The sequence below is a fragment of the Sphingomonas kyeonggiensis genome, assembly GCF_014196745.1.
Lineage (GTDB): Bacteria > Pseudomonadota > Alphaproteobacteria > Sphingomonadales > Sphingomonadaceae > Sphingomonas > Sphingomonas kyeonggiensis.
The window spans coordinates 337,397-391,850 of sequence record NZ_JACIEH010000003.1 but is presented as its reverse complement, the minus strand read 5'-3'; the positions used below and the strand labels follow the sequence as shown (position 1 = coordinate 391,850).

General features: G+C 68.5%; 59 protein-coding genes and 1 tRNA gene (2 of these 60 cut by a window edge). 35 read left to right on the top strand and 25 right to left on the bottom strand.

What is annotated here, in order from left to right:
* Window positions 1–1,199 carry the 5' portion of a flavin monoamine oxidase family protein gene (locus GGR46_RS16995; RefSeq protein ID WP_183999215.1) on the bottom strand. Its footprint begins 349 nt before the window's first position, so 1,199 of the gene's 1,548 nt are visible here — the first part of the coding sequence; its start codon is at window positions 1,197–1,199; the stop codon falls past the left edge of the window.
* Window positions 1,200–1,284: 85 nt separating this feature from the next.
* Between GGR46_RS16995 and hisC the strand changes: the two genes are divergently transcribed.
* Together hisC and GGR46_RS16985 are read left to right on the top strand one after the other, a co-directional pair.
* On the top strand, window positions 1,285–2,382 hold the full coding sequence (gene hisC, locus GGR46_RS16990) for a histidinol-phosphate transaminase (protein ID WP_183999214.1): 1,098 nt from the start codon (window positions 1,285–1,287) through the stop codon (window positions 2,380–2,382).
* On the top strand, window positions 2,382–3,290 hold the full coding sequence (locus GGR46_RS16985) for a prephenate/arogenate dehydrogenase family protein (protein WP_183999213.1): 909 nt from the start codon (window positions 2,382–2,384) through the stop codon (window positions 3,288–3,290). Before hisC ends, GGR46_RS16985 begins: the two co-directional genes overlap by 1 nt.
* 229 nt (window positions 3,291–3,519) lie before the next feature.
* Here the strand turns inward: GGR46_RS16985 and GGR46_RS16980 are convergent, their stop codons facing one another.
* From GGR46_RS16980 to ftsE, 4 genes are read right to left on the bottom strand one after another with little or no spacing between them, the layout of a single operon-like run.
* The gene (locus GGR46_RS16980; RefSeq protein WP_183999212.1) at window positions 3,520–4,203 is read right to left on the bottom strand and encodes a lysophospholipid acyltransferase family protein; all 684 of its coding nucleotides are present in this window, start codon (window positions 4,201–4,203) and stop codon (window positions 3,520–3,522) included.
* A complete protein-coding gene (locus tag GGR46_RS16975; protein ID WP_183999211.1) occupies window positions 4,203–4,733 on the bottom strand; it encodes an ElyC/SanA/YdcF family protein in 531 nt (176 codons plus the stop codon). Before GGR46_RS16975 ends, GGR46_RS16980 begins: the two co-directional genes overlap by 1 nt.
* Window positions 4,730–5,614 carry an FtsX-like permease family protein gene (locus GGR46_RS16970; protein WP_183999210.1) on the bottom strand — a complete coding sequence of 295 codons (885 nt, stop codon included), beginning with the start codon at window positions 5,612–5,614 and terminating at the stop codon, window positions 4,730–4,732. Before GGR46_RS16970 ends, GGR46_RS16975 begins: the two co-directional genes overlap by 4 nt.
* Complete coding sequence (ftsE, locus tag GGR46_RS16965) at window positions 5,611–6,315, bottom strand: cell division ATP-binding protein FtsE (RefSeq protein WP_183999209.1); 705 nt, start codon at window positions 6,313–6,315, stop codon at window positions 5,611–5,613. Before ftsE ends, GGR46_RS16970 begins: the two co-directional genes overlap by 4 nt.
* A gap of 282 nt (window positions 6,316–6,597) precedes the next feature.
* On the opposite strand from ftsE, the gene GGR46_RS16960 reads away from it, so the two are divergent.
* Window positions 6,598–7,350, top strand: coding sequence for an MJ0042-type zinc finger domain-containing protein (locus GGR46_RS16960; protein ID WP_183999208.1), 753 nt, complete (start codon window positions 6,598–6,600; stop codon window positions 7,348–7,350).
* Here GGR46_RS16960 and GGR46_RS16955 read toward each other — a convergent pair.
* Window positions 7,331–8,653, bottom strand: coding sequence for an MATE family efflux transporter (locus GGR46_RS16955; RefSeq protein WP_246426198.1), 1,323 nt, complete (start codon window positions 8,651–8,653; stop codon window positions 7,331–7,333). The two genes, GGR46_RS16960 and GGR46_RS16955, sit on opposite strands and share 20 nt — an antisense overlap.
* 159 nt (window positions 8,654–8,812) lie before the next feature.
* Here GGR46_RS16955 and GGR46_RS16950 point away from each other — a divergent pair.
* A tRNA-Leu gene (locus GGR46_RS16950) sits at window positions 8,813–8,899 on the top strand.
* 151 nt (window positions 8,900–9,050) lie between these two features.
* Window positions 9,051–12,023: a TonB-dependent receptor gene (locus tag GGR46_RS16945; RefSeq protein ID WP_184000138.1), complete on the top strand. Its 2,973-nt coding sequence runs from the start codon at window positions 9,051–9,053 to the stop codon at window positions 12,021–12,023.
* A gap of 44 nt (window positions 12,024–12,067) precedes the next feature.
* Here the strand turns inward: GGR46_RS16945 and GGR46_RS16940 are convergent, their stop codons facing one another.
* From GGR46_RS16940 to flgB, 13 genes are all read right to left on the bottom strand, one after another.
* Complete coding sequence (locus tag GGR46_RS16940; RefSeq protein ID WP_183999206.1) at window positions 12,068–13,042, bottom strand: flagellar motor protein MotB; 975 nt, start codon at window positions 13,040–13,042, stop codon at window positions 12,068–12,070.
* A gap of 3 nt (window positions 13,043–13,045) precedes the next feature.
* Window positions 13,046–13,909: a flagellar motor stator protein MotA gene (motA, locus tag GGR46_RS16935; protein WP_183999205.1), complete on the bottom strand. Its 864-nt coding sequence runs from the start codon at window positions 13,907–13,909 to the stop codon at window positions 13,046–13,048.
* A gap of 172 nt (window positions 13,910–14,081) precedes the next feature.
* On the bottom strand, window positions 14,082–14,981 hold the full coding sequence (locus tag GGR46_RS16930; protein WP_183999204.1) for a flagellin N-terminal helical domain-containing protein: 900 nt from the start codon (window positions 14,979–14,981) through the stop codon (window positions 14,082–14,084).
* Window positions 14,982–14,987: 6 nt separating this feature from the next.
* Window positions 14,988–16,331 (bottom strand): flagellar hook-associated protein FlgK, encoded by a 1,344-nt coding sequence (gene flgK / locus GGR46_RS16925; RefSeq protein ID WP_183999203.1) that lies wholly within the window; start codon window positions 16,329–16,331, stop codon window positions 14,988–14,990.
* Window positions 16,328–16,696 carry a rod-binding protein gene (locus GGR46_RS16920; RefSeq protein WP_183999202.1) on the bottom strand — a complete coding sequence of 123 codons (369 nt, stop codon included), beginning with the start codon at window positions 16,694–16,696 and terminating at the stop codon, window positions 16,328–16,330. The genes flgK and GGR46_RS16920 overlap by 4 nt, the downstream gene beginning before the upstream one ends.
* Window positions 16,693–17,790 (bottom strand): flagellar basal body P-ring protein FlgI, encoded by a 1,098-nt coding sequence (locus GGR46_RS16915; RefSeq protein ID WP_183999201.1) that lies wholly within the window; start codon window positions 17,788–17,790, stop codon window positions 16,693–16,695. The genes GGR46_RS16920 and GGR46_RS16915 overlap by 4 nt, the downstream gene beginning before the upstream one ends.
* A gap of 14 nt (window positions 17,791–17,804) precedes the next feature.
* Window positions 17,805–18,500, bottom strand: coding sequence for a flagellar basal body L-ring protein FlgH (locus GGR46_RS16910; protein ID WP_183999200.1), 696 nt, complete (start codon window positions 18,498–18,500; stop codon window positions 17,805–17,807).
* An 11-nt stretch (window positions 18,501–18,511) separates the two neighbouring features.
* The gene (gene flgG, locus GGR46_RS16905; RefSeq protein ID WP_183999199.1) at window positions 18,512–19,300 is read right to left on the bottom strand and encodes a flagellar basal-body rod protein FlgG; all 789 of its coding nucleotides are present in this window, start codon (window positions 19,298–19,300) and stop codon (window positions 18,512–18,514) included.
* 15 nt (window positions 19,301–19,315) lie between these two features.
* The gene (gene flgF / locus GGR46_RS16900) at window positions 19,316–20,059 is read right to left on the bottom strand and encodes a flagellar basal-body rod protein FlgF (RefSeq protein WP_183999198.1); all 744 of its coding nucleotides are present in this window, start codon (window positions 20,057–20,059) and stop codon (window positions 19,316–19,318) included.
* Window positions 20,060–20,085: 26 nt separating this feature from the next.
* The gene (locus GGR46_RS16895) at window positions 20,086–21,393 is read right to left on the bottom strand and encodes a flagellar hook protein FlgE (RefSeq protein WP_183999197.1); all 1,308 of its coding nucleotides are present in this window, start codon (window positions 21,391–21,393) and stop codon (window positions 20,086–20,088) included.
* 27 nt (window positions 21,394–21,420) lie between these two features.
* Complete coding sequence (locus GGR46_RS16890) at window positions 21,421–22,128, bottom strand: flagellar hook assembly protein FlgD (RefSeq protein WP_183999196.1); 708 nt, start codon at window positions 22,126–22,128, stop codon at window positions 21,421–21,423.
* Window positions 22,129–22,130: 2 nt separating this feature from the next.
* Window positions 22,131–22,541, bottom strand: coding sequence for a flagellar basal body rod protein FlgC (flgC, locus tag GGR46_RS16885; RefSeq protein ID WP_183999195.1), 411 nt, complete (start codon window positions 22,539–22,541; stop codon window positions 22,131–22,133).
* A gap of 3 nt (window positions 22,542–22,544) precedes the next feature.
* On the bottom strand, window positions 22,545–22,898 hold the full coding sequence (gene flgB / locus GGR46_RS16880; RefSeq protein WP_183999194.1) for a flagellar basal body rod protein FlgB: 354 nt from the start codon (window positions 22,896–22,898) through the stop codon (window positions 22,545–22,547).
* A gap of 216 nt (window positions 22,899–23,114) precedes the next feature.
* Between flgB and GGR46_RS16875 the strand changes: the two genes are divergently transcribed.
* The 8 genes from GGR46_RS16875 (at window position 23,115) to GGR46_RS16840 (ending at window position 29,280) form a co-directional block, all read left to right on the top strand.
* Entirely contained in the window at window positions 23,115–23,777 is a 663-nt protein-coding gene (locus GGR46_RS16875; RefSeq protein ID WP_184000069.1) for a MotA/TolQ/ExbB proton channel family protein, read from the top strand.
* Complete coding sequence (locus tag GGR46_RS16870) at window positions 23,774–24,274, top strand: flagellar motor protein MotB (protein ID WP_343058219.1); 501 nt, start codon at window positions 23,774–23,776, stop codon at window positions 24,272–24,274. The genes GGR46_RS16875 and GGR46_RS16870 overlap by 4 nt, the downstream gene beginning before the upstream one ends.
* On the top strand, window positions 24,271–24,801 hold the full coding sequence (locus GGR46_RS16865; protein ID WP_183999193.1) for a flagella basal body P-ring formation protein FlgA: 531 nt from the start codon (window positions 24,271–24,273) through the stop codon (window positions 24,799–24,801). The genes GGR46_RS16870 and GGR46_RS16865 overlap by 4 nt, the downstream gene beginning before the upstream one ends.
* 68 nt (window positions 24,802–24,869) lie before the next feature.
* Window positions 24,870–25,163 (top strand): flagellar biosynthesis anti-sigma factor FlgM, encoded by a 294-nt coding sequence (locus tag GGR46_RS16860; protein WP_183999192.1) that lies wholly within the window; start codon window positions 24,870–24,872, stop codon window positions 25,161–25,163.
* The gene (locus GGR46_RS16855) at window positions 25,150–25,461 is read left to right on the top strand and encodes a flagellar protein FlgN (RefSeq protein WP_183999191.1); all 312 of its coding nucleotides are present in this window, start codon (window positions 25,150–25,152) and stop codon (window positions 25,459–25,461) included. Before GGR46_RS16860 ends, GGR46_RS16855 begins: the two co-directional genes overlap by 14 nt.
* An 85-nt stretch (window positions 25,462–25,546) precedes the next feature.
* Window positions 25,547–26,431 carry a lytic transglycosylase domain-containing protein gene (locus GGR46_RS16850; protein WP_183999190.1) on the top strand — a complete coding sequence of 295 codons (885 nt, stop codon included), beginning with the start codon at window positions 25,547–25,549 and terminating at the stop codon, window positions 26,429–26,431.
* Between the two features lie 6 nt (window positions 26,432–26,437).
* Window positions 26,438–28,519: a flagellar biosynthesis protein FlhA gene (flhA, locus tag GGR46_RS16845; protein WP_343058218.1), complete on the top strand. Its 2,082-nt coding sequence runs from the start codon at window positions 26,438–26,440 to the stop codon at window positions 28,517–28,519.
* Window positions 28,520–28,548: 29 nt separating this feature from the next.
* Entirely contained in the window at window positions 28,549–29,280 is a 732-nt protein-coding gene (locus GGR46_RS16840) for a sigma-70 family RNA polymerase sigma factor (RefSeq protein WP_183999189.1), read from the top strand.
* Here the strand turns inward: GGR46_RS16840 and GGR46_RS16835 are convergent.
* Window positions 29,277–29,930, bottom strand: a complete 654-nt coding sequence (locus GGR46_RS16835) for a TetR/AcrR family transcriptional regulator (protein WP_221262832.1) — start codon at window positions 29,928–29,930, stop codon at window positions 29,277–29,279. The genes GGR46_RS16840 and GGR46_RS16835 overlap by 4 nt on opposite strands.
* A 79-nt stretch (window positions 29,931–30,009) precedes the next feature.
* On the opposite strand from GGR46_RS16835, the gene GGR46_RS16830 reads away from it, so the two are divergent.
* Complete coding sequence (locus GGR46_RS16830) at window positions 30,010–31,134, top strand: FAD-dependent oxidoreductase (RefSeq protein ID WP_183999187.1); 1,125 nt, start codon at window positions 30,010–30,012, stop codon at window positions 31,132–31,134.
* 91 nt (window positions 31,135–31,225) lie between these two features.
* On the top strand, window positions 31,226–32,581 hold the full coding sequence (locus tag GGR46_RS16825) for a M28 family metallopeptidase (protein ID WP_343058217.1): 1,356 nt from the start codon (window positions 31,226–31,228) through the stop codon (window positions 32,579–32,581).
* 208 nt (window positions 32,582–32,789) lie between these two features.
* On the opposite strand, the gene GGR46_RS16820 is transcribed toward GGR46_RS16825, so the two are convergent.
* Window positions 32,790–33,683, bottom strand: a complete 894-nt coding sequence (locus GGR46_RS16820) for a flagellin N-terminal helical domain-containing protein (RefSeq protein ID WP_183999186.1) — start codon at window positions 33,681–33,683, stop codon at window positions 32,790–32,792.
* A gap of 223 nt (window positions 33,684–33,906) precedes the next feature.
* Here GGR46_RS16820 and GGR46_RS16815 point away from each other — a divergent pair, with 223 nt between their 5' ends.
* From GGR46_RS16815 to GGR46_RS16730, 18 genes are all read left to right on the top strand, one after another.
* Window positions 33,907–35,166, top strand: coding sequence for a sigma-54 interaction domain-containing protein (locus GGR46_RS16815; protein WP_183999185.1), 1,260 nt, complete (start codon window positions 33,907–33,909; stop codon window positions 35,164–35,166).
* Window positions 35,163–35,534, top strand: coding sequence for a flagellar hook-basal body complex protein FliE (gene fliE / locus GGR46_RS16810; protein WP_183999184.1), 372 nt, complete (start codon window positions 35,163–35,165; stop codon window positions 35,532–35,534). The genes GGR46_RS16815 and fliE overlap by 4 nt, the downstream gene beginning before the upstream one ends.
* A 3-nt stretch (window positions 35,535–35,537) precedes the next feature.
* On the top strand, window positions 35,538–37,226 hold the full coding sequence (fliF, locus tag GGR46_RS16805) for a flagellar basal-body MS-ring/collar protein FliF (RefSeq protein WP_183999183.1): 1,689 nt from the start codon (window positions 35,538–35,540) through the stop codon (window positions 37,224–37,226).
* Entirely contained in the window at window positions 37,223–38,239 is a 1,017-nt protein-coding gene (fliG, locus tag GGR46_RS16800) for a flagellar motor switch protein FliG (RefSeq protein WP_183999182.1), read from the top strand. Before fliF ends, fliG begins: the two co-directional genes overlap by 4 nt.
* The gene (locus GGR46_RS16795; RefSeq protein ID WP_183999181.1) at window positions 38,232–38,963 is read left to right on the top strand and encodes a FliH/SctL family protein; all 732 of its coding nucleotides are present in this window, start codon (window positions 38,232–38,234) and stop codon (window positions 38,961–38,963) included. Before fliG ends, GGR46_RS16795 begins: the two co-directional genes overlap by 8 nt.
* On the top strand, window positions 38,957–40,285 hold the full coding sequence (locus GGR46_RS16790; RefSeq protein WP_183999180.1) for a FliI/YscN family ATPase: 1,329 nt from the start codon (window positions 38,957–38,959) through the stop codon (window positions 40,283–40,285). Before GGR46_RS16795 ends, GGR46_RS16790 begins: the two co-directional genes overlap by 7 nt.
* Window positions 40,278–40,703 (top strand): hypothetical protein, encoded by a 426-nt coding sequence (locus tag GGR46_RS16785; RefSeq protein ID WP_183999179.1) that lies wholly within the window; start codon window positions 40,278–40,280, stop codon window positions 40,701–40,703. Before GGR46_RS16790 ends, GGR46_RS16785 begins: the two co-directional genes overlap by 8 nt.
* Before the next feature lie 35 nt (window positions 40,704–40,738).
* Window positions 40,739–42,193 (top strand): flagellar hook-length control protein FliK, encoded by a 1,455-nt coding sequence (locus GGR46_RS16780; protein WP_183999178.1) that lies wholly within the window; start codon window positions 40,739–40,741, stop codon window positions 42,191–42,193.
* Between the two features lie 18 nt (window positions 42,194–42,211).
* Window positions 42,212–42,838 (top strand): flagellar basal body-associated FliL family protein, encoded by a 627-nt coding sequence (locus GGR46_RS16775; protein WP_183999177.1) that lies wholly within the window; start codon window positions 42,212–42,214, stop codon window positions 42,836–42,838.
* 81 nt (window positions 42,839–42,919) lie between these two features.
* Window positions 42,920–43,792 carry a flagellar motor switch protein FliM gene (locus tag GGR46_RS16770; protein ID WP_343058214.1) on the top strand — a complete coding sequence of 291 codons (873 nt, stop codon included), beginning with the start codon at window positions 42,920–42,922 and terminating at the stop codon, window positions 43,790–43,792.
* Window positions 43,789–44,085 (top strand): flagellar motor switch protein FliN, encoded by a 297-nt coding sequence (gene fliN / locus GGR46_RS16765; protein ID WP_183999175.1) that lies wholly within the window; start codon window positions 43,789–43,791, stop codon window positions 44,083–44,085. Before GGR46_RS16770 ends, fliN begins: the two co-directional genes overlap by 4 nt.
* 4 nt (window positions 44,086–44,089) lie before the next feature.
* Window positions 44,090–44,338 (top strand): flagellar biosynthetic protein FliO, encoded by a 249-nt coding sequence (locus tag GGR46_RS16760; RefSeq protein WP_183999174.1) that lies wholly within the window; start codon window positions 44,090–44,092, stop codon window positions 44,336–44,338.
* Window positions 44,335–45,165, top strand: coding sequence for a flagellar type III secretion system pore protein FliP (fliP, locus tag GGR46_RS16755; RefSeq protein ID WP_183999173.1), 831 nt, complete (start codon window positions 44,335–44,337; stop codon window positions 45,163–45,165). The genes GGR46_RS16760 and fliP overlap by 4 nt, the downstream gene beginning before the upstream one ends.
* Before the next feature lie 4 nt (window positions 45,166–45,169).
* Entirely contained in the window at window positions 45,170–45,439 is a 270-nt protein-coding gene (gene fliQ, locus GGR46_RS16750) for a flagellar biosynthesis protein FliQ (RefSeq protein WP_183999172.1), read from the top strand.
* Window positions 45,440–45,446: 7 nt separating this feature from the next.
* Window positions 45,447–46,217 (top strand): flagellar biosynthetic protein FliR, encoded by a 771-nt coding sequence (fliR, locus tag GGR46_RS16745; protein WP_183999171.1) that lies wholly within the window; start codon window positions 45,447–45,449, stop codon window positions 46,215–46,217.
* Window positions 46,217–47,353, top strand: coding sequence for a flagellar type III secretion system protein FlhB (flhB, locus tag GGR46_RS16740; protein ID WP_183999170.1), 1,137 nt, complete (start codon window positions 46,217–46,219; stop codon window positions 47,351–47,353). The genes fliR and flhB overlap by 1 nt, the downstream gene beginning before the upstream one ends.
* 48 nt (window positions 47,354–47,401) lie before the next feature.
* Window positions 47,402–48,805, top strand: a complete 1,404-nt coding sequence (gene fliD, locus GGR46_RS16735) for a flagellar filament capping protein FliD (RefSeq protein WP_183999169.1) — start codon at window positions 47,402–47,404, stop codon at window positions 48,803–48,805.
* Window positions 48,805–49,209, top strand: coding sequence for a flagellar export chaperone FliS (locus tag GGR46_RS16730; protein WP_183999168.1), 405 nt, complete (start codon window positions 48,805–48,807; stop codon window positions 49,207–49,209). The genes fliD and GGR46_RS16730 overlap by 1 nt, the downstream gene beginning before the upstream one ends.
* Here GGR46_RS16730 and GGR46_RS16725 read toward each other — a convergent pair.
* Complete coding sequence (locus tag GGR46_RS16725; RefSeq protein WP_183999167.1) at window positions 49,206–50,291, bottom strand: CaiB/BaiF CoA transferase family protein; 1,086 nt, start codon at window positions 50,289–50,291, stop codon at window positions 49,206–49,208. The genes GGR46_RS16730 and GGR46_RS16725 overlap by 4 nt on opposite strands.
* A 107-nt stretch (window positions 50,292–50,398) precedes the next feature.
* On the opposite strand from GGR46_RS16725, the gene GGR46_RS16720 reads away from it, so the two are divergent.
* Both GGR46_RS16720 and GGR46_RS16715 read left to right on the top strand, forming a co-directional pair.
* Window positions 50,399–50,935 carry an NADPH-dependent FMN reductase gene (locus GGR46_RS16720; protein WP_183999166.1) on the top strand — a complete coding sequence of 179 codons (537 nt, stop codon included), beginning with the start codon at window positions 50,399–50,401 and terminating at the stop codon, window positions 50,933–50,935.
* A 53-nt stretch (window positions 50,936–50,988) separates the two neighbouring features.
* Window positions 50,989–51,543 (top strand): response regulator, encoded by a 555-nt coding sequence (locus GGR46_RS16715; RefSeq protein ID WP_246426197.1) that lies wholly within the window; start codon window positions 50,989–50,991, stop codon window positions 51,541–51,543.
* Window positions 51,544–51,547: 4 nt separating this feature from the next.
* Here GGR46_RS16715 and GGR46_RS16710 read toward each other — a convergent pair whose 3' ends face one another.
* The 3 genes in view from GGR46_RS16710 to lysA are tightly spaced (at most 1 nt apart) and all read right to left on the bottom strand, a layout consistent with a single transcriptional unit that may run on beyond the window.
* Window positions 51,548–52,501, bottom strand: coding sequence for a CorA family divalent cation transporter (locus GGR46_RS16710; RefSeq protein ID WP_183999164.1), 954 nt, complete (start codon window positions 52,499–52,501; stop codon window positions 51,548–51,550).
* A complete protein-coding gene (locus GGR46_RS16705) occupies window positions 52,498–53,229 on the bottom strand; it encodes a precorrin-2 dehydrogenase/sirohydrochlorin ferrochelatase family protein (RefSeq protein ID WP_183999163.1) in 732 nt (243 codons plus the stop codon). The genes GGR46_RS16710 and GGR46_RS16705 overlap by 4 nt, the downstream gene beginning before the upstream one ends.
* Before the next feature lies 1 nt (window position 53,230).
* Window positions 53,231–54,454, bottom strand: the 3' portion of a protein-coding gene (lysA, locus tag GGR46_RS16700; protein ID WP_183999162.1) for a diaminopimelate decarboxylase. It continues 36 nt past the right edge of the window; 1,224 of the gene's 1,260 nt are visible here — the last part of the coding sequence; its start codon lies beyond the right edge, outside the window — the gene reads right to left on this strand; its stop codon occupies window positions 53,231–53,233.

Below are 54,454 nucleotides of genomic sequence, written 5' to 3'. Positions count from 1 at the left end.
TCGGCACGGAGCACCTCGTCGCCACCCAGGAACCAGGTCCAGACCGGCGACACGCCGTCCTTGCGATGGACGCTGCCGTCCCAGCCCAGCGCCCAGCCGGCATCGGCATCGGTCTGCCAGAGCTCGCCGCCGACTCCCATCGGCCCGCGCCACGGCGTCGCATTGGTGCCCGACTGGACCTTCTCGTTATAGCCCAGCTCCATCACCTGAATGAAGGCACGCCACTGGGCCGGCAGCGGGACGCGGAAATCGATCTGGCGGGTGACCGGCCCCGGCACCGCGACGATCAGCGTGTCGGCCCGCTCGACCGAGCCATCGAGGAAATGCAGCCTGAGCCCCGATTCGACGCGGAGCAGGCGTTTGCCGGTGGCGATGCGGTCGGCATAATGCGCGCTCATCGCCTCGACCAGGGCCGAGCTCCCGCCCTCGATCACATAGCGCTCGTCCGCGCCGCCCAGCACTTCGGCCCGCGCGCCGTCCACCGTCGGCAGGTTGAAGATCAGCTCGATCGCCGAGGCGCGCTTCGGCTCCACGCCATATTCGGTACGGCTGGTCGCCTCGAGCAGTTGCCGCAGCCAGGGCTGGCGAATCAGCGCGGCGTGGCGGTCGAGATAATCGTGGATCGACATCCGATCGAGATCGGGCGCGACTCGGGCATGGTCCTTGTCGAGCCGGTCGGCGTCCTTGCCGATCTGCGCGGCGATCGGGCGCAGCGCCTCGGCCAGCTCGCTGTCGGTGACGAGGCGGCCGTTCGCGAGGATCAGCGTGTCGTGCGGTTCGGCCTTGCGGTCGATCAGCGGGATATCGAAGCGCTTGAGCAGCGCCTGCATGTCGTAATGGTCGGTATTGACCAGCTGCCCGCCCACCTCGAACGTCCAATCACCCGACTTGTGGGTGTACATCCGCCCGCCGGTGCGGCCCCGCCCTTCATAGAGGAAGGCATCGACACCCGCTTCGCGCAGATGGTGGAGCGCAGTGAGGCCGGCGATGCCGCCGCCGATGATCGCCACGCGCCCGACGGAGCGCGCCATGGCGGGGCGAGGCAAAGCCGTCGCGACCCCGCCGGCCGCCATCGCCTGCAGCACCGCGCGCCGCGTCGCGCCGCTCGCGCCCTTGATCGGCTGGGCCTCGCCCGCCGCTTCGAGATTCCGCCGGCGCGCCGCTTCCAGTGCGCGCCAGACGATGCCGTTCCCCCGCATTGCCCCTCCTCGGCTCCTGCTTAACCATGAAGCCCTAGAGCCTGACCCTTGCCATCCGGTAACCATTCCGCCAAGCCGCGCGACCATGACTGCACCCGTTCCCAAGCCCTGGATCATGGAAATCGCCCCCTATGTGCCGGGGCGTTCCACCACCGATGACGGCCGCAAGGTGACCAAGCTCTCGTCCAACGAGAATCCGCTCGGCACTTCGCAAAAGGCGCGCGACGCCTTTTTGACCGCCGCGACCAGCCTCGAGCGCTACCCTGACGCCAGCGCCGTCGAGCTGCGCGAGACGATCGCAGACAAATACGGCCTCGATCCCGCCCGCATCATCTACGGCAACGGTTCGGACGAAGTCCTCCACCTCGCCGCCGGCGCGTTCGCCGGGCCGGGCGACGAGATCATCTACGTCCATTACGGCTTCACCGTGTACCCGATCGCGACTCGCCGGGTCGGTGCGATCCCGGTGGTGGCGCCGGACAAGGATTATGCGACCGATGTGGATGCGATCCTCGCCTCGGTGACCGAGCGCACGAAGATCGTCTTCGTCGCCAACCCCAACAACCCGACCGGCACCTATGCGCCGCGCTCGGAGATCCTGCGCCTGCACGCCGGCCTGCCGAGCCATGTGCTGCTCGTCCTCGACCACGCCTATGCCGAATATATCGAAGGCGACGACGATGACGGCGGCATGGAGCTGGCGCGCACCGCGCCGAACGTGCTGGTGACGCGCACCTTCTCCAAGATGTACGGCCTCGCCGCCGAGCGGATCGGCTGGGGCTATGCCTCGGCGCCGATCATCGAGGCGATGCACCGTATCCGCCTGCCCTTCTCGATCACCATCGCGGGCACCGCGGCGGCAGTCGCGGCGCTGGGCGACACCGAGTTCGTCGACCACACCAAGGCGCACAATGCCGAGTGGCGCCGCTGGTTCTCGGGCGAGATCGCCAAGTTGGGCAACAAGGGCCTGCGCGCCGTGCCGAGCCAGGCGAACTTCGTCCTCGTCCTGTTCGAAGGCCAGCTGAGCGCCGAGGCGACGTACAAGGGCCTGATGGAGGCCGGCTACATCGTCCGCTGGCTGCCGGGCCAGGGTCTGCCCCACGGGCTGCGCATCACCATCGGCACCGAGGAAGAGACGCGCGGCGTGATCGCATCGCTGCGGAGCCTGGCGGGCGAAGCCTGATGCTGCCTTTCGCGCGTGTCACGGTCATCGGACTGGGCCTGATCGGCTCGTCGATCGCGCGCGGCATCCGCCAGCATATGCCGAGCGTGCGGGTGACCGGCTATGACGCCGATCCCGCCGTGCGCGAGACCGCGGTGCGCATCGACCTGTGCGACGACATCGCGGACACGGCCGGCACTGCGGTGATCGACGCCGACCTCGTCATCCTCTGCGTGCCCGTCGGCGCAATGGGCGCCGCGGCCGCGGACATCGCCGCCGACCTGCCGGCCGAGGCGATCGTCAGCGATGTCGGCTCGTGCAAGGAAAGCGTCGTCGAGGCCGTCCACGCGGCGCTCCCCGACGCCGTGTTCGTTCCCGCCCACCCGGTGGCCGGCACCGAGAATAGCGGCCCCGAAGCCGGCTTCGCCTCGCTGTTCCATGGCCGCTGGTGCATCGTCACCCCGGTCGAGGGCACTGCGCCCTTCGCCGTCGAGCGCGTCCTCGAATTCTGGCGCCGCCTGGGCGCCGAGGTCGAGACGATGGCGCCCGATCATCACGACCGCGTGCTAGCCGTAACCAGCCATCTGCCGCACCTGATCGCCTATACGATCGTCGGCACTGCATCGGACATGGAGGAAGTCACCCAGTCCGAAGTGATCAAATATTCGGCCGGCGGCTTCCGCGACTTCACCCGCATCGCCGCGTCGGACCCGACGATGTGGCGCGACGTGTTCCTGGCGAACAAGGAAGCGGTGCTCGACATTCTCCAGCGCTTCTCCGAGGACCTGACCGCGCTCCAGCGCGCGATCCGCTGGGGCAAGGGCGACGAGCTGTTCGAGTTGTTCAGCCGCACCCGCGCGATCCGCCGCTCGATCATCGAGCAGGGGCAGGACGATGCGGCGCCGGATTTCGGACGCGCGCACGACTAGCCTCCTACCGGCGCAGGCCTGGCGACTCGTCAAAGAATGCGAAGTACACGCCAGAAGCGGGTTTTCACGGCGTCAAAATTGACACGGTTGCCGCGAACACGCCGCATCTCGCAACAGTGTTGCGCAGGCGTGATCCTATTTCTCCAACATGGCAAAGAGCGGTCGGAACGCCAGTTCCGACCGCTCGAGCCAATCAGACGAAATCCTACATTGCAAGCCGGACCGCGCCTCAGCCGTTGAGCGCGTTGATCCCGGCATGCACCCGCGCCTCGGCCTCGGCGCGGGGCAGGCCGGGCGGGATGAGCGGCTCGAAGCGGAAGGTGATGACGCCGGGCCTCTTGATCCCGTGCTTGGGCCAGACATGGCCGCTGCGCACCGCGATCGGCACCACGGGCAGATCGAGCATCCGGTAGAGCCCGGCAAAGCCCGAGCGCAGCGCCGGCGCCTCGCCCGGCTTCACCCGGGTGCCTTCGGGGAAGATCAGCACCGAGCGGCCCTGCGCCAGCGCCACCCTGGCATCCTTCATCATCGAACGCAGCGCCGCGGCATTGGCGGTGCGGTTGACGATGATCACGCCGTAACGCCGCGCCGCCCAGCCCCAGAGCGGGATCTGCGCCAGCTCGCGCTTCATCACCGTGGCGGGCGAGCCGAGCAGCCGGCTCAGCTCGAGTGCCTCGAACAGCGATTCATGCTTGCCCGCGAAGATCACCGGCCCCTTGGGAATCTCGCCTTCGATCTTCACCCGGATCCCCAGGATCCAGCGCGCCGACCAGGTCATCAGCCCCACCCAGGCCATCGCATAGCTGCGCAGCGCATCGCCGCCGAGCAGCGCCACGAGCGGCACGAGCAGCACCAGCACCACCGACAGGCCGTAGAAGAAGATCGAGAAGACCAGCGTACGCAGGACGTTCATCAAGAGGCACCGAGCAGCAGTGCGATGCGGCGCACCAGATATTTGTGATACTCGCGGAACAGCATGGCGAAGCCCGGCTGGCTGCGCACCGGATCGCCGACCACTTCCACCCCCTTCAGCGCATGGGCCAGCTCGAGCCGGGCGCGCGGCATGTGCCAGTCGGACGTGACGAGGCGCACCGTCTTGTAGTCATGCTCCTTCACCCATTCGGCGGTCTCTTCCGCGTTGGACCGGGTATCGACCGCCTGCCAGCCGAGATCGACGCAGCAGCGCATCAGCTTGCGATCGATCTTGTACTCCGCCGCGAACTCGCCGGGACGGACGTCGGGATCGACCCCGCTGACCAGCAGGCGCTCGGCATCGCCGGCGCGCAGCACTTCGAGCCCGCGGTCGATCCGCTTCGACCCGCCAGTGAGCACCACGATCGCATCGGTCTTGCGCCCTTCCAGCGGATGGCCGAGCGAAAGCATGAACGCGGCGAAGCCGAGCGCCCAGGCGATCACGATCAGGGCAATCAGGCGCAGGATCACAGCGTGCGGCCCAGGGCGCGCAGCACCGTGCGCCGCGCCGCGAAGGTGGCGAGCAGCGCGAAGCCGAGCGGCACCAGCAGGAGCAGGAACCAGTCGCGCTGCTGCAGCGCCACGCCGCTCAGCATCTCCGAGCCGACCAGCGCCATGCGCGACTGGAGGAACCAGACCAGCCCCAGCGCCGCCACGGTACCGAGCAGGCCGCCGAGCAGCGTATCGAACGCGATCCGCCGCTGGAACAGGCGGGCGATCTGGACATCGGTGGAGCCGAGCATGTGGAGCACATCGATGGTGTCGCGGTGCGTGTCCAGCCCCGAACGCGCGGCGAGCAGCACCACCGCGGCGGTGGCACTGGCGATCAGCAGCATCAGCCCGACGGCGAGCCAGCTCATCGTGGTCATGAACCCGCGCACTGGCGAGAGCCACTGGGCATGCCTGTCGATCCGGGCGCCGGGCGCGATGGCGCGGGCGGTCTGCTCGACGACCGCGCCGTTGCCGCCCCGCGTCTCCACGTCGATCATCGCCGGCATCGGCAGGTCGGGATCGAGGCCGGTGTCGCCCAGCCAGGGCTTGAGCAGCTCGGCCAGCCGCTCCCGATCGACCTCGGCCACGCGCGTCACGCCCGCCACGCGCGGCAGGGCCGTGCGCAACGCCTTCACCTGGCTGTCGCGCACCGCTGCATCCGGCTCGACGATTTGGATGGTCAGCCGCCCGGCGAGCTGGCGATCGAGCTGCGCGGTGGCAGCGAACATGCCCAGGCCCAGCGCGCCGGCGAGCACGGTGAGGAAGACCATGATCGCCATGATCCAGGTCATCGCGCGCGTCCGCCGGCTCTCGTCGAGCAGACGGCGATCGGGAGCGTTGGGATTGAGGCTGAGCTTCACGCGGCGCCCCGTGGCGGGTTGCGCAGCGCACCGGTGGGATCGTTGAGCCGCCCCTTTTCCAGCCGCATCATGTGCGCGTTGGGGATGCGGTTGAGCAGATGGAAGTCGTGCGTCGCCACCACCACGGTGGTGCCGAGCCGGTTGAGGCTGTCGAACAGATGGAGCAGGCGCTCGGCCATGTCGGGATCGACGTTGCCGGTCGGCTCGTCGGCGACGAGCAGCTCGGGACGGCCGATCACCGCGCGGGCGATGGCGATGCGCTGCTGCTCGCCGCCCGACAGGGTGGGCGGCTTGGCGCGGCCGCGATCGGTGAGGCCGACCCAGGCGAGCATCTCGCGTACCGGCGCCTCGATATCGCTCTCGGACACGCCGGCGACGCGCAGCGGGAGGGCGATATTGTCATAGGCGGAGAGGTGCGGGACCAGCCGGAAATCCTGGAACACCACGCCGATGCGGCGACGGAAGCCGGGCAGACGGGTGCGGGGCAGGGCGCCGGCATCCTCGCCGAAGATGCGCACCGTGCCGCGGGTCGCGCGCTGGGCAAGGTAGAGCAATTTGAGCAGCGACGTCTTGCCCGCACCGGACGGGCCGGTGAGGAAATAAAAGGCGCCGGTGTTCAGCGAAAAGCTGATGTCCGAGAGAGTCTCGTCGCCCGAACCATAGCGCAGGCCGACATTCTCGAATTGAACGATGCTGGCCATCAGGCTCCCGGCGCTTCCCTTGCACCTGCCATCGCACAGCCTTGTTATGTGCTCAAGCGCAGCGCGCTTGCGCGTGCGGCACCAGCCCGCTCCCCCACCCGGCCGCCCATATGATACTGCCGTTGGGTGGCCGGGTGGGGGAGCGGGCCGGCACCGCCAAACAAATGGCCCTTCTCAAGAAGCTGGGGATAGAGGGGCCAGGGACTCTTGTTAGCGCGAATCGATGGGTCTAGAATCATGACAATCGGGCGACGGGCCCCCGTGTGTCGTGAGCCGAGCGCAATGATCCTCGAATGCAGCCAGTGCCGTACCCGCTATCTGGTGCCCGACAGCGCCATTGGCGCCGATGGCCGCACCGTGCGCTGCGCGAGCTGCAAGCACAGCTGGTTCCAGGCTCCCGTCGCGCTCGACCTGACCACCCGCGCCACGGCCGCCGACGGCCCGGTCACCCCTGCCCCCAAGCGCGAGGCCGAAGCACCGAAGCGCGAGGCGCCCGCGGCGCCGCGGGTGTTCGACGATGCCTCGATCAGCGCCGCCTCCGGCGGGCGTTCGCCGGATTACGATCCCTTCGCCCCGCAGCCGCCGTTCAAGCCGCGCCGCAACCCGGCACGCCGCTGGACCGCTGCCGCGTTCATCGCCGGCTTCTCGATGCTGCTCGGCACCGGTGCGATCCTCTATTCGGGGGCGCCCGGGCTGGCGGCGCAGCTGGGATTCGGTCTCAACCTGGGCAGCGAAGTCGAAACGCCGCTCGTCTTCGCCGACAAGAAGGTCGAGCTGCGCACCCAGACCAATGGCAGCGAGCTGTTCATCATCTCGGGCAAGGTCGCCAATCCCACCGCCGACAAGCAGCGCGTGCCCGACATCCGGATCGAGCTGACCGACGATCAGAACCGGCTGGTCTACAGCTGGCGCGTCACGCCGCAGCTGCGCGAGATCGGGCCGAAGCAATCGCTCGAGTTCAATTCGGCCCAGGTCGACCCGCCGCGCAATGCGCGCTGGACGCGGCTGAGCTTCGCTAACGAAATCGGCGGCTGACCCGCCATAGCCGGGTGCCGTGGAGCAGCGCGGCCACGACCATGCCGATGCCCGAGGCCAGGACGAGGCCCGTCGCCTCCCAGCCCCATAGCCGGACGAACACCAGCCCCGCACCGCCGGTGACGAGGAAGAAGGCGATCACCGAGTTGATCCCCGCCGCGACCTGGTCGCCGAGCGAACGCAGCGCATAGACGAACACCACCTGCACCCCGTCGAACAGGATGAAGGGCGCCCAGATCGGCAGCATGACCAGGGCGAGCCGATGCACCTCGGGCACCGCCGGGAACAGCGCGACGAGGGGCGCGGGGACGAGGACCAGCAGCAGCGCGAGCGTGCCCGTGGCAAGCGCGGCCAGCGCCGCGGCGATGGCGGCACGCCGGGCCGCAGCCTGCGGCACGCCCTCCCCCACCGCATTGCCGACGCGCACCCCCGCTGCCGATCCCAGGCCGAGCGCCACCGAGAAGGTGACGTTGTGGATCGAGAAGACGAGCTGGAAGGCGTGGGCGGTGACGTCGCCCAGCTCGGTCGACAGCGCGATCAGGATCGAGAAGCCGACCAGCTCGAGCCCCGAGGCGATGGCGGGGATCAGGCCGAACCAGGCGAGCCCCAGCGCGCCCTTCAGCGAATCACGGCTGAACAGGCCGGCCAGGTCGTGCACGCCCCGCGCCTTTGCCCGCGGCAAGGTCCAGGCCGCGCCGATCATGCCCGCCGCGCCGAGCGCCGAGGCGATGGTCGTCGCCAGCGCCGCGCCGGTCGCGCCCATCGCCGGCAGCCCGAGATGCCCGCCCGACATCGCCCAGGCGAGCAGGGCGTTGACCGGCAGGATGGCGAGGTTGACCGTCGTCACCCGCTGCGGCCGGCTCACCCCTTCGAGGAAGAAGCTCGACGCGACGATCAGCAGCTGGAAAGGATAGGCGAGCGCCATCACCCGCACGACATCGGCGGCGAGCGGAGTGACCTCCGCCGCCACGCCGATCCCGAGCAGCATCGGGGTGGCGAAGGCGAAGAGCAGCAGGGCGCTGACGATGCCGAGCGCGGTGGCGAGTAGCAGCCCCTGGTGGAACACGCGGCCGGTGCCGGGCAAATCCTTCGCCCCATCGGCACGCGAGACATGGACGAGCACGCCGGTCAGCGCCCCCAGCCCCATCACGATGCCCGGGAAGGTGAGCGCGCGGCTAGCGCCCAGCGCCGCCACCTGGCCGGTGCCGGTGAACCCGATCACCACCACATCGGTGACGTGGAGGATTGTCCAGTTGAGGCTGGTCAGCGCCACGGGCCAGGCCAGCGCGAGGATTCGGCGCATCTCGGCGGAAAGATCGGAGGATAGGCGCATGGGACGGCGCGCTTAGCGGATTTCATCTAGTTTGGAAAAGCGCGGCGGAACCGCTTGCAATGTCCGAAACGCGTTGCTAGGGGCCGCTGCCTTACCAGCCGTCGGTATCCCAACTGACGGATTTCACGTGCGGTCGTGGCGGAACTGGTAGACGCGCAACGTTGAGGTCGTTGTGGCCGAAAGGCCGTGGAAGTTCGAGTCTTCTCGACCGCACCAGTGAAAAATGCAGGCACCCGGCGACATCGCCGCGGTGCCGCAATTTTTTCGAGAACCCGGCAAACTTCTGCGACAAGTCGCGGCTAGCCACCAAGCGTTCATGCGCGCGGTGTCAGGTGCCGCGCGGGGTTATCGAAATGGGTGGGAATAGATGCGTTCGAAGTTGATGCTGGGTGCGGCGGTTGCCGGGTTGGTCGTGGGTGCGATGCCGGAGGCGGCACTGGCCCAGGCCCAGCAGCAGCCGGCCACCACGCCCGCATCGCAGGACCATGGCCAGGCCCCGGCGCCCCACAGCCCCCCGGCACAGGAGCAGGCAGCGGACGAGCTCGGCGGCGACGAAGGCGCGATCGTCGTCAACGGCGTGCTGCCCGGCGCGGTGAAGACCGACGTCAAGCCCGAGGTCCAGCTCAACCCGGCCGATATCCGCGCCTATGGCGCCTCCAACGTCTCGGAGCTGATCACCGCGCTCCAGGCGCAGCTGGGCAGCGGATCGGGCCGCGGCGACGAACAGCCGGTGATCCTGATCAGCGGCCGCCGCTCGAGCATGAACGAAGTCCGCGACCTGCCGACCGAGGCGATCGACCGGATCGACATCCTGCCCGAGGAAGTCGCGCTGCAATATGGCTATGGCGCCACCCAGAAGGTGATCAATTTCGTGCTGCGCCGCCGCTTCCAGGCGGTAACGACGGTGCTCGAGGGCCAGATGCCCACCGCCGGCGGCAACGCGACCGAGAGCGCCAACGTCAACATCCTCAAGCTCAACCGCGACGGGCGGGTGACGCTGGACGTCAAGTACAACCAGAATTCCTCGATCCTCGAGAGCGAGCGCGGGGTCAGCCGCGCCGGCAACGCGCTGTTCGACACGACCGGCAACATCACCGGCTTCGGCGGCGCGCAGATCGATCCGGCGCTGAGCGCGCTGGCGGGATCGACCGTCACCGTCGTGGGGGCGCCCGCCGCCGCCGCGACCGGCCCGCAGGCGCTGGCCGCCTATGCCGCCAACGCCAATGATCCCAACATCACCGACGTCACGCCCTATCGCACCCTGGTCGGCCCGGCGAAGAACCTGACGATCAGCGGCATCTACAATCGCGCGCTGTCGCCCAAGGTGAGCGCGACCGCCACGGTCAATCTCGACGTCAACGAGAGCGAGAGCTGGCTCGGCCTGCCCAGCGCGACGCTGCGCCTGCCCACGGGCAACCCGTTCTCGCCGTTCGGCCAGGACGTCCAGCTGCTGCGCTATTACGACAATCTCAACCCGCTCACCCGCTCGAGCAGCAGCCAGGCACTGCGCGGCGAGCTGACGATCAACGGCGACAGCTCGCCCTGGATCAACAGCTGGCGCTGGTCGCTCAACGCCAATTACCAGCAGACCGGCAGCGATTCGACGACGACGCGCGGCGTCGATCCGAGCGTGGCGCAGGCGCTGCTCAACGCCAATGACCCGAACTTCAACCCGTTCGCGGCGATCCCCTACAGCGCGATCGGCAGCCGTCCGGACGATTGGACCGAATCGACCACCAAGGTCGGCAATGTCGAATTCCTGACCAACGGCCCGCTGTTCAAGCTGCCGGCGGGTGACGTCACCGGCAGCATCCGCGTGGCCGGGCGCACCAACGACCTGTCGGGCAAGTCCTTCCGCTCGGGCGTGTACAGCGCGAGCGACATCTCGCGCGACACCGGCGCGATCCGCGGCAACATCTCGATCCCGATCACCAGCCGCCGCCGCGCGGTGCTCGACGCGATCGGCGACTTCTCGGTCAACGCCAATATCGAGATCGAGCAGCTCTCCGACTTCGGGCGGCTGACCACCACCGGCTATGGCTTCAACTGGTCGCCGATCACCCAGGTCCAGGCGATCGTCAGCTTCATCGACGACAGCAACGCGCCGACGCCGGGCCAGCTCGGCAACCCGGTGGTCACCACGCCCAACGTCACCGTCTATGACTTCGTGCGCGGCGAGAGCGTCAACATCAGCCAGATCAGCGGCGGCAATGCGCTGCTGAGCGCCGACAGTCGCCACGTGTTCCGCGCGGGCCTGAACATCCGGCCGTTCACCGAGACCAATCTCGGCATCGTGGTGAACTATACCAATTCGCGCTTCCGCAACGCGATCCAGAGCTTCCCCGGCGCCTCGGCCGAAGTGGAGGCAGCGTTCCCCGACCGCTTCGTGCGCGACGGCAGCGGACGGCTGCTCAGCATCGATGCGCGCCCGGTGAACTATGACCGGACCGAGCATTCGGAGCTGCGCTGGGGCTTCAACCTGTTCCTGCCGATTGCCTCGCCCCAGCAGAAGCGCATGCGCGAGCGCCGCGAGATGTTCCAGAAGGCACGCGAAGAATCGCGCCGCACCGGCCAGCCGCTGCCGCCCGAGATGACCGCGATGTTCGAGCAGTTCCGCAAGCTCGGCCAGCAGTCGAGCCTGTTCGGTGGCACCCAGGGCGGCCAGTTCCGCGGCCCACGGCCCGAGGGCCAGCAGGGCCAGGGCCAGGAAGCGCCGCCGCGTCCGCCGGCCGACGGTGCCGGCCCGAGCGCGGGCGGCCCGCCGGGTGGCGGCGGTCCGCGCTTCGGCGGCCCCGGTGGCGGGGGTCCGGGCGGTGGCGGCCGCGGCGGCTTTGGCGGCGGGGGCGGCGGGGGCAACCGCCTCATCTTCAGCGCCTATCACACCTGGGTGCTGCGCGACGAAATCCAGATCCGTCCGGGCCTGCCGGTCATCGACCGGCTGGGCGACACGACCAGCCAGGCGATCGCGGCGCACCGGGTGGACTTCACCGCCGGCGTGAAGCGCGATGCGCTGCTGTTCCAGCTCAACGGCAACTGGCAGAGCGGCACCCGCACCACGGGCGGCACCACCGGCGTGCCGGGCAGCACCGGCGAGCTCAATTTCGGCAGCCTCGCCAAGCTGAACCTGCTCGCCGAGTTCAACCCGGGCCAGGACATCGACTTCCTGCTCAAGCACCCCTGGTTCCGTGGCTCGCGGATCCAGCTGCGCGTCGACAATGTGTTCGACGCCCGCCAGAAGGTGACCGACGAGAATGGCCTGACCCCGGCCGCCTATGCGCCGAACCTGCGCGACCCGATCGGCCGGACGGTTAAGCTCACCTTCCGCAAGCAGTTCTTCTGAGCCTGTTCCCCATCTAGCTCCCCTCCCTTGCAGGGAGGGGAATATCAGTGCGCCTCCAGCGGCGATCCGCCTTCGCGGCTGGCGCGGAGGCCAGGACGGAAGCGGCCCTGCTGGTCCTGGTCCATGATCCGGCGATAGAGCAGGGTGATCGAGACGCGGCGGTTGCGCGGATCGGCCGGGTTCTCGACGATCAGCGGCTCGCGGTCCGCCACGCCCTCGATCCGCTCGAAGCGCATCTCGGTCACGCTGCCCGACAGCAGGCGCCGGCGCGTCGCTTCGGCGCGGCCGCTCGACAGCATCCAGTTGTTCATCGCCAGCGGATCGCCGTACCCGAGGCTGTCGGTATGGCCGCGGATCATGATCGGGTTTTCCATGCCCTTGATCGAGTCCGCGATCGTGCCGATCAGAGCGCTCGCCTCGGGCACCAGCGCCGTGGTGCCCAGGTTGAACATCGAATAATTGGCGTCGTCGATCAGATCGATGCGCATGCCGTCGCGCGTCGGGACGAAGCGGATATGGTTGGCGAGCTTGGCCAGCGCCGGAGTCGCCTGCATGCGCTGGCGGATCCGCTTCTGGGTCTCGTCGAAATTCTTCTGGTCCTGCTGGGTCAGCGCGCGCTGGTCCTTCAGCGTACCCTTGGCGCCGGTGCCGACATCCTTGCCGCCGCTGCCGCCAACGGGGACGGTCAGCGACTTGGTGCCGGTCTGCGAGGCCTTGCCCGGATAGTTGTCGCGCTGGTTGATCGCCTCGCCGCCGAACAGGCCGTTCGAGCCAGCGCTGTTCTGCTTCAGCTCGACCAGGGTCGGCGCAAAATAGTCGGCGAGCGCCTTGCGCTGCTTCTCGGTGGTGGCGCCGAGGATCCAGAGCAGCAGGAAGAACGCCATCATCGCGGTCACGAAATCGGCATAGGCGACCTTCCAGGCGCCGCCGTGATGGCCGCCATGCCCCTCGATATAGACCTTCTTGACGATGATCTTGGGCGGCGCGTTTACGCCATGGGGAGCGCGTGCCGTGGCCATGGCTCAGCGACCGCGCAGCCCGTCGAACACTTCGCCGAAGCCCGGCTGGTTGGCGTGCGCGATGCTGGAGCGCGCCGCCTCGATCACCAGCGGCTGCGGATGGCCGTGGAGCGAGGCGATGATGATCTGCTTCACCACGTGATAGATCGCCGAATCGGCATCGATCACCTGCTGCAGCCGGCCGGCAAGCGGGGCGACGATGCCGTATGCCAGCAGCACGCCCATGAAGGTGCCGACCAGCGCCGATCCGATCATCGCGCCGAGGATGCTCGGCGGCTTGTCGATCGAGCCCATCGTCTTCACCACGCCGAGCACGGCGGCGACGATGCCGAGCGCCGGTAGCGCATCGCCGAGCGACTGGAGTGTGGTCTGCGGGCCCTGCACCTCGTGGTGGTGGGTCTTGATCGAGTTGTCCATCACCTCCTCGACCGCGTGCACGTCGAGCGTGCCCGACGAGACGACGACGAGGCGCAGCGTGTCGGTGATCAGGTTGATCAGCGTGTGATCGGCGAGCAGGCGCGGATACTCCGCGAAGATCGCGGAGGACTTGGGATCCTCGACATGCGGCTCGAGCGCGATCGGCCCCTCGGTCCGCAGCATCTTCATCAGCTTGGAGACCAGGAAGATCGTGTCGAGATAGTCCTGCTTCTTGTATTTCGGGCCCTTCAGGACCTTCATCAAGCCGCCGCCGAGCGCCTTCAGCTCCTTCATCGAATTGCCGATGACCAGCGCGCCGATCGCGGCGCCGCCGATGATGAGCATCTCGTGCGGGATCGCTTCGAGCACGGGGCCGAGCGCGCCGCCGGTGATCGCGAAACCACCGAAGACCATCACCAGCAGGATGACGAGGCCGATTGCCGGAAACATGTGCGCGAACCCCCCGATTTGTCGTCTCGGTTAACGACCGTTTCGCCGTGATATTCAGCGGAAAAACATGGTTAATTCGTTACCAAGCCGAATTATTTCGCTGTTTCGCTTGGATTTTCGACGCGCGGCTTCTAGCGGCGCCGATCCGCGGGCGTTCGCGGCCGTGCGGCGCTTATTTGAGGTAGTCGAACAGCGAGACGCTGGTCAGCTTGGAGAAGCTGGCCTGGGTCGCCTGCAGCACGGTGAGCGTCTTCTGCAGATTGGCGACCGCCGTCGGGATATCGGTATCCTCGATGCCCGAGCGCGTCGTCTCGCGGGTCTCGGCGACTTCGGTCAGCCGGTCGGCCTGCAGATCGAGCCGGGCGCCCCGCGCACCGACCGATGCGCGGGCGAGCGCCACCGTGTCGAGCGAGGCGTTGATCCCGTCGAGCGCCGCGGCGCCCGCCGCCTGCACGTTCGTGCCCGACTTGAGCGCGTCCGACAGCGAGCCGAGGATCGCGAACATGTCGGCACCGGCGGGGCTGAACACCCGCTCGCCGCTGATCGTCGGCTGCACGCTCTCGCCGTCGCCGATCGGGATGGCCGAAGGCTCGCCGGTGCCGGCGAAGCTGATCGAGCCGTCGGCGTTCTTCACATAGGCGGTGTCGCCGGTGGCGCCGCCGAACAGCGGCTGGCCGCGGATATCGTCCTTGGTATTGGCGAGCGCGAACAGCGTGTCGCGGATCGAGTCCAGCTCCTTGCCGATCGAGGCGCGGTCCGAATCGGACAGCGTGTCGCTCTTGGCGCGGGTGGCGAGCTCGAGCGCGCGCTGCATCTGGGTCTCGACGCTCTCCAGCGTCTGGTCGGTCTGGGCGTTCACGCCCTGCGCGATGGTGATGTTCGACTTGTAGGTCGCATCGCCGGTGGTTGCGCGCGCGATCTGCTGCAGCTTGATATAGGCCGCGGCGTCGGTAGCCGCGGTGATCCCCAGCTTGGTGGTGGCAATCTGGGTCTGCGTCTTGTCGGCCGCGGCGGTCAGCTGAGTCATCAGCGACGTCGGGCGGCTGTACATCTGCGAAGTGGCGATGCGCATGGTCTGTTACCTGATGTCGAGGATGGATTGCAGCGTCTCGCGCGCGACCTGGATCACGCGGGTCGATGCCTGATAGGCCTGCTGGAAGCGCATCAGATCGACCGCCTCCTCGTCGATGTTGACGCCGCTCACCGAATCGCGCGCCGACACCGCGGAATCGCGGATCGAGGTCTGCGCATCGGCCACGCTGTTGCGGCCCGAGAGCGCCGCGCCGTTGGCAGCGGTGAGATCGGTCACCTGCTGCTCGTAATTGCCGCTGGTGCGCAGCGTGTCGAAGCCAGCGAGGTTGCTGTTGTCGCGCGTGCCGCCGCCCGGTGCCGCCGCGGCGATGCCGCGCGGATCGGTCATCACGACGGTGAGGTTGTACGCCGGATCGCCGACCGAGAAGACCGGCTGGCCGGCATTGCCCTGGAGATCGGCGCCGGCGGCCTGGACCGCGTTGACGCCCTCGGCGAAGCTCTGCGCCATCTGGCTGATCTGGTCGCGCGCCGCTGCGATGCGGCTGCCGCTCTCGGCGATGCCGGCGAGCGCGCCGCCGTTCGGCGCCATGGTCTGCACCGCGCCGCTGGCCTGCTTCACCGAGAAGGAGAAGGTCCCTTCGTCGTTGCTGACCTGCGAGACGATCGCCGACTGGGCGCCTTCAACCAGGGTCGGGCCCGCGCTGTTGCCGGCCTGGACGGTGGCGCGGCCATAAGTGTCGAAGCTGACCGTCACGTCGGTCAGCGCGCTCATCTGCTCAAGCATCTGGTCGCGCTGGTCGAGCAACGCCGCCTGGCCGGCCGTGCCGTCGGTGGCGCGGGCGAGGCCGGCATTCACCTTGGCGAGGCTGGCGGACAGGTTGTTGAGCTGGGTCACCCCGGTCTCGGCCGAGGCCTTGAGATCGGCCATCGCACCGTCGAGCGCCTTGCCGGTCGCGCCGAAGGCGGCGGCGACGCTGGAAGCGTTCTCGAGCATCGTCGCGCGCGCGGGCAGCGCCGTAGGATCCGCCGCGACGGCCTTTGCCGAGGTGAAGAAGGCGGTGAGCTGGTCGCCCAGCTTGTTCTGGGTCAGGCCCGAATCGATCCGCCCGAGCCAGGCAGCGCCGGCGAGCGTGCGGGCGAGGTCCGAGCTGGCGGTGCGCACTTCGGTCGCGCGGAACGCATCGGCCGCGCGGGTGACACCGCCGACATTGGCACCCAGGCCCGAACTGATCGCGCTGGTATTGCCGCCGGTCGCGACGACTTCGCGCACCGTGGCGACGCGGCGCGAATAGCCGACGGTCGCGGCATTGGCGATATTGTCCGACGTCGTGGCGAGCGCCGACTGATAGGCCCGCGCGCCGCTGGCGCCGATCGAAAGCAGGTCGGTCATTTGACGGCACCTCCGGTGCTGGCGGCCTCGGGCGCGGCCGGTGCGGCGGCCGGCTGGGCCGCGGTCTCGGTCTTCATGCCCTTGGCCAGGAAGGCGGTCATCGCCTTGCCGATGCCGATCGGGGCGTGCACGGCCATGTTCTGGGCGAGCTGCTGGTCCTGCATGTCGCGGAACTGGTCCTCGCCCTTGCTGTCGAACAGCCCGTCGCCGAGCTTGGCCTGGCGCATCGACTTGAGCATCATGCCGGTGAAGACGGCCTCGAAGCGCTGGCCGGCGGCTTCGAGATTCTCCTTGGACGCGAGGCGCGACGTGTCGGTCGAGACACCGCCCGACGTGCTGCCGATGGGGGCGAGGATGTTGCTCACAGGATGATCAGCTCCGCCTTGAGCGCACCGGCTTCCTTGAGCGCCTCGAGGATGGCGACGAGGTCCGCCGGCGACGCGCCGATCGCGTTCACCGCCTTGACGACGTCGGCGAGCTTGGGCCCCGGCTCCATCAGGAACATGGGGTGCTTTTCCTCCTCGACGCCCACCGTGCTGTGCTGCTCGGTACGGGTCTCGCCCTTGCTGAACGGCGCGGGCTGGCTGGTGCGCTGGTTCTCATCGATACGAACGGTCAGCTTGCCATGGGTTACCGCGGCGGGGCTGACCCGGACGGCCGAGTTGATCACGACGGTGCCGGTGCGCGCGTTGACGATCACCCGGGCGGCCGCCTCGGCGGCTTCGACCGGCAGGTTCTCGACTTCGCTCATCAGCTCGGCACGGACGTCGCGGCCTTCGGGCGCCTGGATGGCGATCGACACGCCGTCGATCGCGCGGGCGCGGCCGGGTCCGAAGCGCAGGTTGATCGCGTCCTGCACGCGCTGCGCCGTGGTGAAGTCGGCGCGGGCGAGGTTGAAGGTGACGAAGGGCGACTTGTCGAAGCCGGTATCGACCGTGCGCTCGACGGTGGCGCCTTCCGGAATGCGGCCCGAGCTCGGCGTGTTGACGACGATCTTGGAGCCATCGGCACCCTCGGCACCGAGACCACCCACGGCGAGGTTGCCCTGCGCCATCGCATAGATCTGCCCGTCGGCGCCCTGGAGCGGGGTGAGGATCAGCGTGCCGCCGCGCAGCGACTTGGCCTTGCCCATCGACGAGACGGTGATGTCGAGCTTCTGGCCCGGCTTGGCGAAGGCGGGCAGCTCGGCGGTGATCATCACCACCGCGGCATTCTTCAGGCCCGGCGCCACACCCTGGGGCAGCTGCAGGCCGAAGCGCGAGGTGACCCCCTTCATCGACTGGACGGTATATTCCAGATTGTCGTCGCCCGTGCCCGGCAGGCCGACGACGACGCCGTACCCGGTGAGCTGGTTGGTGCGGATGCCCTGGAACCCGCCCAGGTCCTTCACGCGCTGGGCGTGCGCCGGCGCAGTGGCGGCGAGGGCGAGGGCGGCGAGCGCGAGGAAGCGGCGGATCATCGGTCTGCTCCGGCTTAGAAGGGGCTGATCACGGAGAAGAACCGGCTCAGCCAGCCCTGGCGGCTGGCGCGGGCGACATCGCCCTTGCCGGTATAGGCGATGCGGGCATCGGCGACGCGGGTCGACAGCACGCGGTTGTTCGCGTCGATGTCGGCGGTGCGCACGATGCCCTTGATCTGGACGAACTCGTCGCCCCGGTTGAGCGTCACGCGCTTCTGGCCCTGCACCAGCATCGTGCCGTTGGGATAGACCGCGGCGACGGTGACGCTGACTTCGCCCGACAGCGCATTGGCCTGGTCGGCGGCGCCGGTGCCGTTGAAGTTGCGCTTGCCGCTGATGCTGGCATCGCTCTCCTTGAACAGCGACAGTGCGCCGGTGCTCGGCGGAGTCAGGCCGAAGCCGCCCCCGCTGTCGAGCTTGGTGCCAGCCGACTTGGACGCCGCAGTCTTCTCGACGAGCAGGATGGTGAGCGGATCGCCGACACGACGGGCACGCTGGCCCTCGTAGAGGGCGGCATAGCCGTCGTTCACCTGGAAGATGCTGCCATTGGCCGGCGGCTGCGCCGAAACCGGCGCGGGCATCGTCGCGGAGAAATCCTCCTTGGGCTTCTTCTTGCCGATGCCGAGGAACTGCGCCTGGGCCGGCGTCGCGGTGAAGGCGAGCCCGGCAGCCACCAATGCGGTCGCGGCGATGTGATGGAGATGCTTCATGATCCGCCGCCTCAGATGTTCTGGTTGACGTATTTGAGCATCTCGTCGGTCGCCGAGATCATCTTCGAGTTCACCTCATAGGCGCGCTGGGTCTCGATCATGTCGACCAGCTCCTCGACGACGTTGACGTTCGAGCCTTCGAGCATGCCCTGGCGGATCGTGCCGCGGCCATCGATGCCGGCATTGCCGAGCGCGACGCTGCCGCTGGCCGGCGTCTCGATCAGATAATTGTCGCCGACCGCCTGGAGCCCCGCCGGATTGGGGAAGCTCGCCACCTGGACCTGGCCGATCTGGGTGAGGTCGGTCTGGTTCGGCATCTGCGCCGAGACGGTGCCGTCGCTGCCGACGGTGACCGAGATCGCCCCCTCCGGGATGTTGACGCCGGGCATCACCTGATAGCCCTCGGAGGTAACCAGCTGGCCCTCCGGCGAGCGCGAGAAATTGCCCGCGCGGGTATAGCCCAAGCCGCCGCCGGGCAGCTGGATCTGGAAATAGCCATTGCCGTCGATCGCCATGTCGAGGCCGTTGCCCGTGGTCTGCAGCGAGCCCTGGGTCTCGATGCGCTGGGTGCCCTGGGTGCGCACGCCGGTGCCGAGGTTGAGGCCGGTCGCGTATTTGGTTTCCGCGGTCGAGGCGGCGCCGGGGGCGGTGATCACCTGATAGGCGAGCGTTTCGAAGCTGGCCCGATCCTTCTTGAACGCGGTGGTGTTCACGTTCGCGAGGTTGTTCGAGATGACCCGCATGCGCGTATCCTGGGCGTCGAGACCCGTGCGCGCGATGTGCAATGCTGCCGAACCCATCGGTCTTACTCCCTATCAGGACGGCATCCGCATCAGCGATGCGGTGCTCTCGTCCATGTTCTTGGCTTCCTTGAGCAGGTTGGCCTGCACTTCGTAGGCGCGCTGGTTCTCGATCATGTCGACCAGCGCCGCCGTGAGGTTCACGTTCGATTGCTCGAGCGAACCGGAAGTCACTTTCGCGTCCATGTCCTCGGGCAGCACGCCGCCGCCCTTCACATGGAGAAGATTGTCCAGCCCCTTGGCGGTCTGCGTGCCGTCGGTGCTGACCAGCTTGATCTTGCCGACTTCCTGCGGCTGCGTCGGATCGCCGCCGCGCGGCACGATCGAGACGGTGCCGTCCTCGGAGATCGATACCTTGTCGGCGGGCGGCACGGTGATGGGGCCCCCCGACCCCATCACCGGGAAACCGTCGCCGGTTTCCAGCACGCCCGAGGGCGCGATCCGCAGATCGCCGCGCCTCGTATAGGCTTCGGTGCCGTCGGTCGCCTGGACTGCCATCCAGGCATCGCCGTTCACCGCGACGTCGAGCGGGTTGCCGGTCTGGATCATCGTGCCCTTGGTCCGGTCGAAGTCGTTGACTTCCTCCGAGGCCATCTGACGCGAATCCAGGCCCGTACCCTGGAGGACCAGCCGGTCGAAGCTGACGCGCTCGCCGCGGAAGCCGATCGTCGAGGCGTTCGCGATGTTGTTCGCGATCGTCGCCTGCGCCGACATCTGGCTCCGAAGCCCCGACATCGCAGTGTAGACAAGCCGGTCCATATTCTACTCCTCCTCAGCCGACCCGATCAGCTGCGGATGTTGAAAATCGTCTGGGACATCTGACTGGCGGTATCGAGCGCCTTGGCATTCGCCTGGAAGTTGCGCTGTGCCGCGATCAGGTTGACCAGCTCTTCGGTGATGTCGACGTTCGAGCGCTCGATCGCGCCCGACATCAGGCCGCCAAAGCCGTTGGTGCCCGGCTCGCCGAGGCGCGCATCGCCCGAGAAACCGGTGGCGGCCCAGGTCGAGTTGCCGAGCTGGCGCAGGCCAGCATTGTTGGTGAAGCTGGCCAGCACGACCTTGCCCAGCGCCTGGGTGTCGCCGTTCGAGAAGCTCGCGGTCACCGTGCCGTCGTCGCCGATCGTCACGCCTTCGATCTGGCCGACGGGCGAGCCGTCCTGCTTGGTCGAGTTGAGGCTGAACGGCGAGCTGACCTGGGTGGTGCCGGCGGTCAGGTCGAGCTTGAGCACCTGCTCCGAGGTCGCGCCCGGGGCGAGGAAGCCCATGAAGGTGATCGGCGTGGTCGGCTCGGAGAGCTTGCCGGTGCTGTCGAACTTCAGCTCGAACTGCTTCATCGTCGCGGGATCGTCACCAGCATTGAGCTGCTGGTCGCCCACGAAGGAATAGACCTTCCAGCTGCTGGTCGCGTCGGTGTCGCTCGGCTTGGTCTCGCGGACGAAATAGTTGGTCAGCGTCAGCGCGTTGCCGTTCGCGTCATAGACCGTGGTCTGGACCGACTGGTTGTAGGTGGTCGGATCGAAACGGTCGAACTTGTACTCGGTATCGTCGAACTTCGGATTATCCGAGGGGATCGGCGAGCCGGCATTGAGATTGAGGCCCAGCTTGACGTTCTCGGTCGCCTGGGGCGTGCCGCTGGTCTGCGGCAGGCGCAGGCTGACGGTCGAGGAAAGGCCGGTCGCGACCACCGCGCCCGAGCCGTCGACCGGATAGACCTGCAGCTTGTTGCCCTGGGCATCGACCACATAGCGATCGGCATCGACCTGGAAGCTGCCGTTGCGGGTATAGGCCACCCCGTTACCGCTCTTCTCGTCGCCCTTGACGATGAAGAAGCCGTCGCCCGAGATCGCGACGTCGAGCGCCGACGAGCTCTGGGTGAAGCCACCCTGGCCGAACTGCTGGCGCACCGCCTTCACGACCACGCCCGAGCCGACCATCTGGCTGGGGTTCATGTTCGCGGTCGACGCGATGACGTCAGCGAACTGGGTCGTGCTCTTCTTGAAGCCGTTGGTCTGCACGTTCGCGAGATTGTGCGAGATGGTCGACATGTCGGTCTGCGCTGCCTGCAGGCCCGAGAGCGAGGTGAAGAAGGACATTTTCCGTTACTCCTTGGAAAAACTGGTTCAGCCGACCTGCCAGATGGCGTCGGTGGACACGTTGCCGATGCCCGGAAGCGTGAGGACGGGCTTGCCGTCGGATCCCATCGAGACGGCGGTGACCGGCGCCCAGACCAGCGGATAGGCCTTGACGTTGCCGGTGCCGTCGGTGGCGGTGACGCTGACGTTGAACGGGCCTTCGCCGGCGTCCTTGCCGTCATCGGTCTTGCCGTCCCAATCCCAGGCGACCGCGCCCTTGGTCTCCTTGCCCATCTCGATGGTCTTGAGCGTGTTGCCGTCCTTGTCCTTGATGGTGACGGTGACGTTGGTCGCGTCCTTCTCCAGCGCGACGGCGCCGGCGAGGCCGCCGGTGGTGCGCGGATAGGCGGTGCTGCCCTGGACGAGCACGTTCTTGCCGACATAACCGATGGCGTCGTTGAGCGACCCGCCGCTCAGCTGGCTGGCGATCGTCTTCAGCGTCGAGCTCATCTCGGTGATGCCGGAGAGCGAGGAGAACTGCGCCATCTGGGCGACCATCTGGCTGTTGTCGACCGGCTGGAACGGATCCTGGTTCTTCAGCTGCGCGGTCATCAGCGCGAGGAAGTCGGAGACCCCCATGTCGGTCTTGCCGAGGCGCGAGGTGTCCTTGGTGTCGAGCGTGGTGCCGCTCGTCGTGCTCGAGGTGTTGTACCGGGGAATGCCCAGGTTGGTGAGGGTGGTATCGAAATCGCTCATGGTCAGCGGCCCAGCTTGAGGGTGTCGACGATGAGCTGCTTGGCAGTCTGCATCACTTCGACGTTGTTCTGGTAGTTCCGGGCGGTCTCCATCATGTCGACCAGCTCCCGGGTCTCGTCCACGGCGGCCTCCCAGACATTGCCGTCCTTGTCGGCCATCGGGTTGCCCGGATCATAGTGCTTGGTCGGCTCGGAGCCGGCGGTGACGACCTGCTCGACATCGACGGTCGACATGCCGCTCGCCTGGTCGAAGGCGGTGCGGAACACCGGCTTGATCGTGCGATAGGCGGTGTCCGCGCTCGACGAGACCGTGCCGACATTGGCGAGGTTCGACGCGGTGGTGTTCATCCGCACCAGCTGCGCGCTCATCGCGCGGCCGGAGACCTGGAAGATCGAAAGCGGCTGGTCGCCCATCTCTTACTCTCCCTTCAGCGCGCGCGTGATCTGGTTGATGCGGCCGTTCAGGAACGACAGCGTCGTCTGATAGGCGACGGCGTTCTCGGCGAAGGCGGTCTGCTCGGTGGTCAGCTCGACGGTGTTGCCGTCGGCCGAGGGCTGGAGCGGCACGCGGTAGAGCGTGTTGGCGTCGATCGCGCCGTCGATCGAGCCGCCGGCGCTGGTCGCGCTGTTGAGCGCCGCGCGGAAGTCGACGTCCTTGGCCTTGTAGCCAGGGGTCGAGGCATTCGCGATGTTCGACGCCAGCATGCCCATGCGCTGCGAGCGCACGGCAAGCGCGGTGCCATGTACGCCGAAGAGGTTGTCATTGGGCATTGCACGTCTCCCGCACAAAAGTTCGCCGGGCTCTCTGCAACCGCCGTGCCAATTTGACCGAGAGGGCGAAAAATCCACCTTTGCCCTCGGGAGCGGCAAGGTGCGGCAGGTTTTTGCCGGTGTGTCGGCAGCCGGTTGCCGGGTTTTCGGGGCCGGATTGCCGCGTGCCGAGGGAGAGGCAATTGGCCCGCCTCTTGCACCCACACGGGCATGGATATGAATGTGCTTCCTGCCCTCGGGACCTTCCTCGATCCGCTCGCGCTCGCCATTGTCGGCGGGGGCGTGGTCGCGGGCACCGTGCTGCGCAACGCCTCGGGCGACCTCGCGCGCGGCGTCGCGGCGCTGGGCCAGCTGCCGCGCAACCGCTTCGACGTGGAGCCCCTGCTCTCGCAGGTCTCGGCGCTCGGCCGGATCGCGCGCCGCCACGGCGTGATCGCGCTCGATCGCTCGAAGATCGAGGACCCCGACATCGCCGCCGCGGTCGCCGCGATCGTCGATGGCGCCAATCCAGGCCAGGTCGAGACCCTGCTCGAGCAGCGCCGCTGCGCGCGGTTCGAACGGCACCGCGGCGGCTGGGAAGTCTGGTCCGGCGCGGCCGAGCTGGCCCCGGCCATGGGTATGGTCGGCACGTTGATCGGGCTGGTCGGCATGTTCGCCGCGATGAAGGATCCCCAGGCGATCGGCGGCGCAATGGCCGTCGCCCTGCTCGCGACCCTTTACGGCGCGCTGCTCGCCAATCTCGCGCTGCTGCCGCTCGCCACAAGGCTGAAGCGCCGCGCCCGGCACGAGGCCCAGGAGCGCCTCCGCCTCCAGCCGGCGCTCGCGCTGCTGGCGAGCATCGAGCCGGGCACCGGCCGGATCAAGGAGATCGCGGCGTGACCGTGTTCGACGAGGACGAACGCGCGCGAGCGCCCTGGCTGATGACCCTGGCCGACCTGTCATTGCTGCTCGTCGGCTTCTTCGTCTTCCTCCAGGCCAACCAGGTCGATCCGGCCAAGCTCGCCGCGGGCATCCGCGCCGGCTTCGGCGCGAGCGAGACGACGCCGGCGCCGATGCCGGTCGACATCGCCACCGCCACCGGCTTCGCGCCCGGATCTGCCGTTCCGGCCGACACAGCTTCGGCACTGGAATGGGCACGCACCGCCGCGCGCGACCCGCGCACCCGCCTGCGCATCACCGGTGAAGTCGACGGATCGGCGACCGATGTCGATGCGGCAACCGGCAGCGGCCCGATCCTTGCCGCCGACCGCGCCCGCGCTGTCGCCGCGCTGCTGATCCAGCAACATGCGATCGACCCGTCGCGCATCATCCTTTCCACCGGCCGCGGCCAGCGCCGCGCCGTCCTCACGCTCGGCTTCGAAGGAGACCGGCCATGATCCTCGCACTCGCACTCAGCCTCACCGCCTCGGACTTCCAGTCGGTCGCGGCGCTCGACACCATCGTCACCCAGTTCACCGGCAAGGAGATCGGCGAGCAGGGCGGGGCGATCGCGCCGATCGACCGGCGGCTCAAGCTTACCAGCTGCGCCGCGCCCCAGCTCGAATGGCGCAACGACACGCATGACGCGGTCGTGGTTCGCTGCATGGCGCCGGCCTGGAAGATCTTCGTGCCCGTCGCGGCGGTGCCCAAGCCCCGCGTCGCGGCGCCCGCGCCGATGCCTGCCAATGTCGTCGTTCGCCCGGCCGCCGTCGTGAAGGCCGAGCCGGTGATCAAGCGCGGCGACGCCGTCACCGTCGAGGCCGGCTCGCCGGGATTCTCGATCTCGCGCCAGGGCATCGCGATGAACGACGCCCCTCCGGGCGGCCGGATCAGCGTCAAGGTCGACGACAAGCAGCCGCCGCTCCAGGCGATCGCGATCGAGCCTGGCCGCGCCCGCCTGCCGGGCTTTGCCGAGGGCAGCTGAATTTTCCTGTAAAGTTTCGCCGTGCCGGGCCGTTTGATAGGCTGCAGGCACAGCGAGGATTGCAGGCAATGGTGGACTCAATCGGCACGAAGGCAGGCGCGGTCACCGACCGTCGCACTGTGCCCGTTGAACCGGCGGCCAAGGTCGCCGCGGTCCGTCCGGTCGCGAGCGACACCCCGGCGGTGCGCAGCGCGGCGGCGGAGATCGCAGGAGAGCAGGCGGCCCGGCCGCCGGTCGATCTCGACCGCGTCTCGCGCATCCGCAAGGCGATCCAGGACAACAAGTTCCCGCTCTCGCCCTCGACGATCGCCGACCGGCTGCTCGCCTTCAAGCTCGATTGGAAGTCCCGTGAACCGTCGTGACGCACTGATCCAGGTGATCGAATGCCTCCACGCCGAGATCGCGGCGCTGAAGGCGAGCGATGTAGCGGCACTCGAGGCGGCGACCCGCGCGAAGCTGATCGCGATCGACACGGTGGCGCTCCATGACGGCGAGGCCCCCGGCGCCGAGATCCGCGAGCTCGCCGCCGAGGCGCACAAGCTCAACGAGACCTGCCGCATCTATGTGAACCTGATGGCGGCAAATGTTCGCCGCCGCCTGCAAATCCTTTCCGGTCAGCAGGCGCCTTCCTACAAGGCTGCAGGCTACGCTCTCGCCTGAGAGCCCTACCTAACCTCCGTTAACCAGAACTGGCACGGTCCTTGCTGCGATAGCCCCGAATAAGGGCAATCCGGATCAGGACTAGATGAGCGTCACTTCGGTCAACTCCAAGGCAAGCGTCCAGACGGCGATCGCCACGGCGAGCCGCAAGACCGGCATCGACTTCAACTATCTGCTCGGCCAGGCACAGGTCGAGAGCGGGTTGAAGGCCGATGCCCGCGCCGGCACCTCCTCCGCCACGGGCCTCTATCAGTTCATCGAGCAAAGCTGGCTCGGCGTGGTCAAGCAGCACGGCGCCGAGCATGGCCTGGGCTGGGCCGCCGACAGCATCAAGCAGAACAGCGCCGGCCGCTATGTCGTCAGCGACCCCGCGGCGCGGAACGCGATCCTCAACCTGCGCAGCGATCCGCAGACCGCGTCGCTGATGGCCGCCGAACATGCCGCCGACAACAAGGCCTCGCTCGAGGACAGCCTGGGCCGCCCGGCCACCGGCACCGATCTCTACATGGCGCACTTCCTGGGCCTGGGCGGCGCCGACAAGTTCCTGAGCGCGATGGCCGACAATCCCGGCCGCACCGGCGCCAGCATGTTCCCCGCCGCCGCGCGCGCCAATCGCGGCGTCTTCTACGCCTCGAACGGCCAGCCGCGCACACTGTCGGAGATCTACAGCCGCTTTGCCGGCAAGCTCGACAAGGGCGCCGCCGCGGGCGGTGCCACCGGCGTTGCTTCCGACGGGCTCGATGCCGGCTTCGATGCCGCCGCCCGCGCCTTCACCGATGGCGACAACGAAGTCGTGCTCGGCAACGGTGCCGTCGATAGCGACCGCCACTGGGTGCAGAACACGCTCGCCCAGCTCAACGTATCGCAGGGCACGCCCAGCGATCCGCTCGGCCGCCGCATCGATCCGCTGCGCCCGACGCCGGAAAATGCCCGCCTCGCCTATCTCATGCTCGCGAACCTGGGAGCGTAACCCCTAGTGTCTGCACTCTCGCTTCCCGCAGGCACGGCGCCTGCCCTGAAGAGTTTCGCGCTGCCCGGCGCGATCCTGCTGCTCGTCGCGCTGATGGTGGTGCCGATCCCGGCCTTCCTGCTCGACGCCTTCTTCATCCTCAACATCATGATCAGCCTCGCGGTGCTGATGGTGGCGCTGAACGCGCAGAAGCCGCTCGACTTCTCCGCCTTCCCCACCGTGCTGCTGTTCGCCACGCTGTTCCGCCTCGGCCTCAACGTCGCCTCGACGCGCGTCGTGCTGGTCCACGGCCATGAGGGCGAGAGCGCCGCCGGCCATGTGATCGAGGCGTTCGGCACCTTCATGATCGGCGGCGACTATGTCGTCGGCCTGGTCGTGTTCGCGGTCATCGTGATCATCAACATGATCGTGGTGACCAAGGGTGCGGGCCGCGTCTCCGAAGTCAGCGCGCGCTTCACCCTCGATGCCTTGCCCGGCAAGCAGATGGCGATCGACGCCGACCTGAATGCCGGCCTGATCACCCCGGACGAGGCACGCGCCAAACGCGTCGAGGTCTCGACCGAAGCCGATTTCTACGGCGCGATGGACGGTTCGTCCAAGTTCGTGAAGGGCGATGCGATCGCCGGCCTGCTGATCCTCGCGATCAACGTGATCGGCGGCCTGATCCTCGGCGTGGTCAGCCACCAGATGGCGGTGGGCGAAGCTGCCTCGGCTTACATCCTGCTCGCCATCGGCGACGCGCTGGTCGCCCAGGTGCCGGCGCTGCTGCTGTCGATCGCCGCCGCCGCCATCGTCACCCGCGTCAAGTCGAGCGACGACCTTGCCGGCCAGATCGGCACCCAGTTCGCCAGCCACAAGACCTGGACGCCGGTCGCGGTCATCCTCGGCCTGCTCGGCCTGGTGCCCGGCATGCCGCATTTCCTGATGCTGCCCGCAGCCGCGGCCGCCGGCGTCGCCGCCTGGCATCTGCGCAAGGTCGCCAATCGCCCGAAGATCGTCGCCGCGCCGCCCGCCGAGCCGGTCGATCTCTCGCGGATCGGCTGGGACGAAGTCACCGACAACATGCAGGTGATGCTCGACATCGGCTACGGGCTCGTCCCGCTGGTCGACGAGCGCCGCGGCGGGCCGCTGATGGGCCGCATCACCGGCGTACGCCGCCAGCTCTCGAAGGAGCTCGGCTTCGTCGTGCCCCAGGTGCGCGTGCGCGACGACATCAACCTGGCGCCCTTCACCTATCGCATCGTCATCGGCGGCGTCGTCATGGCCGAGGACAATGTCTCGCCCGACGAAGTGCTGGCGATCGACACCGGCCAGGCCGCCGGGCGCCTGCAGGGCAAGCCGGTCAAGGACCCGACCTTCGGGCTCGACGCGCTGTGGATCGCCCAGGGCGATTCCGATGCCGCCACCGGCCTCGGCTATCTCGTCGTCGATCCGGGCACCGTGGTCGCCACCCATCTCAACCAGTGCCTGATCCAGAACGCGTCCGACCTGCTCGGCGCCGACGAGGTCCAGTCGCTGCTCGACGGGCTCAAGGACCGATCGCCCCAGCTCGTCGCCGCGCTCTGCCCGTCGCCGGTGCCGCTCACCACGCTCACCCAGATCCTCCGCGGCCTGCTCGCCGAGAACGTCCCGCTCAAGGAATTCCGCCGCATCGCCGCCGCCATCGCGGTCGCCGCCCAGCGGACCCTCGACGCCGACGAGATCATGGAGCTGATCCGCCCCGATCTCGGCCCGCTGATCATCCAGCGGCTGTGCGGCGTGCGCGAGCCGTTGCGGGTGATGACGCTGGAGGGGCAGCTCGAGGCGCTGCTCGGCCAGGCGGTCCGCTCCGATCCGTCGAAGCGCCACACGATCGAGCCCGATCTCGGCCGCCGCATCGCCGATGCGCTGCAGCGCGCCGCCCAGCCGCTGATCGCCGAGGCCAAGCCCTTCGCGCTCGTCGTCCAGCCGTCGATCCGCGTCGCGATCCGCAAGCTGGTCCGGAACGTGCTGCCCGACACGCCCGTGATGAGCTTCTTCGAAGTGCCCGAGGACAAGGCCGTCGAAGTCGTCGCCGTGATCGGCGCGCCCGAGGCGCTGCCCGCATGAACGCTTTCACCCCAGGGAAACTTGACGCCATGGCTTCACTGGCAATCTCGCCCCTAGTCTACACGCCGACCACGCCGCACCGCGATCCGGAAGCGCTGGTGCGCAAGCACCTGCCGCTGGTGCGCCGGATCGCCTGGCACATCCATGGGTCGATGAGTTCGCTCGTCGAGGTGGAGGATCTTATTCAGGTCGGGCTGGTCGCCCTGATCGAGGCGGCAGCCGGCTTCGAGGATCGCGGGCAGGTGACCTTCGAGCAGTATCTCGCAACGCGGCTCCGCGGCGCGATGATCGACGAATTGCGCCGTCAGGCAACCACCACGCGCGGCGCGATGCGCCGGCGCAAGGCCTATCAGGAAGCGGTATCGGTGCTGACCAACGAGCTGGGCCGCGCGCCCGATGACGAGCAGATCGCCGCGAAGCTGGGCATCACCGCCGAGAAGCTGCGCACCGACTATGCCAATGCCGAGGCGGTACGCTTCGATTCGATCGACGAGGCCTATTCGGACGAGAGCCCCTGGTTCATGTCCGACGAGCCCAGTGCCTTCGACCAGCTGGCCGAGAGCGACCAGCGCGAGGCGCTGATCGCCGCGATCACCGAGCTGCCCGAACGCGAGCAGCAGGTGATCCAGCTCTATTATGTCGAGGAACTCAACCTCGAGGAGATCGGCCAGGTGCTCGGCGTCGGCGCGGCGCGGATCTGCCAGATCAAGGCGAGCGCGCACGCCCGGCTGAAGAAGGGGCTGGCGCGAAGGCTGGGCTAGCGGGTGATTCCGGCCAGGATCAGGTCGATCCCGAACAGGAACTGCGCGCGGTCGTCATGGTCGCGCATCTGCAATGCAGTCTGGTGCACGAACGGATAGGCTTCCGGATCGAGCTGCATCCACTGCGCTGCCACATGCGCCAGGAACGCCTCGCGATCGACATCCTGTGGCGCCAGCCGGGGGTTCGCGGCATTCTGTCCCGCGACGCCCAGGATGTAGTGGACGAGCGCCGAGGCGGAATCCAATAGCCGCCGGCCGGTGAGACCCAGCGCCATCAGCGGTGCCCCGACCCGCTCGAAGATCAGCGGCATCGAGGATCGCCAGGGCTCCCGGAACAGCTGCGGTCCCGCCCAGGGATGCGCGTCGATCGCGTCGAACATCGCCAGCGCGACCGCGCGGATCGCCGCGCGCGGATCCGCCTCGTCGGCGATGTCCGCGATCACCCGTGCGACGACATGATCGGTCGCCGCCGCGAGCAGCTCGTTCTTGTCGGCGACGTGCCAGTAGATCGCTCCGCTACCCGTCTCGAGCCGCGCCGCCAGCGCACGGAAGGTCAGCGCCTGCGCGCCACCGGCGTCGAGCAACGCGATCGCCGCCTCGACGATCCTGTCCTTGGAAAGCGCTTCGCTGCGCTGGTTTCGTGCGGCCATGCCGCGTCTTGACATGAATGGAACGCCGTTCCAATCCACCTTTTGTGGAACAACGTTCCAGAATGATTCGGAGGCAGGAATGACGGTCGCAATCATCGGCGCGGGGCTGGGCGGTCTCGTCCTTGCGCGGGTGCTCCATGTCCATGGCATCGCCGCCACCGTGTACGAGTCGGACCTCTCGGCCGCGCATCGTGTTCAGGGCGGCATGCTCGATATCCATGTGGAGGATGGCCAGGTCGCGCTTGCCGCAGCCGGCCTCACCGACGCGTTCCGCGCGATCATCCATGAAGGCGGCGAGGCATCGCGCGCGCTCGCGCCGGACGGCAGCGTGCTGCTCGAAGTGCCCGACACCGGTACCGGCGGACGTCCGGAAGTGCTTCGCGGCGAGTTGCGGCGTATCCTGCTGGGCTCGCTGCCGGCAGGATCCGTGCAATGGGGAAGCAAGCTCGCCGAGGCCGTGCCACTGGGCGGCGGGCGGCACCGGCTCCGCTTCGCCGATGGCGCGACGGTGGAGACGAGCCTGCTCGTCGGCGCGGACGGCGCCTGGTCGAAGGTGCGCCCGCTGCTGTCTGACGCGCAGCCGGAGTATGTCGGCACCACCTTCATCGAGACCTGGCTGCGCGACGCCGATGCACGGCATCCGGCCACGGCGGAAGCGGTCGGCAGCGGCGCGCTGTTCGCGCTTGCGCCCGGCAAGGGCATCTTCGCCCACGGCGTACTCCATGCCTATATCGCCCTGTCCCGCCCGCTCGCCTGGATCGAGGCGATCGACTTCGCCGACCCCGCCGGTGCTGCCCGGGCGATCGCGGCGGAGTTCGAAGGCTGGGCGCCGGCGCTCACCGCGCTCATCACCGAGAGCGACGGCGCTCCGGTGCCGCGCATGCTCCACACGCTGCCGGACGACCATCGCTGGCATCGCGCGCCCGGCGTGACCCTGGTCGGCGACGCCGCGCACCTGATGCCGCCGGCGGGGGACGGCGCCAACCTCGCCATGGTCGATGGTGCGGAGCTGGGCCAGGCGATCGCGGCGCATCCGGGCGACGTCGAAGCCGCGCTCGCCGCCTATGAGCGCGTGATGTTCGCGCGCAGTGCCGCCACCGCGGTGGAGGCGCATCGCATGCTCGGCCTGTGCCTGGGCCCCGACAGCCCGGCCAGCCTCATCGATTTCTTCCTGGGCGCGCAGGCGGCAGCCGAGATATCGTAACTTTCGTTACCGTCATGCCGCGCGCCAGCTTGCGCCGCCCCGGAGCTTGCCCCACACATCCGCCCCGTTGGTATCATACGGGGGAGTTCACGTGACCAAGCATCTGTTCCTGGCCGGCGCGATGGCGTTCGGGCTGATGGCATCGCCGGCGCTCGCGCAGGACAAATGGACCGTCCGCCCCGAATGGGTCCGCGCGCATGAGAGCTTCCTCGCCAGCGACGCGCTGCAGGGCCGCGGCAGCGCGACCCGCGACGAGGCGATCGCCGCCGCGTACGTCGCCTCGCAGTTCGAAGGCTATGGCCTGAAGCCCGCGCCGGGGATGCCCGGCTATCTCCAGCCGGCCAAGATCATCCGCTATGCGGCGAACGGCCCCGCCGTGCTCGCCATCGCCGGCAAGCCGACCGCGGTGCCCACGGTGCTTGTCGGCGCGATCGACCCGGTCTCCGGCACCTCGGCAGTGTTCGACGGTGCGGATCCCGCCAGGATGCCGCATGCCGATGTCGTGTTCGTCACCGGCGGCAAGGGCTCGCCGATGGCGCTCGTCCGTGCAGCCAGGGCCGCCGGCGTGAAGCTGCTCATCGCCCGCGAGACCGAGATGACGCAGGGCATGTTCAAGGGCATGGGCGGCAAGCCGCGCCTCCCCGCCGGGCTGGAGGGGGCCACGCCGACGAGCTACGCCGCGCTCGCGACTCTGCCCTCGGCCGATTTCGACAAGGCGCTCGCCCAGGCCGGCGCACCGGTCAGCTTCACCCTGCCGGTCGCGCGCGAGGAATCGATCACCACCAATGCGATCGGCTGGCTGCCGGGCAGCGATCCCAAGGCCGGCGTGATCCTGGTCACTGCCCATCTCGATCACCTCGGCGTGCGGCCCGACGGCACGATCATGCACGGCGCCAATGACGACGCCTCGGGCACCACCGCCGTGCTCGAGCTGGCGCGGGCGATGGCCGCGGCGAAGCAGACCAGGCGCGGGCTGCTGTTCGTCGCCTATGGCAGCGAGGAGATCGGCGGCTATGGCTCGAGCTATTTCGGCGATCACCCGCCGGTGCCGCTCGACCAGATCGTCGCCAATATCGAGATCGAGATGATCGGCGCGCAGGATCCCAAGCTTCCCGCCGGCACGATGATGATGACGGGGTTCGAGCGCTCGACCCTGGGCGAGACGCTGAAGGCGCATGGCGCGCTGGTCGCCGCCGATCCCTATCCGGAGCAGAACTTCTTCGAGCGTTCGGACAATTATTCGCTCGCCGTGCGCGGCGTGGTCGCCCACACCATCTCGGGCTGGGCGGTCACGCCCAATTATCACACTGCGCAGGATACGCTGGAGAATCTCGACATCGCCTTCATGACCCGGGCGATCCAGTCGCTGGTCGCACCGCTCAAGTCGCTGGCGAACAGCGCGGCCAAGCCGGAATGGAAGCCGGGCGGGCGGCCGGAGAAGAAGTAAGCGGCCTCGGCCCGCTCCCCCATCCGGCCTCCCAGCGGCAGTATAGTATGGGAGGCCAGGTGGGGGAGCGGGCCGGTGCGGCACTTCAAAGAATGCGAAAAACCCCGGTGGTAACGACCACCGGGGTTCCCCATGCGCCCCCTTGTAATGGCAAGGGGTGACCGGCCTTGGTGCCTGTCAGGGGGGTGACACCCCGACCGGCACGCGCTTACTGAAGCAGCTTCAGAACCGACTGCTGGCTCTGGTTGGCCTGGGCGAGCATCGCGGTCGATGCCTGCGACAGGATCTGGGCCTTGGCCAGCGCCGTCGTCTCCGCCGAATAGTCGGTGTCCTCGATGCGGCTGCGTGCGTCGCTCAGATTGGCGATGTTGGTCGTCAGGTTGTTGACCACCGAGTCGAGGCGGCTCTGTGCGGCGCCGAGCGAAGCGCGGAGCGTGGCGACACCCTTAAGCGCGGTGTCGAGCGTGCCCTGGGCGCTGTCGGCGGTGCTCGACGAACCGATCGAGAGCGGCGCGACATAGTCCGCATCCGTCGGGTCGGTGCCGACACCGGTGATGCTGCCCAGGTCGAGCGCGTCGACGCTGATCGTGATCTTGTCGGTCGATTCCGAACCGGTCTGGATCGAGAAGGTCTTCGCCGCAGTCTCGCCGGTCTGGACGTCGGTCGGATCCGCCGGCGGCTTGCCGATCTGGAACAGCGCGTTGCCGTTGAACTTGGTGTTGGTCAGCACGTCCTTGATCTGCGAGGTCAGCTGCGTGACTTCGGCCTGCAGATTCTTGCGGTCGTCGTCCGAATAGGTGCCGCTCGACGACTGGACCGCCAGCTCGCGGACGCGCTGCAGCATGTTGGTCACTTCGTTGAGCGCGCCTTCCGCGGTCTGCGCCAGCGAGATGCCGTCATTGGCGTTGCGGACCGCCTGGGTCATGCCGCGGATCGAGGCGGTCATGGTCGAGGCGATCGCCAGGCCGGCGGCGTCGTCCTTGGCGCTGTTGATGCGCTTGCCGGTCGACAGGCGCTCCATCGCGGTGCTCAGCGTCTTGTTCGCGCCGGTCGAGGCGTTGGCGGCGCGCAGCGCCGCGGTGTTGGTCGAGATAACAGTCATGTTCGTTACTCCATGCTCGTCGGCTTCCCATTTACCCCCCTGAACGGGAGCCCGGAGCCGCCAAGCCAAGGAACGGCCGCGTTGCGCCCGGCTTAAGCAGAAAATTTCGCCGCTACGTGCGCACGCGTAGACGCGCCCGGAGCAAAACGGTGCGGCGACCGGCAATTTTACGCAGCGTTAACCAAATAAGTCCCAAAAGGAGATGGTGTCTCAGGGGGTAACAATGCGATCCATCCTTCCGTCGGCCGCCGTGCTTCGCCAGAAATATGCGCTCGTCTCGTCGCTGCGCGCGCAGGGTTTCGCGATCGGCACCGGCGAGGATGGCCGGCCCGGCGCCCATGACCTGTTCCTGGTCGCAGAGGGCGAAGTGCCCCCCGCCGCCGCACGCACGCTGATCCTGGGCGACGAAGGCCGGCAGGCGATCGCGTTCGGCGACGGCAACCCCGCCCGGCTTTCCTACACTTCGGACGATGCCGCGGTCGGTGCCGGTTTCGCGACCGCGCTGCTGCGCGGTCCGCACGAGCCCGTCGCCGCCGATCCCGAGAGCCTCGCGCTGCTGGCGCTGGCCGAGCGCGTCGCCGCGTCCGACATCACCGTGCTGATCAACGGCCCGACCGGCACTGGCAAGGAAGTGCTGGCCCGCGCGATCCACAACAATTCCACGCGTCGCGACGGGCCCTTCGTGGCGCTCAACTGCGCCGCCCTGCCCGAGACGATGCTCGAGGCGATGCTGTTCGGCCACCAGAAGGGCGCCTTCACCGGCGCATCCTCGGGCGGCCAGGGCTTCTTCCGCGCCGCGCATGGCGGCACCATCCTGCTCGACGAGATCGCCGAGATGCCGCTCGCCCTTCAGGCCAAGCTGCTGCGCGTGCTCCAGGAGCGCGAAGTGGTGCCGATCGGCGGCACCATGCCGGAAAAGGTCGATGTCCGCGTCGTCGCCTGCGCCAATCGCGACCTGCAGGGTGAAGTCACCGCCGGCCGCTTCCGCGCCGACTTGTACTATCGCCTCTCGGTCTTCCCGCTGATGACCAAGGCGCTGGCCGAGCGCCCCGGCGACATCGCCGCGCTTTCGGCCGCGATGGTCGTCCGCCATGCCGGCGGCCGCGGCGCGATGCCGTGGATCTCGAACGAGGCGCTCGAGGCGCTGCGCGACCATGACTGGCCGGGCAATGTCCGCGAGCTCGAGAACGTCATCCAGCGCGCACTGCTGCTCTGCGGCGGCCGCACCATCGATCCCGAGCACCTGATCTTCGACCGCCCGGCCGCGCCGCGCGTCGAGGTCGAGACCTCGGGCTCGCTGTCCAACATCGTCCAGATGCACGAGTTCGCCGCGATCCGCGAAGTGCTCGCCGAATGCGGCGGCAGCCGGATCGAGACGGCGAAGCGGCTCGGCATCTCGGAACGCACCCTGCGCTACCGCCTCGCCAAGGCGCGCGAGCAGGGCGAGAGCATCGACATCGGTAAGGCGAGGGCTTCGGCATGAGCGGCATCGACGGTATCGGCGGCGGTGGCGCGATGAGCGTCGACCGGGTCATGGCACTCCGCGCCCAGATCCTCGAGCGCAACGCCGCGCTCGCCAAGGCCAACGAGACTCCGGCCGGCACGGTCGCAGGTGCCGCGGGTGGCAAGCCCGCGGGCTTCGCCGCGTCGATGGAAGAAGCCTTCAAGCAGGTCAACCAGTCCCAGGCCCAGGCCGGCGCGCTCTCCGAAGCCTATGAGCGCGGCGAGACGGTCGACATCGCCAAGGTGATGCTCGCCCGCCAGCAGGCCTCGGTCGGCTTCGAGGCGACCCTGCAGGTCCGCAACAAACTCCTGTCCGCATACAAGGACATCATGAGCATGCCGGTGTAATCCATGAGCAACGCCCTCACCTCCACCGATGCACCCCTGATGCCCGCCGCTACGGGCCGCCTTGGTGCGCCGCTCGCCCAGATGCGCGGCATCCTCGCCCAGCCCGCGGTGAAGCGCGCGATGCCGCTGATCTTCCTGATCGGCCTGGTCGCCGCCGGCTTCCTCGCCTGGTCGCTGGTCTCGACCCCGCCGCAGCGGATCCTGTTCGCCAACGTGACCGACGCCGACAAGGCGGCGATCAGCTCGGCGCTGCAGGGCGCCAGCATCAAGTCGAGCATCGACAGCTCGGGCTCGATCACCGTCGCCGAGGACGATTACCACAAGGCGCGAATGCTGCTCGCCAGCCAGAACCTGCCCAAGGCGGCGCCGGGCGGCTACCAGATCCTCGACCAGCTGCCGATGGGCGTCAGCCGCGCCGTCGAAGGCGAGCGCCTGCGCCAGGCCCGCGAGACAGAGCTCGCCCGCTCGATCGAGGAAATCGATTCGGTCGCCGAGGCCCGCGTCCATCTCGCCACGCCCGAGGCCAGCGTCTTCGTCCGCGACAAGACCCAGCCCACCGCCTCGGTGATCCTCAAGCTCCAGCCCGGCCGCGCACTGGGCGAGGCGCAGACCCGCGCGATCGTCAACCTCGTCGCCTCGTCGGTTCCCGGCATGGCGGCCGAGAACGTCACCATCGTCGACCAGATGGGCGCGCTGCTCTCGAAGAAGGGCAACGAGGCCAATTCGGCGAGCGACGCCCGCATCGACTATCAGCGCCGTATCGAGGACAAGTATCGCGAGCAGCTCGTCCAGCTGCTGACGCCCCTGGTCGGCGCCGGCAACTTCACTGCCGAGGTGCAGGCCGATGTCGATCTCGACGAAAGCCAGGCGACCCGTGAAAGCTATGACAAGGAAGGCGCGGTCATTTCCGCCGAGCAGGGCGCATGGACCGGCACCAAGGACGGCCAGGCGCCGGGCGGCATTCCCGGCGCGCTCTCCAACACTCCGCCGCCGGCCAGCACCGTCACCGCACCCAATGCGCAGCCGACGCCGGGTGCCACGCCAGCTGCCGGCGCCACTGCCGCCGGCGCCAGCACCGCGACGCCGCAGAAGCAGAGCGACAGCTTCACCCGCACCTATGAGACCGGCAAGCAGGTCTCGGTCACCCGCCAGGCCCCGGGCAGCATCAAGCGCCTGTCGGTCGCGGTGCTGCTGCGCGAGGAATCGGGCAAGCCGCGCTCGACCGTGGAGATCCAGCAGATCACCCAGCTGGTCCAGGCCGCAGTCGGCTACAATCAGGGCCGCACCGACCAGGTGACGGTGATCAGCCGCAAGTTCAACGCCGCCGCCGATGCCGGCGACAAGGGCCCGGCCTGGTACGAGGCCGAATGGGTGCCGCTCGCCGCGCGCAACGCCACCGCATTGGTGATCGCGCTGCTCGTCCTGTTCCTCGGCGTCCGCCCGCTCACCAAGGCGCTGCTCAAGAAGCGCGAGGAGCCGGCCGCCGCCGGCAACCGTCCCGCGCTGGCGATGAGCGGCCCGGCCGGCGAGGAGGGCCAGATGCAGGGTGCCGCGCCCGTGTCGATCGACATGCTCGACAGCGCCGGCAACAGCTATGACGAGCGCGTCGGCCTGGTCCGCGGCTTCACTCGCGACAATCCCGCGCGCGCCGCCCTGGCGGTCCGCGACATGATCAAGGCAGACGCGCAATGAACGCCATCCGCAGCTTCAACGGCGTCGAGCGCGCCGCCGTCCTGATGATGCTGGTCGGCGAGGAGGAAGCCGCGGCCATCCTCCAGAAGCTCGATCCCGACGAAGTCCGCTCGCTCGGCAAGGCGATGTTCAACGTCGCCGACGTCAGCGAGGCCGAGGTCGACATCGTCCTCGACGATTTCGTGTTCAAGGCGCGCGAGCGCACCGGCGTCACCTTCGATCCGGCGCCGAAGATCGAGAGCATCATGACCAAGGCGCTCGGCCCCGAGCGTGCCTCGGGCGTGCTGGCGCGGGTGATGCCGGCCAGCCAGGCCGCCTCGATCGAATGGCTCGACTGGTTCGAGCCCGAGGAGATCGCCGGGATGATCGAGAACGAGCATCCGCAGATCGCCGCGGTGCTGCTCGCCAATCTCGATCCCGATATCGCCGCCAAGGTGTTCGAGCATCTGCCCGAGGTGGCGCAGCCGCAGATCCTGCGCCGCATCGCCAAGCTCGGCCCGGTGCCGCCCGAGGCGATCGAGACGCTGAAGACGATGCTCCAGGGCCGCGCCGGCATGGGCGGCCGCAAGTCGAGCGGCGGGCTCCAGCTCGGCGGCACGCGCGAGGCGGCGAAGATCCTCTCGGGCGCCCGCAAGATCACCGAGCAGCGCGTCATGCCCAAGCTCGCCAAGATCGACCGCGAGGTTGCCCGTGCGATCGAGGAGGCGATGTTCGTCTTCGACAACCTGCTCGAGCTCGACGACAAGAACCTGTCGACGCTGATCCGCAACATCGACACCACGATCCTGGTCAAGTCGCTCAAGGGCGTCGAGGAAGAGGTCCGCGAACGCTTCCTCGGCTGCATGTCGAGCCGCGCCGCCGACGGCATCCGGGACGAGATGGAGTCGCTCGGCCCCATGAAGATGGCCGATGTCCTCGACGCGCAGAAGGCGATGATCGCTATCGCCCGCGGGCTGGTGAAGGACGGCACGATCCAGATGCCGTCAAAGGGCGGGGACGACGACTATGTCTGATTTCGCGCCGGGCTTTGCCGGGCGGATCAGCGCCGCCGAACATGTCCTGGCCCGGGCCTTTGGCGACGGCGTCGGCTTCGCGCCGTCGGAAGTCGACCGGATCGGCCGCCGCGTGTTCGAGGAAGCGCCGGCCCAGCCGCGCCACTTCGCGCCCGCCAATCCGCAGGCCAACCCCACCGAAGGCTGGGATCCCTTCTCGGCCGATACCCAGCATGCCGCCGAGCCCGGGCCGTTCATCGATCCGATCGCCGCGGCGCACGAGGCGGGTTTCGCCGAGGGCCATGCCGCGGCTCTGGTCGAGGCAGAGGCCGTCCGCACGCGCGAAACGGCCTTGCTCGATCAGGTCTCGGCCGCGCTCGCCACCGGCGCGCATTTCGATCGCGACCGGATGGCCGGCCAGCTGCGCCAGACCGTGCTGCATCTCGTCACCAAGCTGGTCGGCGAAGTCGGCGTCGCGCCCGATGTGCTCGCCCAGCGGATCAACGCCGCTGTCGACCTTCTCGCCGACAGCGCCGAATCCGCGCTGCTCCGCCTCCACCCCGACGATGTCGCCTTCGTCCAGGGCAAGCTGCCCGCGAGCGTCTTCCCGGTCGGCGATCCGCACGTCCAGCGCGGTGGCTTCGTGATCGAGAGCGCCTCGACCATCGTCGAGGATGGCCCCGATCTGTGGCTCGAACAGCTAGCCCAGGCGATCGACCGCGTGCCGATTCCGCCCGCATGCTGAACCTGTTCACCGAAGACTATCTGGAAGGCCTGAGCTGCGGCGATTTCGCGCCGCGCCCGCGCATCTCAGGTCGCCTCTCGTCCTATGACGGGCTGCTGATGGAGGCCGTCGGCCTGCAATTGCCCGTCGGCACGGTCTGCGCGATCGGCGATGGCGACAGCCGGGTCGAAGCCGAGGTGATCGGCTTCCGCTCGGGCAAGACGCTGCTGATGAACCTGGGCGGCCCCGCTGCCTTGCTGCCCAATGCCCCGGTCCGTCCGGTCGGCGCGCCGGGCGAGGCGGAGGTCGGCGCGGCGATGCTCGGCCGCGTGGTAGATGGCTCGGGCAAGCCGATCGACGGGCTCGGCCCGATCCGCGGCGCAGGCAAATGGCCGCTCGCCGGCAAACTCCAGTCGCCACTGGACCGTGGAAGGGTTCTTCAGCCGCTCGATGTCGGCGTGCGTGCGATCAACGGGCTGCTGACCATCGGCCAGGGCCAGCGCGTCGGCATCATGGCCGGCTCTGGCGTCGGCAAGTCGGTGCTGCTCGGCATGATGGTCCGCGCGGCCCAGGCCGACGTGATCGTCATCGGCCTGATCGGCGAGCGCTCGCGCGAAGTCGCCGACTTCCTCGAGACCAAGGTCGCCGGCGCCGCCCGCGCGCGCTCGGTGGTCGTCGCCGTCCCTGCCAATCACTCGCCGGTGCTCCGCATCCGCGGCGCCTTGCGCGCCACCGCCATTGCCGAAGCCTTTCGCGACGAAGGCAAGAAGGTGCTGCTCATCATGGATTCGCTCACCCGCGTCGCCCATGCCGGCCGCGAGATCGGCCTGGCGCTGGGCGAGCCGGCTTCGGCCCGCGGCTACCCGCCTTCGGCCATCGCGATGCTTCCCAGCCTGATCGAGCGCGCCGGCACCGACGTGCACACCGGCGGATCGATCACCGCGATCTACACCGTGCTGGCCGACGGCGACGACGGCAACGATCCGGTGGTGGACAGCGCCCGCTCGATCCTCGACGGCCATATCGTCCTCTCGCGCGCGCTCGCAGAACGCGGCGTCTATCCGGCGATCGACCTCGGCCCCTCGGTCAGCCGCGTGATGACCGATATCGTTCCCAGGGAGCATGTCAGCGCCGCCCGCGTGCTGCGCCGCCATCTCGCGACCTATGAGGAGAATCGCGACCTGGTGCTGATGGGCGCCTATCGCGCTGGCGCCGATCCCGAGATCGACGCGGCGATCGCCTGCCACCCGGCAGTGATGGAATATATCCGCCAGGGCTCCGACGAGATCGTGACCCTGCCCGACGCAGTGACCGAGCTGGTCGGCGTGTTCGGTCATGGCTAGGTCGGTCAAGAAGCTCGACCGGCTGCTGCGTGTCCGCACGCTCCAGCTCGACCTGGTCCGCGCCGATGAAGTGCGCGCACTCGCCAAGGTCGACCAGGAAGCGAAACTGCGCGATCGCATCGCCAGCCTCGCCGCCAATGTCGCGCCGGCCCCCAGCGTTTCCGAATCGGCATCGAGCCTCGCCGCCGCCGCGCATTTCCGCGATCGCCTTCACCAGTCCGCCTTCGCCGCCGACAAGCGCGTCGAAGTCGCCGAGCAGGGCCTGGAGATGGCCCGCACCGCCACACGCGAGGCGCGGCGCGACCAGAACGCGATCGAGAAGCTGATCACCCGCGCCGAGGCCGATGCCGCGCTCAAGGCGCTGCGCGAGCTCGAGCAGCTCCCGCCCATGGGCAAAAATCGGCACGATATTTGCTGAGTACTCCGTGAACCACGTGTCACGGGGACTCGAACTTGATCCATCTCACCATCGCACTTCCCGGCATTGCCGTGGAGCCAGTCAAGCCGAACACCGCGATTCCCGCGGATGTGAGCGGCTTTGCGCTGGCCATGGGTGCGCTGATGCCGAAGATCGCGGCGTCCCCTGCCGGACCGCAGGGCAAGATCGCGGATGCGGCAATCCCGCTAGCCGAGGGGCAGGATCTTGCCGGTGACGGCAAGGAATTGCCGGATGCCGTGCTCGGCCTCGACGGCAAGAGCGAGGAGCAGGCGGGTTCCGACACTATGGCCGACAAGGACGATGCGAGCGCGGAGGACGCGCCTCCGCCCCCCTTCGCCTGGTTCGCCATCGCGCCGCCTCTGGCCGCTCCGCCCGAAGCGAAGGCGGAAACTGTCTCTGACGTAACCGTCGAAGCCAGCGGCAAGCGCGCGCGCAGTGAAGCCCAGTTGCCCGAAGTCCCGGTCGCGGAAACCGGTGAAGCCTCGCCCAAGGGCAAAGCCGAAGCGACCACGCCCAAGCCCGTCGCCACGACCGCACCAGCGACACCGCCAGCGATCCAGCCCGATGCCAGGCCGCAGCCGACCGCCCGCAACGGCGATGTCCAGCGCCAGTCCGTTGCAATCCCGGAAGCACCTGCGGAAACCTCCGCCACCAGCGCTGGCACCACGCCCGCCACTCCCAGCGACACCCCGTCCGGGACCGCCCTGCAGCCCCCGCTCGCCCAGCCGCCGCGCGAGCTGCGCAAGGCCGCGGCCGAGGCGCCGGTGGTCCGCATCGCGCTCGACAGGCCCGCCCCGTCGCAGAAGGTGTCGATCGCCGATGTGACTCCGGCACAGCCGCAGCCTGCCACGCCCGCGTCGCCTTCGGTCGCCGACCAGGTCTTCGCCGCGTTCGATCGGCCCCAGGCCCGCACCGCCAATGCCGGTGCGCCGAGCGACCAGCAGGTCGATCTCTCGACGCTCGCCGCGCCCACCACCGGCACGCAGACCGCTTCGGCGGTCGCCGCCGCCGGCCAGGGCCAGGACGCCGCGCTCGACATGGGTCACCAGGAGTGGACGTCGAAGATGATCGACAAGATCGAGACGCTGCAAGGCGCGGGCCCGGCCCGCGAGACCCGGCTGAGCCTGATGCCCGAGGCGCTGGGCAAGGTCGACATCGCGATCCGCCAGGACGATTCGGGCAACATCCACGTCCAGTTCAACACCGATACCCAGTCGGCGCGTCAGCTGATCGCCGATGCCCAGCCCAAGCTGGCCGAGATCGCGCAGGAACGCGGCATCCGCCTGGGCTCGACCAGCGTCGAATCGAACGCGGCGGGCACCAATGGCGGCACCGGTGCCGGCACCAGCTCGCAGATGAACCAGGGCCAGCGCCAGGACGCCGCGCCCAACCGCCACCAGCCTTCGGCACCGCCCAGCGCGCGCCGCGAGGCCCAGACCTCCACCCATGACGACGAACGGGTCGCCTGAGATCCGCGGAGATAGACGATGAGCGATATCAAGGATGCGGGCGCCGCTGCGCCGAAGAAGAAAAAGGGCAAGCTGCTGCTGCTCGTGGGCCTGCCGGTGCTGCTGCTCGGCGGCGGCGGGGGCGCGGCCTTTTATGGCATGCAGGCCGGCTGGTTCAGCGCCGCCGCCCATGCCGAGGAAGCCGACGAGCCGCACCTCGTGCCGAAGAGCGAAGAGAAGCGCGCCTCGATGAAGGGCGGCGGCGAAGGCGGCCATGGCGGCGAAGGCGAGGGCGAGGCTCCCGGCCATGGCGGCAAGCCCACGCCCAAGGGCGAAGGCGGCGACAAATATGCCTCCTCCTATTATCCGATGGAGAAGGAGTTCACCTCCAATCTCCAGGACAGCGTCCACTTCGTTCAGGTCGGCCTTGCCGTGTCGACCCCCTATGACGAGCGCGTCCTCGAGAACATCAAGACGCATGAGATCGCGATTCGCTCGGCGGTGCTGATGGCGTTGGGCGAGACGACCGAGGACGAAGTCTTCACCGCCGAGGGCAAACGCCACATCCAGGACCGGCTGGCGAAGGCAATCAACGGCGTTTTGAAGGAAAAGGAAGGCTTTGGCGGCGTTAGTAACGTCTACTTTACCAATTTCATTGTTCAGTGAACGGGCATGGTTAACAGCCCTTCACCAGACGGCTCGGCCGAACGACGGGAACGCCCCCGGACCAGCGCGGAACACGCGCCGGTGCTGGGGACGGCCAACCTGAATCCGTTCGGCGATCTGGTCACGCTGCAGCACCTCAGTGCGCGTCTGGCCAAGTCGTTGAAGGGCGCCTTTGAGGGGCTGCTCAGGAAAGACATGCGCGCCTGGGCCGAGCCGCTCTCGGTCCAGCGCTTTGCCGATTACAAGGCGGAACGCGGCGGCGTGCTTTCGGCCTGGCAGCCGATGGCGATGGGCAATGCCCGTGCCCGCGCGCAGTTCGTGCTCGAGGCCGGGCTGGTGTTCGAGATGCTCGACGCATTCTTCGGCGGCGACGGCGAAGCGCCGAACCCGCTGCCGAACGAGTTCACCCCCGCCGCGGAAGCGCTGGTCGGCCGGCTGGCCCAGTCGACCGCCGGGCTGCTCGACAAGGCCTGGGAACCGCTGTCGCGCATCGCCTTTCGTGCCGAGGGTGAGTCCAATCTCGCCGCCGCGCCCGATCTCGGCGCCGACGATCCGGTGGTGGTCACCCGCTTCGGCCTGGCCGAGGGCGAGGGCCGTCCGCATTTCTTCGACATTCTCTATCCCGTCGCCGCGCTGAAGCCGCACGGCGCCGCGCTGATGGTCAAGGTTCACGGCAACAAGGACGAGGTCGAGCCCGAATGGCGCTCGGGCCTCACCCGCGCGGTGATGGCGGTTACCCTGCCCGTCCGCTCGGTGCTCGCCGAACCGACCATGCAGCTCGGCCGCCTGCTCGAGCTCAAGGAAGGCGACATCATCCCGATCGATTTCGGCCCCGAGGTTCCGGTGATGGTGGCCAAGCGCCGTCTGGGCACCGGCCTCGTCGGCACCGCCAATGGCCGCGCCGCGGTCCGCCTTACTTCGCTCGAACCGATCAACGCAGAGGACTTCCAATGAACGACATGACGACCGCATTCCCGGTCGACTCTGCCGTCGCCGCCAATTTCCGGCTGCTGCAGGATGTCGACGTCAAGCTGACCGTCGAGATCGGCTCGACCCGGCTGACCCTGCGCGAGCTGCTCGCGCTGGGCGAAAGCAGCGTGATCGAGCTCGACCGCGAAGCCAACGAACTGCTTGACGTGTTCGTCAACGGCACGCTGATCGGCCGCGGCGAAGTCGTCACGGTCGGCGAGAAGTTCGGCGTGCGGATGACCGAGCTGGTCAGCCCTGACAAGCGCGCGGGCCGCTGATCCCATGACCTGGTACATCATCAAGCTGATCGTGCTGCTGCCGCTCGTCTGCGGCCTGCTGGTCGGCTGCCTCTATGCCTGGCGCAAGCTCGAGGCGCGCCTGCCCAAGAACCAGCAGACCCGCATGGTGCAGCTCAAGGAGACGATGATGCTCTCGCCGGGCCTGCGCCTCGCCGTCATCGAGTTCGAGGGGCAGAAACTGCTCGTCTCGGTCAGCCGCAGCGGCGTCACCCTGGTGGACAAGCAGCAATGACCCGCGCCCTCGTCTCCGCCCCGCGCACGGTCGGGGGACGTGCGGCGCTATTCGTCGGCATCCTGGCCTTCCTCGTCCTTTTCGCCTTCCCGGCCTTCGCACAGGGTGCCGCACCGGCGGTGCCGACCCCGGTCGCCACCCCGGGCATGGGCGATGCGGTGGATCGCGCGCTCGGCGACCTTGGCGGCGGCAACGCGCCGCTGAGCCTGTCGCTCCAGGTCCTCATCATCATGGGCCTGCTCTCGGTGCTGCCGGGCATCCTGCTGATGATGACCAGCTTCACCCGGATCATCATCGTGCTCGCCCTGCTCCGCCAGGCGCTGGGCCTCCAGCAGACCCCGCCGAACCAGGTGCTGATCGGCCTCGCGCTGTTCCTCAGCTTCTTCGTGATGGCGCCGACGCTCGGCACGATGAACACCAATGCGATCCAGCCCTATTCGGCCGGCAAGATCGGCGCGAGCGAGATGATCGCCCGGTCGGGCGACGCGCTGCACGGCTTCATGATCAAGCAGACTCGCACCAAGGACGTCACCCTGTTCGCGGGCCTCGCCAAGAGCGGCCCCTATGCGAAGCCGCAGGACGTGCCCTTCTCGGTGCTGCTTCCCGCCTTCGTCACCAGCGAGCTCAAGACCGCCTTCCAGATCGGCTTCCTGATCTTCCTGCCCTTCATCGTGATCGATCTCGTCGTCGCCACCGTGCTGATGGCGCTCGGCATGATGATGATGTCGCCAACGATCATCTCCCTGCCCTTCAAGCTGCTGCTCTTCGTCCTGGTCGACGGATGGGCGCTGACGATGGGCTCGCTCGCCTCCAGCTTCGTGAGTTAGCGCAATGGACGCCGAATATTTCCTCACCGTCGGCCGCGAGGCGATGTGGGTGCTGGCACTCGCCGCCACCCCGATCCTGGTGCCCGCCTTGCTCGCCGGCCTGGTGCTCGGCATGGTCCAGGCGGCCACCTCGATCCAGGAGCAGACGCTCACCTTCGTCCCCAAGCTGGTCGTGGTCGCGATCAGCCTGGTGATCTTCGGCTCGATGATCATGGGGCTGCTCGGCGATTTCACCGTGAGCATCTTCGAGCGCATCCCGGACCTGGTGAAGTAATCAAGCGATGATGGGCTTCGGCCTCTCGATCGAGCCGCAGCTCTGGGCGCTGCTGTTCGCCATGGTGCGGATCGGTGCGGCGTTCATCACCGCGCCGATCTTCAGCGCGATGGCGATCCCTTTGCCCGCGCGCATCGCGCTCACCGGCGCGATCGGCGTGCTGGTGATGAACGTCGCCCACATCGCGCCGCCGGCCGAGATCTTCTCGCTCACCACCTTCCTCGCCATCGCTGCCGAGGCGCTGATCGGCCTGGCCATGGGATTCGTACTGCAGGTGGCGTTTGCCGCTCCGATGGTGGCTAGCGAGGTCATTTCGATGTCGATGGGCCTGGGCTTCGCCAATGCGGTCGATCCCAATAGCGGCCATTCGACTCCGGCGATCGGCACCTTCCTGTCGCTGATGCTCACCCTGATCTTCCTGGCGCTCGACGGCCATCTCGTCCTCGTCGAGCTGGTCGTGCGCAGCTATGAGGTGATGCCGCCCGGTGCCTGGATCGCGCCCGAGCGGCTGCTCGGCATCGCGATGTTCGGCGGCTACACCTTCCTCGCCGGGTTGCTGCTCTCGCTGCCGATCGGCTTCCTGCTGCTTTGCCTCAACCTGATCGTCGGCATGCTGAGCCGCGCCGCCCCGGCGCTCAACCTGTTCGCGGTCGGCCTGCCCGCCAGCCTGCTGTTCGGCGTGGTCGCACTGCTGCTCGCGCTCCCCGCGATGGGGGACTATCTCGTCGTCATCATCCGCGAAGCGCTCGCGATGATGCCGCAGCTGGTGCTCGGCTGATGTCCGAGTCCGGCGGCGAAAAGACAGAAGCCCCAACACCGAAGCGCAAGCGGAAAGCTGCGGAAGAAGGCCAAATACTCAGCTCGAAGGACTTCGGCACCGCGCTGATCGTCCTTCTCGGCTGCGCCTGGATGGCGACGCTCGGCCCCGCGCTGGTCCGCGCCTGCAAGGAAGTGATGGTCGGCAGCTTCACCTTCACCGTCGCCGATGTCGAGGATTTCGAGCCCTGGCGTCCGATCGCCGCCGCCGCATGGAAGCTCGCGCTGCCGATCGGCGGACTGCTGCTGCTCGCCGTCGCCGGCGCCGTGCTCAGCCATGTCGGCCTCGCCGGCCTGCGCTGGAATTCCAAGCTGTTCGCCCCCAAGGCCTCGCGCATCAACCCGGCCTCGGGCCTGGCCCGCATCTTCGGCCCCAATGGCTGGATCGAGCTGGGCAAGGGGCTGCTCAAGGTCGTGCTGCTCGGCAGCATCGGCACCTGGCTGCTGTGGTCGCTGACCAGCCGCTCGCTCGGGCTGGTCGAGGCCGATCTGCACGGCGCGATCGGCGCGATGGGCAACGAGTTCCTCTACCTGCTCTTCGTCATGGCCGGCGGGCTGCTGCTGATCGCCGGCGTCGACCTGCCGATCCAGATCCTCCGCCACATGGCCAAGCTGCGCATGACCAAGCAGGAAGTGAAGGACGAGCACAAGGAAGCCGAAGGCTCGCCCGAGGCCAAGATGGCGCAGCGCCAGCGCCAGCGTCAGATCCTGAAGGGCGGCTTCCGCAAGGCGGTGGAGACCGCGCATGTCGTCATCACCAACCCGACGCACTTCGCCGTGGCACTGCGCTACGAGCAGGGCCAGGACCAGGTGCCGGTGGTGGTCGCCAAGGGGCGCGGGGCGACTGCATTGGCGATCCGCGAGCTGGCCGGCGAGCTCGCGGTACCGATCCTCGAATATCCGCAACTCGCCCGCGCGGTCTATTACACCAGCAAGGAAAACCAGCAGATTCGCGACGACCTCTATATGGCGGTGGCGACCGTGCTCGCCTTCGTCTTCCAGGTCAGCGGGCGCGCCGGCGCGGTCCAGCCGCCGGTCACCGTGCCCGACACCGCGCTTTTCGACGAAAACGGCCGGAAACAGGCGCGTCCGCACTAAAATCGGCAGCGCTCCGGCCGTTTAACGGTGGGAGAGCAGGGGGACGAAATGGCCGTCGAATCGATCGCGAAGACGCTGGGCACCGGATCGGGGATCGATGTCACCGCGCTGGTCACCTCGCTTGTCGAGAACAGCTTCGCCAACAAGAACCAGGCGATCACCACCAAGAACGATGCGCTCACCGCGCAGATCTCCTCGGTCAGCACGATCAAGGGAAACATCAGCGACTTCGCTGCGGCGCTCGCCTCGCTCACCAGCTCGGGCTCGCTCGCCACCCAGCCGACCAGCTCGAACACCGGTATCGTCAACGTCACCCGGCTTTCCGGCGCCGACCTCGCCGGGTTGAACGCGACGATGGAAGTCCGCCAGCTCGCCCAGGGCCAGGTTTCCAGCTCGCAGGCATTCAGCGGCGGCAGCAGCAGCGTGGTCGGCGGAGGCAAGCTCACCCTGAGCTTCGGCACCGCGACGGTGAGCAGCGGCGCGATGACCGGCTTCACCCAGGGCGGCGGCACGCCGGTCGAGATCGACGTGCCCGCCAATGCCACGCTGTCCGACGTCGCCGCCGCGATCAACGCCAAGAAGGCCGGCGTCACCGCCACGATCCTGAGCGATTCGACCGGCGCGCGGCTGGTGCTCAAGAGCGCGACCGGCTCCTCCCAGGCCTTCACGCTCAGCGGCACCGACGGCCTTTCCCAGCTCGATGTCGGCCCCGGCGCCACCGGCTCGACGATCAGCGCAACCGCGCAGGACGCCCGGGTCGCGATCGACGGCGTCGAGGCGAAATACCCGACCAACAGCATCACCACGATGATCCCCGGCGCGCGGATCGACCTGGTCTCCGCCTCGGTCGGCACCAAGGTGACCATCGGCGCCAGCTCGCCGAGCACCGCGCTTAGCCAGGCGGTGTCGAACTTCGTCGAGACCTACAACCAAGTGTTCAAGGCGGTGCAGACGGCGACCGATCCGGTCAACGGCCCACTCAAGTCCGATCCCGCAGCCAAGCAGCTGCTCCAGCAGCTCAAGCGGCTGACGCTGAGCGACCTGGTTCCCGGTGCCGCCGTCGATTCCCCGTCCAAGCTCGCCGATCTCGGCGTGAAGACCAATCGCGACGGCACGCTGAGCCTCGACAGCGCGCGGCTGTCCAAGGTGCTCACCGACTATCCCAACGACGTCGAGAAGATCTTCGCCGAGAGCGCGGGGCTGACCAAGGCCCTTTCCGGCATCTCGGATATCGCGACCAGCACCAAGAGCGGCCTGGGCGCCAGCGCCGACAAGTACAGCAAGGCGCAGGAAGACCTGGCCGACCAGAAGACCAAGATCGCCTCGGATACCGAGAAGCTGCGCGATCGCATGACCCAGCAATTCGCCGCGATGGACGCCAAGGTCGCCGCCTACAAGTCGACCCAGACCTTCCTGCAGCAGCAGATCGACGCCTGGAACGCGAAGGACTGATGCGCTACGCCTCGGCCCTGGCCGCCAATCCCGCGGATACCTATCGCCAGATCGACATCGTCGGCCGGACCGCCGGTGGCGATCCGCACGCGCTGGTCGGGCTGCTCTACGAAGAGGGCATCGCCGCGCTGCGTACCGCCGCCTGGGCAGTCGAGCGCCGAAACTATTCCGTCCGCGGCGAACGCGTCGCCCGCGCCACCGCCATCCTGTTCGCGCTCGAGGCCGGGCTCGATTTCGACAAGGGCGGCGAGGTCGCCAGGACGCTCGCCACTTTCTATCACGGGCTGCGCGGCGAGGTCCTGCAGGCCGCGACCGGCACCGATCCCGCGCCGTTCCGCGAGGCGGCCAACAGCCTGGACGAAATTGCCCGCGCCTGGAACAGCCTCAAGGCGACGCTGGCCTAGCTGGCGCCCCAGCGGGCCAGCACCTCGGCCACGCTTTCCTCCGCCGCGGGCAGGATTCCAGCCGGAGTCGCGGAGAAGCGCGGCGCCGGCATCGGCTGCATCGCACCGCCCGATGCCGCGAAGGTGCCGCGCGCACGATTGTGCGGGTGGAGCGGCGCCTCGGTGAGCGAGAGCACCGGCGACACGCACCCTTCCCCGCCTTCGAACAGCGCCGCCCATTCGTCGCGCCCGCGTGAGGCGAAGGCGGCGGCGAACTCTTCGGTCAGCGCCGGCCAGCAGCTGCGGTCGAACTGGTCGAACTTCTCCGCCGCGATGCCGAGCCCGGTGCAGAGCGCACGGAAGGCCTGGGGATCGAGCGCCCCCACCGCGACATGGCGGCCATCGGCACAGGCATAGCAGCGATAATAGGGCGCCCCGCCATCGACCATGTTGGCGGCCCGTACATCGGACCAGCGGCCCGAAGCGTGGAGCGCGTAATAGAGCGACATCATCGATGCGGTGCCGTCCACCTGCGCCGCCTCGATCACTTGGCCGCGTCCGGTCGCCTGGGCGGCGAGGATGGCGGAGACCAGGCCGAGCGCGAGGAACAGCGATCCACCGGCATATTCGCCGATCAGGTTGAGCGGCGGCACCGGCGCGGCGGCCGGGCCGATCGCGTGGAGCGCGCCCGATAGCGCGAGATGGTTGATGTCGTTGCCCGGCGTGCCGGCGAGCGGCCCCTCGCGGCCCCAGCCGCTGGTGCGCGCATAGACCAGCCGGGGATTGAGCGCGAGGCAGCGCGCGGGATCGAGCCCGACCTGCTCCGCCACGCCCGGCCGATAGCCCTCGATCACGCCGTCCGCCTCGGCGATCAGCGACAAGGCCTGCTCGCGCCCTGCCGCCTGGCTGAGGTCGAGCGACACTTCCGAGCGGCCGCGATAGAGCGCCGCCGCCAAGGCACTGCCTTCGCTGCCGGGCCGGCGGATCCGGATCACGTCGCAGCCGAGATCGGCGAGCAGCATGCCGGCGAACAGCACGCTGCCCGGCATGTCGAGTTCGATGATGCGCAGGCCCGCCAGGGGACCGTGCGTTGCTGCAACCATTTGGGTCCCCCTTGGGCGTTTCACCCATGCATAGCCGCAGCTTGCACCCCAGGTCCACGGCAGCGCGCACTCTGGCGCTCGCCCGAGCTTTGGGTTAGCGCAACCGCATGTCGGCACCTCACATCGTCGCGCTGGGCGGCACCCTGCGCCCCGAATCCGCCACCGGACGCCTGCTCGCGGCGACGCTCGCCAAGGCCGAGGCGCGCGGTGCCCGCACCACGCTGCTCACCGGCGAGGCGATCGCCTTCCCGCACTACGAGCCGGGCAATGTCGAGGGGAATCCGGCGGTGATGCGCTATCTGGAGGCGCTGCGCTCGGCCGATGCGGTGATCGTCGGCTCGCCCGGCTATCACGGCACGCTCTCGGGCCTGGTCAAGACCGCGCTCGACTATGTCGAGGCGCTGAGCAAGGACGAGCGCCCCTATTTCGACGGGCTGCCCGTCGGCCTGATCGCCACCGCCGCCGGCTGGCAGGCAGCGGTCTCGACCCTGCAGGCGCTGCGCACCATTACCCATGCCCTGCGCGGCTGGCCGACCCCGATGGGCCTGGCGATCAACACGATCGAACCCGGCGACGCCCTCGACAAGTGCAACGGCCCGATGGACGTGATGGTGGGGCAGATCTTCAACTTCCTGGGACGCTGATCCAAGCAGGGTTGCCCGCCACTTAACTGTTTCGTGATTGTTGCAGGCGTAGAATGCCGGCCATGGACGAGGCTTCGGCACAGGAAGGCATCGGTAGTCGCCGGCGCGCCACGCGTACCATCCTGGCCGTCGACGACAGCCGGACGAACCTGCACGTCCTCGCCCATCGCCTCGGCCAGCTCGGCTATCTCGTCGTGCTCGCCGATGGCGGATCCCAGGCACTCGAGCTGGTTTCCGCCCGCGGCTTCGATCTCGTCCTGGTCGACCGGGTGATGCCCGAAGTCTCGGGCCTCCACGTGCTCCAGGAAATCCGCGGCACGCGCGACACCACCGATCTGCCGGTGATCATGGTCACCAGCCAGACCGACCCGCGCGGCGCGATCGAGGCGCTGCAGGCCGGCGCCGACGATTATCTCGAGCGGCCCTATGAATTCGAGGAGCTCGCCGCCCGGATCGAGCGGGTGCTGGCGCGTGCCGACCGGATGGAGGAGCTCAAGCGCTCCAACCTGGCGCTCGACGCACGCATCGCCGCCCGGGCGATCGAGCTGGGCGAGGCGCGCAGCGACCTCGCCGCCACCCGCGCCGAACTGGACCGCTTCCGCCGCTGAGCGGCTAGCGCTCGAACCAGTGCCGGCCGAGGAAATAGCCGGCGATCGCCACCGCCATCACCACGCACAGGGCCACCACCCCGGCAAAGGCCCAGGGCTCGTGCGCAAAGGGGATGCCGGCCACATTCATGCCGAGCAGGCCGGTGATGAAGGTCAGCGGCAGGAACACCATCGCCACCACCGCGATCATCAGCGAGCGCTGGTCGATCAGCTCGGAACGCAGGTCGGTCAGCGTCTCGTGGGTGAGCGCGGCCCGCTCGCGGATGCTCTCCAGCTCCTCGGCCATGCGCGCGGCGCGGTCGGCGGCGGCAGCGAGGTGGAGCCGGTCGTCCTCGGCCAGCCATTCTACCGGCAGCCCGGCCAGCTTCTCCAGCGCCGCGCGCTGCGGATAGAGGAAGCGCCTGAGCCCGATCGCCTTGACCCGCGTCTCGTTGACCAGCCGGCGCAGGTCGAAGGCGCGGTGGCGCGAGATCTGCTCCTCGCAATCGTCGAGCGAATCGCCCAGCTCGGCGACCATCGGGTCGAGCTCCTCGGTGATCGCCTGGGCGATCGCGGCGATCAGGTCGCCCGGATCGAGGATCTTGCCGTTCTCGACCTGCTTGCGCACCGGCTGGACCGCGTTGAGTTGCTTGCGCGAGACCGAGAAGACGCAGCCGCCATGCGCGTACATGCGGATCGAGGCGAGCGGATCGGAGCTGTCGAGCGTCTCGGACGACATGCCGCGCAGGTTGATCAGCGCCGCCGGCCCGAACAGGTCGCAGCGCGGGCGCGTCTCCATCGCGGTCAGCGCCTCGATCACCGGCTGGGGCAGCTTGGCCTCGCCGCTCAGCCAGAGCTGGGCGCGCTCGTCATTGGTGTTGAGGTGAATCCAGCTCAGCGGGGCATTCTTGCCCAGCGCTTCCTTGAGGATCGGCTGCTCCACCTTCCCGTCCCGGACGATATAGGCGAAGCCGCTCACGCGCCGATCTCCAGCCAGACCGAAAGGCCGGGCCCAGGCGCCTCGGGGGGAGCGGTGCAGGCGATGCGCGGGGCATCGGCCCGGGCGCGGTCTAACAGGGCGGTCGGCACGCCGGGAAAATGGTACACGCGCTCGGCCTGCGCAAGCGCCCGCGCCTGGCGCAGGGTGAGATCGTCCGGATCGGCACTGGTCAGGACGAAGCGCGCCAGCCGGGCCGCCTCGGGCTCGCCGATCCGCCCGACCACGTCGCCGCCCAGCCCCTCGGCCAGCGCGGCGCCGATCGCGCGGCGGCGATCGGCGATGTCGGGGAAACGCGCGCGCAGTTCCGGGCGCGCCGCCTGCAATGCCCTGGCGGTCTCGCCCAGATCGGCGGGCAGCTCGGCCTCGAGCTTCTGCCGGATCGCCGCCGCCAGCCCGGCCGACACCCCGCCGGTGCCAACCGCCACCAGCACCGGATCGCGCTCGACGATCGCGGGCAGGGTGAAGTCGCACAGGTCGGGCCGGTCGACGGTGTTCACCAGCACACCACGGGCACGCAGCCGCGCGACAATGGGTTCGGGATCGTCGGCCGCGACGATGGCGAGCGCGGCCTCGGCCGCCTCATCGACGATCGCCGCGCCGGCACGCTCGAGCAGCCGGCGCTTGGCCTCCGCCGCCTCGCCGCTGCCGATCAGCATCACCGGCCGCCCTGCCAGCTTCACGAAGATCGGCAGGGCGTTCAGCGTCATCCTACTTCAGCCAGTCCGGGATCTGCTCTTCGCCCATGATCGTCTCGGCGGTGATCCGCCCCGCGACGACCTCGAACCGGTCGCCCGAGACCAGCACTTCGGGCACCAGTGCGCGGCTGTTGTACGTGCTCGCCATGGTCGCGCCGTACGCGCCGGCGCTCTGCAGCACCGCCAGGTCGCCGCCCTTCAGCGCGTCGATCTCGCGGTTCTTGAGGAACACGTCGCTGCTCTCGCAGACCGGCCCGCAGACATTGGCGACCATCGTCTCGCCGCTCGGCGTAACCGAGGCGAAGCCGTGATAGGCGTCGTACAGCGCCACGCGCTGCAGGTCGTTCATCGCCGCGTCGACCACAACCCAGGGATTGGTAACGCCCGGCTTCACCCACAGCACTTCGGTGAGCAGCACGCCGGCATTGGCCGAGATGTGGCGGCCCGGCTCGAACATCAGCTCGACGTCCCAGTCCCTGGTCACCCGCGCGACCATCTCGCCGAACGCGGCCGAGGTCGGCGGCACGTCGCCGGGCTTGTAGGCGACGCCCAGGCCGCCGCCCAGGTCGACATGGGTGATGGTGTGGCCGGCCGCACGCAGCTCGGCGACCAGCTTGCCGACGCGCTCGAACGCGGCCTCGAGCGGGGCGAGGCTGAGCAGCTGGCTGCCGATGTGCACCGCCACGCCGCGCAGGTTGATGCCCTCCAGCTTGGCCAGCCGGTCGAAGATCGCCGGCGCCTGGTCGATCGGCAGGCCGAACTTGTTCTCGGCCTTGCCGGTCGAGATCTTCTCGTGCGTGCCCGCATCCACGTCCGGATTGACGCGCAGCGCCGCCGGCGCGACCAGGCCCTTGGCATGGGCGATCTCGGCGAGGACGGCGCCCTCTTCCTCGAGCTCGAGGTTGAACTGGCCGATCCCGGCGTCGAGCGCCTGGTGCAGCTCCTTGCGGGTCTTGCCGACGCCCGAGAACACCACGTCATGCGCCGGGATGCCCGCCGCCAGCGCACGCGACAGCTCGCCGCCCGACACGACGTCGGCGCCATAGCCTTCGTTCGCCAGCAGGCGGAGCACCGCGAGGTTCGGATTGGCCTTCACCGCGAAGGCGACATGATGCCGGCCGACCGGCTTCAGCCCCTCGCGAAAGGCGCGGGCGGATTCGCGGAACGCCTCGGTCGAATAGACATAGACGGGGGTACCGACCTGCTCGGCGATGCGCGCGAGCGGAACATTCTCGGC

Bases quoted from the DNA above. Each gene is read 5' to 3' on its own strand.
- flgF (WP_183999198.1), bottom strand. From the start codon at position 20,059: ATGGACCGGCTTGTCTACACTGCGATGTCGGGGCTTCGGAGCCAGATG.
- GGR46_RS16705 (WP_183999163.1), bottom strand. From the start codon at position 53,229: ATGACGCTGAACGCCCTGCCGATCTTCGTGAAGCTGGCAGGGCGGCCG.
- fliR (WP_183999171.1), top strand. From the start codon at position 45,447: ATGATGGGCTTCGGCCTCTCGATCGAGCCGCAGCTCTGGGCGCTGCTG.
- GGR46_RS16775 (WP_183999177.1), top strand. From the start codon at position 42,212: ATGAGCGATATCAAGGATGCGGGCGCCGCTGCGCCGAAGAAGAAAAAG.
- ftsE (WP_183999209.1), bottom strand. From the start codon at position 6,315: ATGGCCAGCATCGTTCAATTCGAGAATGTCGGCCTGCGCTATGGTTCG.
- flgK (WP_183999203.1), bottom strand. From the start codon at position 16,331: ATGACCGACCTGCTTTCGATCGGCGCCAGCGGCGCGCGGGCCTATCAG.
- flgB (WP_183999194.1), bottom strand. From the start codon at position 22,898: ATGCCCAATGACAACCTCTTCGGCGTACATGGCACCGCGCTTGCCGTG.
- GGR46_RS16930 (WP_183999204.1), bottom strand. From the start codon at position 14,981: ATGCGCATCGCCACTTCGCAGATGTACAGCCGCCCGACGTCGCTGATG.
- GGR46_RS16840 (WP_183999189.1), top strand. From the start codon at position 28,549: ATGGCTTCACTGGCAATCTCGCCCCTAGTCTACACGCCGACCACGCCG.
- GGR46_RS16915 (WP_183999201.1), bottom strand. From the start codon at position 17,790: ATGATCCGCCGCTTCCTCGCGCTCGCCGCCCTCGCCCTCGCCGCCACT.
- hisC (WP_183999214.1), top strand. From the start codon at position 1,285: ATGACTGCACCCGTTCCCAAGCCCTGGATCATGGAAATCGCCCCCTAT.
- flhB (WP_183999170.1), top strand. From the start codon at position 46,217: ATGTCCGAGTCCGGCGGCGAAAAGACAGAAGCCCCAACACCGAAGCGC.
- GGR46_RS16945 (WP_184000138.1), top strand. From the start codon at position 9,051: ATGCGTTCGAAGTTGATGCTGGGTGCGGCGGTTGCCGGGTTGGTCGTG.
- fliP (WP_183999173.1), top strand. From the start codon at position 44,335: ATGACCCGCGCCCTCGTCTCCGCCCCGCGCACGGTCGGGGGACGTGCG.
- GGR46_RS16960 (WP_183999208.1), top strand. From the start codon at position 6,598: ATGATCCTCGAATGCAGCCAGTGCCGTACCCGCTATCTGGTGCCCGAC.
- GGR46_RS16725 (WP_183999167.1), bottom strand. From the start codon at position 50,291: ATGGTTGCAGCAACGCACGGTCCCCTGGCGGGCCTGCGCATCATCGAA.
- GGR46_RS16985 (WP_183999213.1), top strand. From the start codon at position 2,382: ATGCTGCCTTTCGCGCGTGTCACGGTCATCGGACTGGGCCTGATCGGC.
- GGR46_RS16940 (WP_183999206.1), bottom strand. From the start codon at position 13,042: ATGGCCACGGCACGCGCTCCCCATGGCGTAAACGCGCCGCCCAAGATC.
- GGR46_RS16835 (WP_221262832.1), bottom strand. From the start codon at position 29,930: ATGGCCGCACGAAACCAGCGCAGCGAAGCGCTTTCCAAGGACAGGATC.
- GGR46_RS16730 (WP_183999168.1), top strand. From the start codon at position 48,805: ATGCGCTACGCCTCGGCCCTGGCCGCCAATCCCGCGGATACCTATCGC.
- GGR46_RS16875 (WP_184000069.1), top strand. From the start codon at position 23,115: ATGAATGTGCTTCCTGCCCTCGGGACCTTCCTCGATCCGCTCGCGCTC.
- GGR46_RS16865 (WP_183999193.1), top strand. From the start codon at position 24,271: ATGATCCTCGCACTCGCACTCAGCCTCACCGCCTCGGACTTCCAGTCG.
- GGR46_RS16790 (WP_183999180.1), top strand. From the start codon at position 38,957: ATGCTGAACCTGTTCACCGAAGACTATCTGGAAGGCCTGAGCTGCGGC.
- fliD (WP_183999169.1), top strand. From the start codon at position 47,402: ATGGCCGTCGAATCGATCGCGAAGACGCTGGGCACCGGATCGGGGATC.
- GGR46_RS16715 (WP_246426197.1), top strand. From the start codon at position 50,989: ATGCCGGCCATGGACGAGGCTTCGGCACAGGAAGGCATCGGTAGTCGC.
- GGR46_RS16860 (WP_183999192.1), top strand. From the start codon at position 24,870: ATGGTGGACTCAATCGGCACGAAGGCAGGCGCGGTCACCGACCGTCGC.
- GGR46_RS16890 (WP_183999196.1), bottom strand. From the start codon at position 22,128: ATGAGCGATTTCGATACCACCCTCACCAACCTGGGCATTCCCCGGTAC.
- fliF (WP_183999183.1), top strand. From the start codon at position 35,538: ATGAGCAACGCCCTCACCTCCACCGATGCACCCCTGATGCCCGCCGCT.
- fliE (WP_183999184.1), top strand. From the start codon at position 35,163: ATGAGCGGCATCGACGGTATCGGCGGCGGTGGCGCGATGAGCGTCGAC.
- GGR46_RS16820 (WP_183999186.1), bottom strand. From the start codon at position 33,683: ATGACTGTTATCTCGACCAACACCGCGGCGCTGCGCGCCGCCAACGCC.
- GGR46_RS16850 (WP_183999190.1), top strand. From the start codon at position 25,547: ATGAGCGTCACTTCGGTCAACTCCAAGGCAAGCGTCCAGACGGCGATC.
- fliQ (WP_183999172.1), top strand. From the start codon at position 45,170: ATGGACGCCGAATATTTCCTCACCGTCGGCCGCGAGGCGATGTGGGTG.
- GGR46_RS16785 (WP_183999179.1), top strand. From the start codon at position 40,278: ATGGCTAGGTCGGTCAAGAAGCTCGACCGGCTGCTGCGTGTCCGCACG.
- flgG (WP_183999199.1), bottom strand. From the start codon at position 19,300: ATGGGTTCGGCAGCATTGCACATCGCGCGCACGGGTCTCGACGCCCAG.
- GGR46_RS16980 (WP_183999212.1), bottom strand. From the start codon at position 4,203: ATGAACGTCCTGCGTACGCTGGTCTTCTCGATCTTCTTCTACGGCCTG.
- GGR46_RS16910 (WP_183999200.1), bottom strand. From the start codon at position 18,500: ATGAAGCATCTCCATCACATCGCCGCGACCGCATTGGTGGCTGCCGGG.
- GGR46_RS16795 (WP_183999181.1), top strand. From the start codon at position 38,232: ATGTCTGATTTCGCGCCGGGCTTTGCCGGGCGGATCAGCGCCGCCGAA.
- GGR46_RS16760 (WP_183999174.1), top strand. From the start codon at position 44,090: ATGACCTGGTACATCATCAAGCTGATCGTGCTGCTGCCGCTCGTCTGC.
- GGR46_RS16720 (WP_183999166.1), top strand. From the start codon at position 50,399: ATGTCGGCACCTCACATCGTCGCGCTGGGCGGCACCCTGCGCCCCGAA.
- GGR46_RS16895 (WP_183999197.1), bottom strand. From the start codon at position 21,393: ATGTCCTTCTTCACCTCGCTCTCGGGCCTGCAGGCAGCGCAGACCGAC.
- GGR46_RS16815 (WP_183999185.1), top strand. From the start codon at position 33,907: ATGCGATCCATCCTTCCGTCGGCCGCCGTGCTTCGCCAGAAATATGCG.
- fliG (WP_183999182.1), top strand. From the start codon at position 37,223: ATGAACGCCATCCGCAGCTTCAACGGCGTCGAGCGCGCCGCCGTCCTG.
- flgC (WP_183999195.1), bottom strand. From the start codon at position 22,541: ATGGGCGACCAGCCGCTTTCGATCTTCCAGGTCTCCGGCCGCGCGATG.
- GGR46_RS16830 (WP_183999187.1), top strand. From the start codon at position 30,010: ATGACGGTCGCAATCATCGGCGCGGGGCTGGGCGGTCTCGTCCTTGCG.
- fliN (WP_183999175.1), top strand. From the start codon at position 43,789: ATGAACGACATGACGACCGCATTCCCGGTCGACTCTGCCGTCGCCGCC.
- motA (WP_183999205.1), bottom strand. From the start codon at position 13,909: ATGTTTCCGGCAATCGGCCTCGTCATCCTGCTGGTGATGGTCTTCGGT.
- GGR46_RS16955 (WP_246426198.1), bottom strand. From the start codon at position 8,653: ATGCGCCGAATCCTCGCGCTGGCCTGGCCCGTGGCGCTGACCAGCCTC.